54 protein-coding genes and 1 tRNA gene (2 of these 55 running past the window's edge) are annotated in these 54,857 nt (G+C 70.9%); 24 read left to right on the forward strand and 31 right to left on the reverse strand.

What is annotated here, in order from left to right; genetic code table 11:
* Nucleotides 1-196, forward strand: the 3' end of a protein-coding gene (locus BLQ63_RS27690) for a hypothetical protein (protein WP_143014775.1). 482 nt of this gene lie to the left of the window's left edge; only the last 196 of its 678 coding nucleotides appear in the window; the start codon falls outside the window, past its left edge; it ends in the stop codon at nt 194-196.
* Nucleotides 197-438: 242 nt separating this feature from the next.
* Complete coding sequence (locus BLQ63_RS05720) at nt 439-1,020, forward strand: hypothetical protein (RefSeq protein WP_091029904.1); 582 nt, start codon at nt 439-441, stop codon at nt 1,018-1,020.
* A gap of 51 nt (nt 1,021-1,071) precedes the next feature.
* Here the strand turns inward: BLQ63_RS05720 and BLQ63_RS28280 are convergent, their stop codons facing one another.
* The 5 genes from BLQ63_RS28280 to thyX all read right to left on the reverse strand — a co-directional run bounded on the left by BLQ63_RS28280 (nt 1,072) and on the right by thyX (nt 5,320).
* Entirely contained in the window at nt 1,072-1,509 is a 438-nt protein-coding gene (locus BLQ63_RS28280) for a PIN domain-containing protein (RefSeq protein WP_091029907.1), read from the reverse strand.
* The gene (locus tag BLQ63_RS28285; RefSeq protein ID WP_091029911.1) at nt 1,506-1,718 is read right to left on the reverse strand and encodes a hypothetical protein; all 213 of its coding nucleotides are present in this window, start codon (nt 1,716-1,718) and stop codon (nt 1,506-1,508) included. Before BLQ63_RS28285 ends, BLQ63_RS28280 begins: the two co-directional genes overlap by 4 nt.
* 96 nt (nt 1,719-1,814) lie before the next feature.
* Nucleotides 1,815-3,506 (reverse strand): ribonuclease J, encoded by a 1,692-nt coding sequence (locus BLQ63_RS05735; protein ID WP_091029915.1) that lies wholly within the window; start codon nt 3,504-3,506, stop codon nt 1,815-1,817.
* Complete coding sequence (gene dapA, locus BLQ63_RS05740; protein ID WP_091029918.1) at nt 3,506-4,399, reverse strand: 4-hydroxy-tetrahydrodipicolinate synthase; 894 nt, start codon at nt 4,397-4,399, stop codon at nt 3,506-3,508. Before dapA ends, BLQ63_RS05735 begins: the two co-directional genes overlap by 1 nt.
* Nucleotides 4,400-4,567: 168 nt before the next feature.
* The gene (gene thyX / locus BLQ63_RS05745; RefSeq protein WP_091029922.1) at nt 4,568-5,320 is read right to left on the reverse strand and encodes an FAD-dependent thymidylate synthase; all 753 of its coding nucleotides are present in this window, start codon (nt 5,318-5,320) and stop codon (nt 4,568-4,570) included.
* Nucleotides 5,321-5,537: 217 nt separating this feature from the next.
* Between thyX and BLQ63_RS05750 the strand changes: the two genes are divergently transcribed.
* Nucleotides 5,538-6,032: a hypothetical protein gene (locus BLQ63_RS05750; protein ID WP_091029924.1), complete on the forward strand. Its 495-nt coding sequence runs from the start codon at nt 5,538-5,540 to the stop codon at nt 6,030-6,032.
* Between the two features lie 11 nt (nt 6,033-6,043).
* The gene (locus BLQ63_RS05755; protein ID WP_091029927.1) at nt 6,044-6,865 is read left to right on the forward strand and encodes a DUF4097 family beta strand repeat-containing protein; all 822 of its coding nucleotides are present in this window, start codon (nt 6,044-6,046) and stop codon (nt 6,863-6,865) included.
* Between the two features lie 82 nt (nt 6,866-6,947).
* On the opposite strand, the gene BLQ63_RS05760 is transcribed toward BLQ63_RS05755, so the two are convergent.
* Nucleotides 6,948-7,511 (reverse strand): DUF2752 domain-containing protein, encoded by a 564-nt coding sequence (locus BLQ63_RS05760; RefSeq protein WP_218125078.1) that lies wholly within the window; start codon nt 7,509-7,511, stop codon nt 6,948-6,950.
* Between the two features lie 280 nt (nt 7,512-7,791).
* On the opposite strand from BLQ63_RS05760, the gene BLQ63_RS05765 reads away from it, so the two are divergent.
* Both BLQ63_RS05765 and BLQ63_RS05770 read left to right on the forward strand, forming a co-directional pair.
* Nucleotides 7,792-8,481: an LppM family (lipo)protein gene (locus BLQ63_RS05765; RefSeq protein WP_091029930.1), complete on the forward strand. Its 690-nt coding sequence runs from the start codon at nt 7,792-7,794 to the stop codon at nt 8,479-8,481.
* Between the two features lie 91 nt (nt 8,482-8,572).
* A complete protein-coding gene (locus BLQ63_RS05770; RefSeq protein WP_091029934.1) occupies nt 8,573-9,442 on the forward strand; it encodes a hypothetical protein in 870 nt (289 codons plus the stop codon).
* Nucleotides 9,443-9,477: 35 nt separating this feature from the next.
* Here BLQ63_RS05770 and dapB read toward each other — a convergent pair whose 3' ends face one another.
* From dapB to BLQ63_RS05800, 6 genes are all read right to left on the reverse strand, one after another.
* Nucleotides 9,478-10,212: a 4-hydroxy-tetrahydrodipicolinate reductase gene (gene dapB, locus BLQ63_RS05775; RefSeq protein ID WP_091029937.1), complete on the reverse strand. Its 735-nt coding sequence runs from the start codon at nt 10,210-10,212 to the stop codon at nt 9,478-9,480.
* Nucleotides 10,209-11,507, reverse strand: coding sequence for a M16 family metallopeptidase (locus tag BLQ63_RS05780; RefSeq protein ID WP_091029942.1), 1,299 nt, complete (start codon nt 11,505-11,507; stop codon nt 10,209-10,211). Before BLQ63_RS05780 ends, dapB begins: the two co-directional genes overlap by 4 nt.
* Nucleotides 11,508-13,961 (reverse strand): polyribonucleotide nucleotidyltransferase, encoded by a 2,454-nt coding sequence (locus BLQ63_RS05785; protein WP_091029947.1) that lies wholly within the window; start codon nt 13,959-13,961, stop codon nt 11,508-11,510. It abuts the gene before it with no gap.
* A gap of 347 nt (nt 13,962-14,308) precedes the next feature.
* Nucleotides 14,309-14,584 (reverse strand): 30S ribosomal protein S15, encoded by a 276-nt coding sequence (gene rpsO, locus BLQ63_RS05790; RefSeq protein WP_091029951.1) that lies wholly within the window; start codon nt 14,582-14,584, stop codon nt 14,309-14,311.
* A gap of 105 nt (nt 14,585-14,689) precedes the next feature.
* Nucleotides 14,690-15,619, reverse strand: a complete 930-nt coding sequence (locus BLQ63_RS05795) for a bifunctional riboflavin kinase/FAD synthetase (RefSeq protein WP_091029954.1) — start codon at nt 15,617-15,619, stop codon at nt 14,690-14,692.
* Between the two features lie 64 nt (nt 15,620-15,683).
* A complete protein-coding gene (locus BLQ63_RS05800; RefSeq protein WP_091029958.1) occupies nt 15,684-15,926 on the reverse strand; it encodes a hypothetical protein in 243 nt (80 codons plus the stop codon).
* Between the two features lie 258 nt (nt 15,927-16,184).
* On the opposite strand from BLQ63_RS05800, the gene BLQ63_RS05805 reads away from it, so the two are divergent.
* Nucleotides 16,185-17,288 (forward strand): phospholipase D-like domain-containing protein, encoded by a 1,104-nt coding sequence (locus tag BLQ63_RS05805; RefSeq protein WP_143014777.1) that lies wholly within the window; start codon nt 16,185-16,187, stop codon nt 17,286-17,288.
* A 45-nt stretch (nt 17,289-17,333) separates the two neighbouring features.
* Here the strand turns inward: BLQ63_RS05805 and BLQ63_RS05810 are convergent, their stop codons facing one another.
* From BLQ63_RS05810 to BLQ63_RS05820, 3 genes are all read right to left on the reverse strand, one after another.
* A complete protein-coding gene (locus BLQ63_RS05810; protein WP_091029964.1) occupies nt 17,334-18,284 on the reverse strand; it encodes a carbohydrate ABC transporter permease in 951 nt (316 codons plus the stop codon).
* Nucleotides 18,281-19,255: a carbohydrate ABC transporter permease gene (locus tag BLQ63_RS05815; protein WP_218125079.1), complete on the reverse strand. Its 975-nt coding sequence runs from the start codon at nt 19,253-19,255 to the stop codon at nt 18,281-18,283. Before BLQ63_RS05815 ends, BLQ63_RS05810 begins: the two co-directional genes overlap by 4 nt.
* A gap of 91 nt (nt 19,256-19,346) precedes the next feature.
* Nucleotides 19,347-20,678 (reverse strand): ABC transporter substrate-binding protein, encoded by a 1,332-nt coding sequence (locus BLQ63_RS05820; RefSeq protein ID WP_091029966.1) that lies wholly within the window; start codon nt 20,676-20,678, stop codon nt 19,347-19,349.
* A 344-nt stretch (nt 20,679-21,022) separates the two neighbouring features.
* Here BLQ63_RS05820 and BLQ63_RS05825 point away from each other — a divergent pair, with 344 nt between their 5' ends.
* Nucleotides 21,023-22,369 carry a GH1 family beta-glucosidase gene (locus BLQ63_RS05825; RefSeq protein ID WP_091029969.1) on the forward strand — a complete coding sequence of 449 codons (1,347 nt, stop codon included), beginning with the start codon at nt 21,023-21,025 and terminating at the stop codon, nt 22,367-22,369.
* Here BLQ63_RS05825 and BLQ63_RS05830 read toward each other — a convergent pair.
* Nucleotides 22,366-22,935: a thiamine phosphate synthase gene (locus BLQ63_RS05830; protein WP_091029973.1), complete on the reverse strand. Its 570-nt coding sequence runs from the start codon at nt 22,933-22,935 to the stop codon at nt 22,366-22,368. The two genes, BLQ63_RS05825 and BLQ63_RS05830, sit on opposite strands and share 4 nt — an antisense overlap.
* Nucleotides 22,936-23,094: 159 nt before the next feature.
* On the opposite strand from BLQ63_RS05830, the gene BLQ63_RS05835 reads away from it, so the two are divergent.
* Entirely contained in the window at nt 23,095-23,877 is a 783-nt protein-coding gene (locus BLQ63_RS05835) for a maleylpyruvate isomerase family mycothiol-dependent enzyme (protein WP_177154801.1), read from the forward strand.
* Nucleotides 23,878-24,024: 147 nt separating this feature from the next.
* Nucleotides 24,025-25,284: a YibE/F family protein gene (locus tag BLQ63_RS05840; RefSeq protein WP_218125080.1), complete on the forward strand. Its 1,260-nt coding sequence runs from the start codon at nt 24,025-24,027 to the stop codon at nt 25,282-25,284.
* Here the strand turns inward: BLQ63_RS05840 and BLQ63_RS05845 are convergent.
* Nucleotides 25,281-26,201: a LysR family transcriptional regulator gene (locus BLQ63_RS05845; protein WP_091029978.1), complete on the reverse strand. Its 921-nt coding sequence runs from the start codon at nt 26,199-26,201 to the stop codon at nt 25,281-25,283. The two genes, BLQ63_RS05840 and BLQ63_RS05845, sit on opposite strands and share 4 nt — an antisense overlap.
* A gap of 120 nt (nt 26,202-26,321) precedes the next feature.
* Between BLQ63_RS05845 and BLQ63_RS05850 the strand changes: the two genes are divergently transcribed.
* Entirely contained in the window at nt 26,322-27,572 is a 1,251-nt protein-coding gene (locus tag BLQ63_RS05850; protein ID WP_091029981.1) for a pyridoxal phosphate-dependent aminotransferase, read from the forward strand.
* 70 nt (nt 27,573-27,642) lie between these two features.
* Here BLQ63_RS05850 and BLQ63_RS05855 read toward each other — a convergent pair whose 3' ends face one another.
* From BLQ63_RS05855 to BLQ63_RS05865, 3 genes are all read right to left on the reverse strand, one after another.
* Entirely contained in the window at nt 27,643-27,990 is a 348-nt protein-coding gene (locus tag BLQ63_RS05855) for a DUF1707 domain-containing protein (RefSeq protein ID WP_091029984.1), read from the reverse strand.
* A 167-nt stretch (nt 27,991-28,157) separates the two neighbouring features.
* Nucleotides 28,158-28,448, reverse strand: a complete 291-nt coding sequence (locus BLQ63_RS05860; protein WP_091029988.1) for a 4a-hydroxytetrahydrobiopterin dehydratase — start codon at nt 28,446-28,448, stop codon at nt 28,158-28,160.
* A 53-nt stretch (nt 28,449-28,501) separates the two neighbouring features.
* A complete protein-coding gene (locus BLQ63_RS05865; RefSeq protein ID WP_218125081.1) occupies nt 28,502-29,113 on the reverse strand; it encodes a carbonic anhydrase in 612 nt (203 codons plus the stop codon).
* Nucleotides 29,114-29,273: 160 nt separating this feature from the next.
* On the opposite strand from BLQ63_RS05865, the gene BLQ63_RS05870 reads away from it, so the two are divergent.
* Nucleotides 29,274-29,999 (forward strand): winged helix-turn-helix transcriptional regulator, encoded by a 726-nt coding sequence (locus BLQ63_RS05870; RefSeq protein ID WP_091029991.1) that lies wholly within the window; start codon nt 29,274-29,276, stop codon nt 29,997-29,999.
* A gap of 7 nt (nt 30,000-30,006) precedes the next feature.
* On the opposite strand, the gene BLQ63_RS05875 is transcribed toward BLQ63_RS05870, so the two are convergent.
* Nucleotides 30,007-30,816, reverse strand: a complete 810-nt coding sequence (locus BLQ63_RS05875) for a putative hydro-lyase (RefSeq protein WP_091029995.1) — start codon at nt 30,814-30,816, stop codon at nt 30,007-30,009.
* 230 nt (nt 30,817-31,046) lie between these two features.
* Here BLQ63_RS05875 and BLQ63_RS05880 point away from each other — a divergent pair, with 230 nt between their 5' ends.
* Together BLQ63_RS05880 and BLQ63_RS05885 are read left to right on the forward strand one after the other, a co-directional pair.
* Nucleotides 31,047-34,085, forward strand: coding sequence for an AfsR/SARP family transcriptional regulator (locus BLQ63_RS05880; RefSeq protein ID WP_091029998.1), 3,039 nt, complete (start codon nt 31,047-31,049; stop codon nt 34,083-34,085).
* A 104-nt stretch (nt 34,086-34,189) separates the two neighbouring features.
* Nucleotides 34,190-35,170: a zinc-binding dehydrogenase gene (locus BLQ63_RS05885; RefSeq protein WP_091030001.1), complete on the forward strand. Its 981-nt coding sequence runs from the start codon at nt 34,190-34,192 to the stop codon at nt 35,168-35,170.
* 32 nt (nt 35,171-35,202) lie between these two features.
* Here BLQ63_RS05885 and BLQ63_RS05890 read toward each other — a convergent pair whose 3' ends face one another.
* Nucleotides 35,203-36,393 (reverse strand): MFS transporter, encoded by a 1,191-nt coding sequence (locus tag BLQ63_RS05890; RefSeq protein ID WP_218125082.1) that lies wholly within the window; start codon nt 36,391-36,393, stop codon nt 35,203-35,205.
* Between the two features lie 186 nt (nt 36,394-36,579).
* Nucleotides 36,580-37,428 carry a helix-turn-helix transcriptional regulator gene (locus BLQ63_RS05895; RefSeq protein WP_091030004.1) on the reverse strand — a complete coding sequence of 283 codons (849 nt, stop codon included), beginning with the start codon at nt 37,426-37,428 and terminating at the stop codon, nt 36,580-36,582.
* Between the two features lie 101 nt (nt 37,429-37,529).
* Here BLQ63_RS05895 and BLQ63_RS05900 point away from each other — a divergent pair, with 101 nt between their 5' ends.
* Together BLQ63_RS05900 and BLQ63_RS05905 are read left to right on the forward strand one after the other, a co-directional pair.
* Entirely contained in the window at nt 37,530-38,264 is a 735-nt protein-coding gene (locus BLQ63_RS05900) for an SDR family NAD(P)-dependent oxidoreductase (protein WP_091030007.1), read from the forward strand.
* A 77-nt stretch (nt 38,265-38,341) separates the two neighbouring features.
* Nucleotides 38,342-38,806 carry a GNAT family N-acetyltransferase gene (locus BLQ63_RS05905; RefSeq protein WP_091030010.1) on the forward strand — a complete coding sequence of 155 codons (465 nt, stop codon included), beginning with the start codon at nt 38,342-38,344 and terminating at the stop codon, nt 38,804-38,806.
* Nucleotides 38,807-38,819: 13 nt separating this feature from the next.
* On the opposite strand, the gene BLQ63_RS05910 is transcribed toward BLQ63_RS05905, so the two are convergent.
* Nucleotides 38,820-39,428 (reverse strand): TetR/AcrR family transcriptional regulator, encoded by a 609-nt coding sequence (locus tag BLQ63_RS05910; protein ID WP_177154802.1) that lies wholly within the window; start codon nt 39,426-39,428, stop codon nt 38,820-38,822.
* Between the two features lie 129 nt (nt 39,429-39,557).
* Here BLQ63_RS05910 and BLQ63_RS05915 point away from each other — a divergent pair, with 129 nt between their 5' ends.
* Entirely contained in the window at nt 39,558-40,757 is a 1,200-nt protein-coding gene (locus BLQ63_RS05915) for an MFS transporter (protein ID WP_091030017.1), read from the forward strand.
* A 64-nt stretch (nt 40,758-40,821) separates the two neighbouring features.
* Here the strand turns inward: BLQ63_RS05915 and BLQ63_RS05920 are convergent.
* Nucleotides 40,822-40,895: transfer RNA gene (locus BLQ63_RS05920), tRNA-Ile, on the reverse strand.
* Nucleotides 40,896-41,277: 382 nt separating this feature from the next.
* Here BLQ63_RS05920 and BLQ63_RS05925 point away from each other — a divergent pair.
* The 4 genes from BLQ63_RS05925 to BLQ63_RS05940 are packed head-to-tail and all read left to right on the forward strand — an operon-like array spanning nt 41,278 to nt 45,408.
* Nucleotides 41,278-42,606, forward strand: a complete 1,329-nt coding sequence (locus tag BLQ63_RS05925) for a branched-chain amino acid ABC transporter permease (protein ID WP_218125083.1) — start codon at nt 41,278-41,280, stop codon at nt 42,604-42,606.
* Between the two features lie 11 nt (nt 42,607-42,617).
* A complete protein-coding gene (locus BLQ63_RS05930) occupies nt 42,618-43,661 on the forward strand; it encodes a branched-chain amino acid ABC transporter permease (protein ID WP_091030026.1) in 1,044 nt (347 codons plus the stop codon).
* Entirely contained in the window at nt 43,651-44,508 is an 858-nt protein-coding gene (locus tag BLQ63_RS05935) for an ABC transporter ATP-binding protein (RefSeq protein ID WP_091030031.1), read from the forward strand. The genes BLQ63_RS05930 and BLQ63_RS05935 overlap by 11 nt, the downstream gene beginning before the upstream one ends.
* A 9-nt stretch (nt 44,509-44,517) precedes the next feature.
* A complete protein-coding gene (locus BLQ63_RS05940) occupies nt 44,518-45,408 on the forward strand; it encodes an ABC transporter ATP-binding protein (protein WP_091030035.1) in 891 nt (296 codons plus the stop codon).
* 114 nt (nt 45,409-45,522) lie between these two features.
* Here the strand turns inward: BLQ63_RS05940 and BLQ63_RS05945 are convergent, their stop codons facing one another.
* Nucleotides 45,523-46,779 (reverse strand): ABC transporter substrate-binding protein, encoded by a 1,257-nt coding sequence (locus tag BLQ63_RS05945; protein WP_091030039.1) that lies wholly within the window; start codon nt 46,777-46,779, stop codon nt 45,523-45,525.
* A gap of 392 nt (nt 46,780-47,171) precedes the next feature.
* Here BLQ63_RS05945 and BLQ63_RS05950 point away from each other — a divergent pair, with 392 nt between their 5' ends.
* A complete protein-coding gene (locus tag BLQ63_RS05950) occupies nt 47,172-48,278 on the forward strand; it encodes a hypothetical protein (protein ID WP_091030042.1) in 1,107 nt (368 codons plus the stop codon).
* Here BLQ63_RS05950 and BLQ63_RS05955 read toward each other — a convergent pair.
* On the reverse strand, nt 48,265-48,900 hold the full coding sequence (locus tag BLQ63_RS05955) for a TetR/AcrR family transcriptional regulator (protein WP_091030045.1): 636 nt from the start codon (nt 48,898-48,900) through the stop codon (nt 48,265-48,267). The genes BLQ63_RS05950 and BLQ63_RS05955 overlap by 14 nt on opposite strands.
* A gap of 126 nt (nt 48,901-49,026) precedes the next feature.
* Between BLQ63_RS05955 and BLQ63_RS05960 the strand changes: the two genes are divergently transcribed.
* Nucleotides 49,027-50,070 (forward strand): aldo/keto reductase, encoded by a 1,044-nt coding sequence (locus BLQ63_RS05960; RefSeq protein ID WP_091030267.1) that lies wholly within the window; start codon nt 49,027-49,029, stop codon nt 50,068-50,070.
* 45 nt (nt 50,071-50,115) lie between these two features.
* Here the strand turns inward: BLQ63_RS05960 and wrbA are convergent, their stop codons facing one another.
* A complete protein-coding gene (gene wrbA / locus BLQ63_RS05965) occupies nt 50,116-50,715 on the reverse strand; it encodes an NAD(P)H:quinone oxidoreductase (RefSeq protein ID WP_091030049.1) in 600 nt (199 codons plus the stop codon).
* A 113-nt stretch (nt 50,716-50,828) separates the two neighbouring features.
* On the opposite strand from wrbA, the gene BLQ63_RS05970 reads away from it, so the two are divergent.
* The gene (locus BLQ63_RS05970) at nt 50,829-51,761 is read left to right on the forward strand and encodes a carbohydrate kinase family protein (RefSeq protein ID WP_091030052.1); all 933 of its coding nucleotides are present in this window, start codon (nt 50,829-50,831) and stop codon (nt 51,759-51,761) included.
* A gap of 37 nt (nt 51,762-51,798) precedes the next feature.
* Here BLQ63_RS05970 and BLQ63_RS05975 read toward each other — a convergent pair whose 3' ends face one another.
* The 3 genes from BLQ63_RS05975 to BLQ63_RS05985 form a co-directional block, all read right to left on the reverse strand.
* Nucleotides 51,799-52,968: a hypothetical protein gene (locus BLQ63_RS05975; RefSeq protein WP_143014780.1), complete on the reverse strand. Its 1,170-nt coding sequence runs from the start codon at nt 52,966-52,968 to the stop codon at nt 51,799-51,801.
* 127 nt (nt 52,969-53,095) lie between these two features.
* The gene (locus tag BLQ63_RS05980; RefSeq protein WP_091030064.1) at nt 53,096-53,935 is read right to left on the reverse strand and encodes a glutaminyl-peptide cyclotransferase; all 840 of its coding nucleotides are present in this window, start codon (nt 53,933-53,935) and stop codon (nt 53,096-53,098) included.
* A gap of 193 nt (nt 53,936-54,128) precedes the next feature.
* Nucleotides 54,129-54,857: the 3' portion of a putative RNA methyltransferase gene (locus BLQ63_RS05985; protein WP_091030068.1), read on the reverse strand. The gene runs 165 nt beyond the window's last position; 729 of the gene's 894 nt are visible here — the last part of the coding sequence; the start codon falls outside the window, past its right edge; the stop codon is at nt 54,129-54,131.

The raw sequence follows: 54,857 nt of genomic DNA on the forward strand, positions 1-54,857 counted from the left end.
GGCCGTCAGCATCTTCCTGATGCGCTGGGCGCCGCCGAAGCAGCCCGCGGCCCCGCAGTACCCCCAGCAGCCCTACCAGCAGCAGGCGCCGCCGGCGCCGCCGGCGCCGCCGGCGCCGCCGACCGGTCCGCAGCCCACGGTGCAGCAGCCGCCCCAGCAGCAGGGCAACGGCTGGCCGGGCATGCCCCAGCAGTAGCCCGCGAACACGAGGACGGGGCCGCGCCTTTCCGGGCGCGGCCCCGCTTTTCCCTCCATAGAGGACGTTTCTCGCGCCGGTGGTCCCTGCTTTCAGGACCGTGCGCCCGGCGCCCGGCCAGTACCATGGCGTCGGTGAACTCCATACCTCCGCAGGAACCCTCCGAGCCCGCAGCGCCTTCGGTCCCGCCCGGACCGCCGCACATGGCGCCGCCCGGCCCGCCGCCCCAGTTCGCTCCTCCGATGCAGCCGCTCCCGTCCCACCCGCCGTCGAACGCGCCGTCCCCGGTCGGCCTGGGCGTCGCCGGCGTCGGCCTCGCGCTCCTGTGCGTCTCGCTGCTGCTGCCTCGCATCAAGATCGACGACCCCGAAGGCGAGTTCAGCTTCTACTCGCTCTCGGGGGTCTACAGCACGTCCTCCGGGTTCGGAGTCGACACGCCCACCGTGGTCCTGGCGCTCGCACTGCTCGCCGCGGTGGTCCTGAGCACCCTCCGCCACCCGGCGCTGCGCTGGCCGGTCCGGTTGGGCGCCATCGGCACCGCGGCGCTCATCGCCGCGATCACGTACCACCCGGTGACGCAGCTGCGCCAGTCCGTCGAGTACTACCAGGGCTATGAGGAGTTCGACGGCGAGGATTCCGGGACCGCCCAGATCGACGTCACGGCCGACAGCGGCGTGTACATCCTCGCAGTGGGGGTCGCGCTGCTGGCGCTGAGCACGTTCTTCATGCATGTGCGCAAGCAGCAGCAGTTCCTCGCGCCGCCGCCCCCGGCCCCGGCGGGCTGGCCGGGCGCCGAACCCACGATCACCGTCAACCCCGGTTAGGGGTGATGCGAAGCGGCGGAGCCGCAACCGATCCGGTTGCGGCCCCGGCGTTCATTCCTGCGAATCGTAAGGAAGCAGCGTGAAATAGTCCGGGCCCCATATCGGCTGGAGTTTCCTGAAGTGCCGCTGGTCCGTCGTCATGATGGAAGTGGTCCGATAACGATCGGCCAGAACGACATTCGAGGCGTCTGCGATCCCGATGTAGTCATCACCGTTGAACGACTGGATGACCTGAAGCGCTTCGGCGTGGTCATGAACGGTCCAGCTCGCCAGTTCATAGGCACCGATCGCCACGTCCTCGTTGAAGCGGGTCGCCGCGGCCGCATCGTATCGAGTCTTGAGCATGAAGTCGGCTTCGGCGACGATGAACGGCGACACCACTGGCGGCGCGCCCGATGCCGCGATGGCCTCAAGCAGCGGCTCGTGCTCGTCGTAGCTGTTGTCGAAGAGCGCGATGATCGCGCCAGTGTCGAGAATCGCGGTAGTCACGCGCCGAAGCCCGCAGCGAGTTCGGCGTCGATCTCCTCTGCGCTGAGCGGTTTTCCACTGCTGTAACCACCGACCCGGGGCTTCGGGCGCGGAGCATTGCGCTCCATCAGTCGCTCGATCTCCTGGGCGAGGGTGAGCCCGTCTTCGACCGCCAACCGGTGAAGACGGTCGCGCAGTACTTTCGGCACTTTGATCGTCGTCATGGTCATACCGCAAAGTATACCGACGCGGGCGTGGCTGCGCCACGCCCGCGCGGAACGAGCGAAAATAGTGAGCCCTCACACCCCGGAAGGTGCGACTTCGGCTCAGACCTCCAGCACGTGCGGGACGATCATCGGGCGGCGGCGGTAGGTGTCGTTGACCCACTTGCCGACCGTGCGCCGCAGGATCTGCTGGAGCTGGTGCGCCTCGGTGATGCCGTCCTGCGCCGCGCGCTCCATCGCGTCGTCGATGAGCGGCAGCACCCCGTCGAAGGCCTTCGGGTCCTCGGAGAAGCCGCGCGCGGAGACCGTGGGGCCGCCGACGACCTTGCCGTTCTCGGAGTCGATCACGACCGTGGCGGCGATGAAGCCGCCGTCGCCGAGCATGCGGCGCTCGTTGAGGACCGGCTCGCCGACGTCGCCGACCGACAGGCCGTCCACGTACACGAGGTTGTTCGGGATGTGCCCGACGATGCGCGCGACGCCGTCGACCAGGTCGACCACGTCGCCGTTCTCGACCACGATGACCTGGTCTTCGGGGACGCCGGACTCGATCGCGAGCCGCGCGTGCGCCTGGAGGTGCCTCGCCTCCCCGTGGACGGGGATGAAGTTGGAGGGCTTGACGACGTTGAGCACGTACAGCAGCTCGCCCGCGGGGGCGTGGCCCGAGACGTGGACCTTCGCGACGTCCTTGTGGATCACCGTGGCGCCGGTGCGCGCGAGGCGGTTGATGACCCCGTACACGGCGGTCTCGTTGCCGGGCACCAGCGACGACGCGAGGATCACGGTGTCCTCGGGCTCGACGGTGATGTGCCGGTGGTCGCCGGAGGCCATGCGCCCCAGGGCGCTCATCGGCTCGCCCTGCGAGCCGGTCGACATGTAGACGATCTCGTCGGCGCGCAGCCGCACGGCCTCGTCCATGCTCACCAGCAGTCCCTCGGGGACCTGCATGAGGCCGAGGTCGCGGGCGATCGCCATGTTGCGGACCATGGAGCGGCCCACGAACGCGACCTTGCGCCCGTGCGAGTGCGCGGCGTCCATGACCTGCTGCACGCGGTGCACGTGGCTCGCGAAGGAGGCGACGATGATGCGGCCCTTGACGTCTTCGAAGAGCTTGTCGAGGACGGGGCCGATCTGGCGCTCGGAGGTCACGAAGCCGGGGATCTCGGCGTTGGTGGAGTCCGACAGCAGCAGGTCCACGCCCTGGTCGCCGAGGCGGGCGAAGCCGGCGAGGTCGGTGATGCGGCCGTCGAGCGGCAGCTGGTCCATCTTGAAGTCGCCGGTGCACAGCACGAGCCCGGCGTCGGTGCGGATCGCGACCGCGAGCGCGTCGGGGATCGAGTGGTTGACGGCGAGGAACTCGAGGCCGAACGGTCCGAGCTGGAGCGTCTCGTTCTCGGCGACGACGATGCCGGCGGGCTTGATGCGCCGCTCGCGCAGTTTGGCCTCGACGAGGGCGACGGAAAAGCGGGAGCCGACGACGGGGATGTCGTTCTTGTGCTCGAGCAGGAAGGGGATCGCGCCGATGTGGTCTTCGTGGCCGTGGGTGACGACGATGGCCTCGATGTCGTCGAGGCGGTCGAGGATCGGCGTGAAGTCGGGCAGGATCAGGTCGACGCCGGGCTGGTCGACGTCGGGGAAGAGGACCCCGCAGTCGACGATGAGGAGCCGGCCGTCGAATTCGAACAGGGTCATGTTGCGGCCGATGGCGCCGAGGCCGCCGAGCGCGACGACGCGCAGTCCGCCGTCGGGCAGCGCGCGGGGCGCGCCGAGGTTCTTGGGTCTGGTCAGGCCCATCAGGCCTCCTTCAGTTCGGCGATGCGGGCGGCGATGAGTTCGGCGAGTTCGACCTCGGGCGGGAGCAGCGGCAGGCGCGGTTCGCCTGCGGGCAGTCCCCGCGCGGTGAGGCCGGATTTGACGGCGGCGACGCCGGGGCCGTGGCACATGAGGGCGTCGGTGGCCGGGACGAGGGCGTCGCTGATGGCGGCGGCCTGCGCGGTGTCGCCGTTGTCGTAGGCGTCGAACATGGCGTTGATCTGCTTGCCGACGAGGTGGGCGGTGACGGAGACGACGCCGACTTGGCCGCTGGCGTAGGCGGCGAGGTTGAGCTCGTCGACGCCGCAGTAGAAGGCGAGGCCGGTGTCGAGGCGCACGCGCTGGGCCCTGGCGAGGTCGCCGGTGGCGTCCTTGACGGCGATGATGCGCTCGTGGGCCGCGATGCGGGCGTAGGTCTCGTCGCTGATGCCGATGACCGAGCGGGGCGGGATGTCGTAGAGCATCACGGGCAGCTCGGTGGCGTCGGCGATGGCCTCGAAGTGGGCGGCGACGCCGGCCTGGGTGGGCTTGTTGTAGTAGGGGGTGACGAGGAGGAGCCCCTGGGCGCCGGCCTTCTGGGAGAGTTCGGCGAGGTGGATCGAGTGGCGGGTGTCGTAGGTCGAGGCGCCGGCGATGATGTGGGCGCGGTCGCCGACGGCTTCGGCGACGGTCTCGAGGACCTGGGCCTTCTCGGCGTCGGTGGTGGTGGGCGATTCGCCCGTGGTGCCGTTGACGACCAGGCCTTCGCATCCCTGCTCGTCGACGAGGTGGCGGGCGAGGGCGGCCGTGCCGGGGACGTCGAGCTCGCCGGAGGGCGTGAACGGCGTGATCATGGCCGCGAGTGTGCGCCCGAAGGGGCGCGTTGCGTTGCGCATTTGCTTTCACCAATGCTGATTCCGGCGGCCGGGGCGCCAGCGCCCGGCCGCTCGTTCCGTATGAACTGTCTCAGGTTGCGCCGCCCCGCGGCCGTGGTTTCGCCACGGCGCTGCTCGCGGGCCGCGGGGGCCCGGTGCGCGGGGTGGTGCGGCCTCGCCCGCTGCTCGCTACCCCTCGGTGACGTAGGGACTGGAGGCGACCTCGGTGCCGTCGTCGAGTTTCGTGATCTGGAAGTCGGCGAAGACGTTGGCGGCCTTCTCCTTGAGCTGCTTGAGGCATTCGATGGCCAGCGCCCGGATCTCGACGTCGGCGTGCTCGGAGGCGCGCATGGCGATGAAGTGGCGCCAGGCGCGGTAGTTGCCGGTCACGACGATGCGGGTCTCGGTGGCGTTGGGCAGTACCGATCGCGCCGCTTGGCGCGCCTGCTTTCGGCGCAGGGTCGCGTTGGCGACGTCGGCGAACTTCTTCTCGAGGCCTTCGAGGAGGTCGTCGTATGCGCTCTGGGCGGCTTCGGCGGCGGCTTGGAAGCGCTCGTGGAGTTCGGGGTCGGCGGCGATGACGTCGGGTTCGACCATGCGGGCGTCGCGCTCGGGGACGTAGCGCTGGGACAGCTGGGAGTAGGAGAAGTGGCGGTGGCGGATCAGCTCGTGGGTGAGGGAGCGGGAGATGCCGCTGAGGTAGAAGCTGACGGAGCCGTGCTCGAGGACGGAGAGGTGTCCCACTTGGAGGATGTGGTCGAGGTAGCCGGCGTTGCTGGCGGTCTTGGGGTTGGGCTTGGTCCAGGACTGGTAGCAGGCGCGTCCGGCGAATTCTGCGAGGGCCTGTCCGCCGTCGGCGTCGGTGTCCCAGGGGACTTCGGCCGGGGACTCGAAGTGCGTCCAGGCGATGAGTCGGACGTCCATCGGTACGATTTCGGGCATCCCCGCTCCCCCTCGTTTCGTGTTCGGTGCCTGTTATTGCTGGTTCTCGACTCCCTGAGGGTACTCGTGGGCGGAGTGTGGTCCGGCACGCGCCCGGGTCCGGCTCGCGGGTCGGGTGTTTCGGGCGTGGCGGGGGTGGTTCGGTTGAGCGCGTTGCGCATCTTCTGGTTTCAACACGCCGCTTGACAGACGTCAGAAATGATGTCATCATGGTGTCATGGACTTGACGCCGTATATCGAATCGCTCCGCCGGAGCCTCACCGCTGCCGCCGCGCCCGGCGGCGAGGAAGCCGCGCGGACCGCGGAACTCTTGTCGGAAGCGCTCGACGCGGGCGCTCGCCTGGCACTCATGGAGGCCCTCTCCGAGGCCGCCGCCGAGATCACCGCCGGACTGGATCAGGCCGGCTCCTCGGCGTCGGTCGACCTGCGCGTGCGGGGCAGGGAAGTGGACCTGCGCGTCAGCGGCGGCGAGACCGCCGAGGCCGCGCCGCCTCCGGCCCCGCCGGTGGACGACGACGTCGCCCGCATCACGCTGCGCCTGCCCGAGTCGCTGAAGGAGGACGTCGAGAAGGCCGCTTCGGCCGACGGCGCCTCGGTCAACGCCTGGCTGGTCCGCGCCATCAACAACGCGGTGCACGCTTCGCGCACCTCCGGTCCTTCCGGCGGCGGCGCGAAGTACAGCCAGCGCATCACCGGCTACGCCAGGGCTTAGGAGCTCCTCTCATGAACGAATACACCGAATTCACCCACGACGGGCCCGTCACGGCGGCGATCACGCTCGCCGACGGCTCGATCACCGTGACCGCCCACGAAGCGAAGACGGTGCTGGTGGAGATCAAGCCCGCGCAGCGCCGCTCCGAGGGCGACGGCGACGCCGCCGACCTGGCGCGCGTCGAGTTCGAGAACGGGCACCTGCGCGTGGTGGCCCCCGAGAAGCCCACGAACTGGTTCTTCCGCAAGGAGATCGGCGTGCACCTCTCGGTGAAGGTCCCGGTCGGCTCGGAGGTCTCGGTCAAGAGCACTTCCGCCCCGATCAGCCTGCACGGCAAGCTGGGCGCGGTCTCGATCAACACCGTCGCCGGCTCCGCCACCGTGGAGAGCGCCACGAGCGTGCGCGCCAACACGGTCTCGGGTTCGATCAGCGTCATCGACGCGACCGAGGACCTCCGGGCCAACACCGCTTCGGGCCTGGTCAAGGCCGACCACGTCGGCGGGGACTTCACCGCGAAGACGGTGGCCGGGTCGATCAACGCCGAGCGCGTCGACGGCAACGCGAACGTCAACACGCTCTCGGGCGGCATCGAGCTGGCCGCGATCAAGTCGGGCAGCGTCAAGGCGAACACCGTCTCGGGGCGCATCAGCCTCGGCGTGGTGCCGGGCACGGACGTCTGGGTGGACCTGGACGCGAAGGCCGGCACCGTGACCTCCGAGCTGGCCACGGGCGACACGTCGCCGGCGCCGGCGGGCGGCGGCACGAGCCTGGAGGTGCGGGCGCGCTCGGTCTCGGGCGACATCTACCTGCACCGCGCCAGCGCCTACGCGTAGCGGACCCGGCCCGGGTCGACCGGGCCGCTTGAACTGCACACAACACCCACGGGAGAGCCCGGTCGCCTCGGCGGCCGGGCTCTCACACGTAGTAGAACGTGAACGGCTCCCAGGGCAGGTTGCGGACGATGAAGAACGCGGCCCACACGAGGAGGAAGCCGGTGAGGGCCTTCGGGGTGAGGTGGAAGGTCGGCAGCCGCCAGGCGCGTCTGGGGACCAGTCGCGGGAGGGCCCAGGTCAGGTAGATCCAGACGAGGAACGGGGCGGCGAAGACGGCCATGAGGTGGTGGCGGGCCGCTTCGGGCAGGTTGAGGGTGAGCACGTAGTAGAACGCGCGGGTGCCGCCGCAGCCGGGGCAGTCGAAGCCGGTGGTGAGCTTGAAGAGGCAGGTGGTCGGGCCGGTGTTGTCGGTCGGGTCCGTGGCGGCCACGCCCGCGGCGGCGGCCGCGAAGCACCCGAGGACCGCGAGCGGGGCGAACCAGGGGTAGGCGAACAGGTCGCCGGCCCAGCGCCGGCGGCGCCGCTCGGGCGGCGCGGGGTCGGACGCGGTCGGCGCGGGCGACACCGGGTCGGGGACGCCGGCGGCGGGCGGGGTCCGGGAATCGCCGGGGTGCCCGCTCAGGGCGGCATCATCGACAGCGCACACATCGCCTCCTCGCCACCAGACTAACGGCCGCGGCCGAAAGCGGCGTTCCGCGGGCACGGCGAGAGCACTCGGCCCCCGTTCGCAGGGCCCCTTGCACCAGGGTGGCTCGGGGGTACGACAAGAACGCCGCCGTTCCTTCGAACGGCCGGCGGGCACGGCGAGAGCGACCGGCGCCCGTTCGCAGGGCCCCCGATACAAGGGTGGCCCCGGGGTCCGACAATCCGTGTCCCGAGTCTTCGAAAACGGCGGTCCGTGCCGTTCGGGCGCTTAGGCTCGGTTCATGCTCCGTCGCACTGCCCGCCGCGCGCTCGTCGCCGCCGCCGCGCTCGCACTGCTGTTCACCGCGGGCGGCTGCCTCCGGCTCGACCTCGGCCTCGAGATCCGGCCCGACGACACCGTCGGCGGGACCTTCACCGCCGCGTGGAGCGAGGACTTCCTCGACCGGTCCGCCGAGCTCGGCCTCGACCAGGACCAGCTCGACGCCTTCCTCGACGCCCTCCTCGACGGCGTCCCCGGCACCGAGCGCACCCGCTACGAGCAGGACGGCTTCACCGGCCAGACCGGGACCTTCACCGACCGCCCCCTCGCCGACTTCGCCGAGTTCGGCGGCGACGAATGGGGCTACCTGCGCCTCACCCACTCCGGCCGCGAGTACGACCTCGAAGGCTACTGGGACCTCCGCGCCGCCGGGTTCATCGACGCCGACGCGTTCGAGGACGCCGAGATCCTCATCAGCGTCAACTTCCCCGCCACCGTCACCGAGCACAACGGCGAGCTCGACGGCCGCACCGTCACCTGGACCATGACCCCCGGCGAGGACTACGACCTCAACGCCACCGCCGTCGAGAACGACGGCCGGGCCTTCGCCGTCGCCGCCGTCGCCTCGGTCGTGGTGATCGCCGGACTGCTGTGGCTGGCCCAGTGGGTCGCGCTGCGCCGCCACTCCGTCGGCACCGCCCCCCGCCGTTAACTCGAACACAAACGGTAGGCGGCACCTATACGGCCCGTATCCTGGTGAGTCCGTCCGCATCACAGATCGATAACACCAGTCGGGAGGGCCGTTGACTCAGTACCGCTCGGAGAGCAAGGGCCGCAAGGACAAGGACAACGGCCTGGAACTGAGCATCGGTCAGGTCCTGGCCGCGGCCGGGGCCACCGTCATCGGCGCGCTCCTTGCGAAAGTCCTCAACATCTGGGGCACGGTCGCCGGCACCGCCGTCCTCAGCGTCTGCTCCTCCATCGGCGCGGTCCTCATCCTCAGGGCCATGCGCCGCACCGGCGACCGCATCAAATCCCAGATCGCCGCGATGGCCCCGGTCGCCCAGGGCAAGGCCCCGAACACCGTCCCGGGCGCCGCGGCGCCCGGCGCCGTCCCCGGCGACGACGCGACCGTCGCGATGCACCCGGAGAGCGTCTCGGCCACCGCGAAGATCCCCACCGCCGACGAACTCGAAGCCCTCGGGGACGACACCGCCGACCTCGCCGCACCGCCCGAGGAGGTCCCGCCCGGCGAGCCCGCGGCGCGGTCGCGCAAGCGGACCCTCGTCGCGATCCTCGTCTCCAGCGTCCTGGTCTTCGGCCTCACCATCGGCACGCTCTACCTCATCGGCGCCTTCACCGGCGACCCCGACCGGTTCATCCAGGGCGACACGCAGACCACGATCGTCGTGACCCCGAACGAGACCACCGACCCGGCCGAGACCGCCTCCGAGCAGCCGAGCGGCGACGCGACCCCCAGCGAGGACGCCACCGAGGCGCCGACCGGCGACGCGCCCACCACGGAGGAACCGACCGCGTCCGAGACGCCCGGCGAGTCGACCTCCGAGGACGCCGGCCAGACCGGCGGCGGCCAGGGCGGCACCGGGGAGACCGCGAGCCCCGAACCCGAGGAGCAGGAGCCCTCGCCCTCCGAAAGCACGACCGCCGGCTGACCCGAGGGTCGACCGGCGGTCAGCGTTCGAAGAGATCAGTCGAGCAGGTCGTCGATCCCCACGGTCAGACCGGGGCGCTTGACGACCTCGCGGACCGCGAGCAGCACGCCGGGCATGAACGAGGCCCGGTCGAGCGAGTCGTGGCTGATCGCGAAGCGCTCGCCCGGACCGCCGAAGCGGACCTCCTGGCTCGCGACGTAACCGGCCGAGCGGATCGCGTGCACCCGCACCCCGTCGACCTCCGCGCCGCGCGACCCCTGCGGGTCGACCTCGGTCGCGTCCGGCATGTCCGACAACCCGGCCTCGGCGCGCGCCGCGGCGATCAGCCGCGCGGTGTGCACGGCCGTCCCCGAAGGCGCGTCGATCTTGCGCGGATGGTGCGCCTCGATGATCTCCGCCGAGTCGAAGTGCCTGGCGGCCTTCGCGGCGAACTGCATGAGCAGCACCGCGCCGATCCCGAAGTTCGGGGCGATGACCGACCCGACCTCCGGGTCCGCGGCGAGGATCTCGCGCGCGGCCTCCAAGCGCTTCGCGTCGAAGCCCGAGACGCCGACCACCGTGTGGACACCGTGGTCGACGCACCAGGACAGGTTGTCCATCACCGCGTCGGGCAGCGTGAAGTCCACGACCACGTCGACGCCCGCGAGCTTCCCGAGCGACTCGTCGCGCCCCACGGTCGCGGCCAGTTCCAGGTCGTCGGCGGCGTCCACCGCCTCGCACACGGCCCGGCCCATGCGGCCGTGCGCACCGAGCACACCCACCTTGATCATCGGAAGTCCTTCTCGTCGAACGGTCCCACCGCGGCGGTCGTCATCGGCTGCGACAGGACGTCCGCCGCCACCGCCCGGACCTGGTCGGCCGTGACCGCGGCGTTCTCGGCCAGGTCGTCCTCCAGGCTGGTCACCTCGCCGTACAGGAGCTGCTCGCGCCCGAGCCAGTTCATGCGGGTGTGGGAGTCCTCCATGCCCATGAGGAGCCCGACCTCGTACATCTTCTTGCCGCGCGCCAGCTCCTCGGCGGTGACGCCGCCGCGCACCACCTTGTCGAGCTCGGCCTGGATCAGCTCGCGCACCTCGGACGCCTTCTCGGGACGGCACCCGGCGTACACGCTGAACGTGCCGGTGTCGGCGAAGAACGAGTCCGAGGCCGAGATCGTGTAGACCAGGCCGCGCTCCTCGCGGATGGACTGGAACAGGCGCGAGGACATCCCGCCGCCCAGCACGTTGCACAGGATGCCCATCGCGTCCTTGCGGTCGTCGAGGCGCGAGAACGTCCGGCAGCCGACCACGAGGTGGGCCTGCTCGGTGTCGTCGCGCGAGACCACCAGCGGCGCGGGGCGCTCGGGCGGGGCATCGGCGGCCAGCCGCTGCGCGGGCACCGCCGCACGGCCCTCCAGCGGCGCGAACGCCTCCCGGACCAGCTTCACGAAATCGTCGTGGTCCACGCCCCCGGCGGCGCACACCACCATGTTATCCAGCCGGTAGTGCGCGGCGTAGAAGTCGCGTATCTGCCCGGCGGTCATCGCGCGCACCGTCTCCACCGTGCCGGCGATGTCCCGCCCGAGCGCACCGGACCCGAACAGCGCCTTGTTGAAGTACTCGTAGACCATCTCGGACGGCTCGTCCGCCGAGGCCGCGATCTCCTCGAGGATCACCCCCCGCTCGGTCTCCACATCGGCGTCGGCGACCAGCGAGGCGCTGACCGAGTCGCCCAGCACGTCCACCGCCAGCGGCAGGTCCGCGGCGAGGACCCGCTCGTAGAAGCAGGTGTGGTCGCGGGCCGTGTACGCGTTCGAGTCGCCGCCGACGGCCTCGATGGCCCTGGAGATCTCGGCGGCCGAGCGCTTCGCGGTCCCCTTGAACAGCAGGTGCTCCAGGAAGTGCGAGGCCCCCGACAGCTCCGGGGTCTCGTCGCGGGAACCGACCCCGACCCAGGCGCCGACGGACGCCGTGCGCAGGGCGGGGACGGATTCGGTGAGCACATGAAGCCCGTTGGGCAGCACCGTCGAGGTGACGGTACCGCCCAACGGGTCATCCACGAGCGTGCGAGTCTGGGGTCGACTCATCTACTCTTCCGAGCCTCCACCGTCTTCGGAACGACGGGTGCGCCGGCGACGGCGCTCGCCGTCGCCACCGCGGTCGCCGCCGGAAGCGGACGGAGCGCGCTCGCCGCGCTCGCCGCCGCCGGAGGGGCGCTCGCCGGAGCGCTCGCGGTCGCGGCGCGGGCCGCGGTCACCGCGGTCGCCCCGCTCGCCGCGGGAGTCCCCGCGGGACTCCTTGCGCTCGGCCGGGCGGCCCTTCTTGTAGCCCTCGGGCTCCTGGCCCTCCGGGTAGACCTTGTCGAGGTAGATCTTGCCGCGGTTGTCGATGTCGCCGATCTCGACCTCGACCTTGTCGCCGACGCCAAGGACGTCCTCGACGCGCTCGACGCGCTTGCCGTCGCCGACCTTCGAGATGTGCAGCAGACCGTCGCGGCCCGGCACCAGCGAGATGAACGCGCCGAAGTCGGTGGTCTTGACGACCGTGCCCAGGAACCGGTCCCCCACGTTCGGGAGGGTCGGGTTCGCGATGGCGTTGATCGTCTCGACCGCGGCCTGAGCAGCCTCGCCGTTCTCCGCCGACACGTAGATCGTGCCGTCGTCCTCGACGGTGATGTCCGCGCCCGTGTCGTCCTGGATCTGGTTGATCGTCTGGCCCTTCGGGCCGATGATCGCGCCGATCTTGTCCACGGGGATCTTCAGGGTCGTGATCCGCGGCGCGGTCGCGGCCAGCTCGCCCGGCTCGCTGATCGCGTCGAGCATGACGTCGAGGATCGCGTGGCGGGCGTCGTTGGCCTGCTGCAGCGCCTTCGCCAGCACGTCCGACGGCAGGCCGTCGAGCTTCGTGTCCAGCTGGAGGGCCGTGACGAACTCGGCGGTGCCGGCGACCTTGAAGTCCATGTCGCCGTAAGCGTCCTCGGCGCCGAGGATGTCGGTCAGCGTGACGTACTTGGTCTCGCCGTCCACGACCTCGGAGATGAGGCCCATCGCGATGCCCGCGACGGGGGCCTTGATCGGCACGCCGGCGTTCATGAGCGACATCGTGGACGCGCAGACCGAGCCCATCGAGGTCGAACCGTTCGACGCGAGCGCCTCGGACACCTGGCGGATCGCGTAGGGGAACTCCTCGCGGCTCGGCAGCACCGGCACGAGCGCCCGCTCGGCGAGCGCGCCGTGGCCGATCTCGCGGCGCTTGGGCGAACCCACGCGGCCGGTCTCACCGGTCGAGTACGGCGGGAAGTTGTAGTTGTGCATGTAGCGCTTCTTGCTGACCGGCGACAGCGTGTCGATGGCCTGCTCCATGCGCAGCATGTTCAGCGTGGTGACACCCATGATCTGGGTCTCGCCGCGCTCGAACAGGGCCGAGCCGTGGACGCGGGGAAGAATCCCGGCCTCGGCGGCGAGCGGCCGGATGTACGCCGGCAGGCGGCCGTCGATGCGGACGCCCTCGCCGATGACGCGCTTGCGGACCAGCTTCTTGGTGAGCGAGCGCAGCGAAGCGGAGAGCTCCCCTTCGCGTCCCTCGAAGTCGGCGCCGAGCTTCTCGAGCATGACCGACTTGACGCGGTCGAGCTCGTCCTGGCGGTCGGTCTTGTCGGCGATCTGGAGCGCCTGGTCGAGCTCGGCCGAGACGGTCGACTCGACGGCGGCGAACGCGTCGTCCTGGTAGTCGAGGAAGCGCGGGTAGTCGGCGACGGGCTTGGCCGCGACGGCGGCCAGTTCGGCCTGGGCGCGGACCAGCTCGGCGATGACCGGCTTGACGGCCTCCAGGCCGCTGGCGACGACCTCTTCGGTCGGCTTGGTGCCGCTGGCGGCGATGAGGCTGATCGTGTTGGTCGTGGCCTCGGCCTCGACCATCATGATCGCGACCTCGCCGGACTCCAGGACGCGGCCGGTGACGACCATGTCGAAGGTGGCCTTCTCGATCTGCTCCAGCGTCGGGAACGCGACCCAGGTGCCGTCGATGAGGACGACGCGGGTCGAGCCGAGCGGGCCCGAGAAGGGCAGGCCGGCGAGCTGGGTCGACATGGAGGCGCCGTTCATGGCGACCACGTCGTACTCGTCCTTCGCGTCGACGGCGAGGATCGTGCCGATGACCTGGACCTCGTTGCGCAGGCCCGACACGAAGGACGGGCGCAGGCCGCGGTCGATGAGGCGGCAGATGAGGATGGCGTTCTCGCTGGGGCGGCCCTCGCGGCGGAAGAACGAGCCGGGAATGCGCCCGGCGGCGTACATCCGCTCCTCGATGTCGACCGTCAGCGGGAAGAAGTCGAAGTGGTCCTTCGGGTTCTTCGAGGCCGAGGTCGTCGAGAGGACCACGGTGTCGTCCATCTGGACGATCGCCGAGCCCTGGGCCAGCTTGGCCAGGCGGCCGGTGCTGAAGACGATCTTGCGGGTGCCGAATGCGCCGTTGTCGATGACGGCGGTGGCGTGGTGCTCCCCGAGGTTGAAGGCCTCGGGCGTCCGTTCGGTATCGGACATAGAGTGCGGTCTCCTTTTGTAGTGCAGTTGCACTGCGTGGTAAGAGCGCCGCCCGCCTATACGCGTTCCGGTCTTCGATCGAAGCACTCGGAGAATGGGCCCCGCGTCGCGCGGGACGTTCCGGATGCCACTACCGAGGACCGGGGCGGTCTCTGGCGAGCCGCGCCGCGCCTCGTCCTGAGGCGCTGCGGTCGAGCGTGGTGCTCATCGCCCACACTACGTTACCCGCCCGCCGCGGCGGCAGCCGCGAAGCAAAAGTGAGCCCCGATATGCGCCTTCGAAGGTATGTCGGACCGGGCACGGAAAAGGGAGCGCCCCGCTCGGGGGCGCTCCCTTCGTCGAGTCGGCTAGGCGTTGTCGCGAATGCCGAGACGCTCGATCAGGTTGCGGTAGCGCGCGATGTCTTCCTTCTTCAGGTACTTGAGGAGACGGCGGCGCTTGCCGACCAGGAGGAGCAGGCCACGACGGGAGTGGTGGTCGTGCTTGTGGACCTGGACGTGGGCGGTGAGCTCGCGGATGCGGGTCGTCAGGATCGCGACCTGGACGTCGGTGGAGCCGGAGTCGCCCTCGGTGAGCGCGTACTCCTTGATGACCGCGGCCTTCTTTTCAGCGTCGAGCGCCATGTTCGAACACCCTTTCATGAGTTACGGCCAATCCGCGGTGTCGAGCAGATTGGTCAAGAGTCGCCTGCGGAGAACGTGCAGACTCCGAAAACTGTACAGGGGGCGTCAGCCCAGCTCCAAGGCCCGGCGGGTGTCTGCGACGTCGGTCTCGATCTGCGCGATCAGGGGCTCGACCCCCTCGAAGGCGACCTGGCCGCGCAGGCGCGCGGTGAAGTCGAGGCGGACCGTCTCGCCGTAGAGGTCCCCGGAGAAGTCCAGGAGGTAGGCCTCCACGGTGCGCTCGGCGCCGTCGAAGGTCGGGTTCGTCCCGACGCTGATCGCCGCCGCGTGGCGGTGCGAGTCGCGGTAGAACCAGCCCGCGTAGACCCCGTCGGCGGGGATCGCGGTGTTCGGGGCGACCTGGAGGTTCGCGGTCGGGAAGCCCAGGGCGGTCCCGCCGCGCCCGGCCCCGTGCACGACGGTGCCCTCGAGGCCGAAGTCGCGGCCGAGGACCTCGGCGGCGCCGGACACGTCGCCTTCGGCGACGAGGCGGCGCACGCGCGTGGAGGAGAAGGCCTCGTCATCCGCCGTGAGGGTCTGCGGGAGCACCTCGAAGCCGAACTCCTCGCCCAGCTCGGTGAGCTTGGCGACGTCGCCGGCGGCCTTGTGGCCGAAGCGGAAGTTCTCGCCCACGCACACGGCCTTGGCGTGCAGGCCGCCGACGAGCACGTGGCGGACGAAGTAGTCGGGGCTGAGCTTGGAGAGCTCCTCGGTGAACGGGAGCACGCACACGGCGTCGACGCCGAGCGCCTCCAGCAGCTCGAGCCGGCGTTCCACGCTGGTGAGCTGGGCCGGGACGGCGTGCGGCGCGACCACGGCGGTCGGGTGCGGGTCGAAGGTGACCACGACGCAGCGGGCGTCGCGTTCGGCGGCGGCCTTCGCGGCGGTGCGGATCAGGGCGGCGTGGCCGCGGTGCACGCCGTCGAACACGCCGATGGCCACGACGGAAGCGGGCCGGCCCTCTGGGGTCGCGTCTATTCCACGCCAGGTTTCCACGGGGATGATCCTCCCACTCCCGCATGGCGCCCGGCACCCGGACGAGGCCGCAGTGACCCGGGCTCTAGAGCATGAGCGACTGCTCGGCGTTGCCGCCGGACGCGAAGATCAAGAGCATCAGGACGCCGACGGCGACCACGATGAGCATCCCGACCAGCAGCCAGCCGCCGGTGCCGACGGGCTCGGCGGTGCGGGCCTGGTCTTCGGGGAGCGACTGCGGCTGGGCGCGCTCGGGTCGCTGTGCGATCTGCTCGGCGAGACTCAGGCGGAGCTCTTCTGGCAGGTCTTCTGCCGCGCTTGTGCTCATGGCGTCTCCTGGTGGCGAGATCGAATGACGGGGTCTTCTCCATTGATTGTTGAGAAAGGGTCGGCAATCCGACCGTCGTTTCCCGGAATCCGCCTGACAAGGTGGCCAATTCGCCCTCGTGGAAATTACACCGCCGTGAGCGCCCCACCATGCGATACGTCCCGTAGGTGACCGAACACTCCCCGTGTCTTCGGGAACATGCGATCTTCAGAAACCTGAGGACTGCACGGGTCCGGACGGGATTGGGGTGTTGCCAGCATGGATCGCAGACTCATCGCATGGGCCGCGGCGGGGGCGATGGTGCTCTCCCTCGCCGCGGTGGCGCCGGCGTCGGGCGCCGGGACCGGGTGCACCAGGACCGGGGACTACACCGTCTGCCGCACCGACCCGAAGGGCGGCACGGACACCTCGATCGTGGCCGAGATCGTCCGCCAGGTCGACGCGACGAAGCGGGGCGACACGGTCCGGGCCGCGGTCTACCAGTGGACGCTCGACAAGCCCGTCGCCCCGCTGGCCGAGGCGATGGTGCGGGCCGAGGGGCGCGGCGTGGACGTGCGGGCCGTCGTCGGCACCCGCAGCGACAAGCCGTCGCTGAACGACGCGGTGATCCGCAAGCTCGAGAACGCGGGCGCGAACGTGACCCAGTGCGCCGACGGGTGCCTGCCGAACGGGAGCGGGACTCGGAACGGCCCCGACCACAACCGGTTCTTCCTCATCGAGCGCGGCGGCGCCCCGACCGTGCTGGTGACGAGCTTCAGCTTCACCAAGTCGCACGCCTCGCAGGCGCACAACCTGCTCGGCGTCCACGGCGACCGGCGGCTGTTCGACTTCTACACCGACTACTGGAACCGGCTCGGCGGCGGGAGCTGGGACGGCTGGACCGACAAGAACAAGAGCACGACCGGGAGCCTGGGCCGGGCCTGGGTGTTCCCGAGGGGGACCGACCCGATCAGTGAGCAGCTCGCCGAGATCACCGGCTGCCGGGACGGCGACCGGGTGCTGGTGGGCCACGCGAACTTCCAGTCGAACCGCCCGGCCGTCCGCGGCCAGCTCGACCGGATCCAGGGCCTGGGCTGCCAGGTCCGGGTGGTGGTCCTCGCGGCGGAGACGAGCAGCCCGGGCTGGATCGAGGAGAGGCTCGGGGCCGCGAACGTGCGCGTCCACGACGCGCACCGCAACAAGTTCATCGTCGCCGAGGCGCAGTTCGGGGACCGGCACCGCGCGGTGGTGTGGACCGGGACGCACAACCTCAACGGCAACGGCATGAAGCACGCCGACGACAACGTGCTCAGGGTCGCGAACGGGGGCGTGGCGGACCTGTACGCCGGGTTCTTCCAGCGGTTGTGGAGCGGCGCGAGGTAGCGCGGAGGGGAGGGGCCGCGGCCCCTCCCCTCTCACGTCGTCGCGCTAGCCCTTGACGGAGCCCGCCAGGAGCCCTCGCACGAAGTAGCGCTGGAGCAGCAGGAACACCACGAGCGGCACGATGATCGCGATGAACGCCGCGGCCGGGAGCCGCGTCCAGCCGAAGCCCCACGTCCCGGCCATGTCGCCGAGGACCGCCGTCAGCGGCCGCGTGGCCTCGCCGGGCGCGAAGGTGCGCCCGACCAGGAAGTCGTTCCACACCCACAGGAACTGGAAGATGCCGATCGACGCGAGCGCCGGGGTCACCAGCGGCAGGACCACCTTGCGGAAGATCTGCGAGTGGCTGGCGCCGTCGATGCGCGCGGCCTCCATGACGTCGGCCGGGAGCTCCCGCATGAAGTTGTGCAGCAGGAAGATCGCCAGCGGCAGGCCGAAGATCGAGTGGGCGATCCAGACCTGGACGATCGTGTTCACCCCTTCGAGCTCCCACGCGGGCATGATCGTCACGCCGCCGAGGTGCAGGCCCTTGCTGAACAGGGCCAGCAGCGGGATGAGCGCCATCTGGAGCGGCACCACCTGGAGTGCGAAGATCCCGACGTACAGCAGGTTGCGCCCCTTGAAGTTGATCCAGGAGAGCGCGTACGCGGCCATCGCGGCGAACGCCACCGGGACGATGACCCCGGGGATCGTGATGACGACCGTGTTGATCAGGTTGCGGATGAGCCCGCCGCCCTGGGAGTCCGAGTACAGGACGTAGTTGTACGTGTCGAGCGTGAACGTCGGATTGGTGAAGAAGGTCCACCAGCCCGAGGTGCGGATGTCGTCCTCCGGCCGCAGCGACGAGATGAACAGCCCCAGGGTCGGGATCGTCCACAGCGCCGCGATGAGCACCGCCACGAGGCTCGCGGTGCGGCTGGAGAGGATCCGCCGCAGGCGCTCGCCGCGGGACTCGCCGATCCGGGAGGCCTGCTGCTGGGCCTTGGTGTCGGTGCTCATCGGGTCTCCAGTTCCTGGCGTCGCATGTTGCGCACCTGGTAGATGACGACGGGGATGACGAGCAGGAACAGCAGCACGGCCATCGTGGCGCCGCGGCCGTCGTTGTTGAGCCGGAAGGCCTGCTCGACCATGTTGTGGGCGAGGACGTCGGTGCCGTGGTGGCCGCCGGTCATCGCGCGCACGATGTCGAACAGCTTGAGCGTCGCGATGAAGACGGTCACGGCGACGACGATGATGGCCGACCTGATCGAGGGGACGGTGACGTTCCAGAAGATCTGCGACGAGTTCGCGCCGTCGATGCGGGCGGCCTCGACGATCTCGGTGGGCACGCCCTTGAGCGCGGCCGACAGGACCACGGTCGCGAAGCCGACCTCGATCCAGACCAGGACCACCATGAGCAGGAAGTTGTTCCACGGCGACTCGTTGAGCCAGTTGACCGGCTCGGCCCCGAACCAGACGAGCATCTGGTTGAGCAGGCCGATCTGGTCGCCCGAGCCCTTGTACTGGTAGACGAACTTCCAGATGATCGCCGCGCCGACGAACGAGATGCCCATCGGCAGGAAGACCAGCGCCTTGTAGATGCGCTCGCCCGCGCGGCCGTCGACGAGGACGGCGTAGAGCAGGCCGAGCGCGGTCGACACGGCCGGGACGATGACGATCCACATGGCGGTGTTGATGAGGATCTGGAGGGCGTCGGGGTCGGTGACGGCCCATCCGTAGTTCTCGAAGCCGACGAACTCGGAGCCGTCGGCGGAGAGGAAGGACATGACGACGGTGCGCAGGGCCGGGTAGACCAGGCCGATGGCCAGGAACAGCACTGCCGGCGCCAGAAATACGAGAGCGACCACACGGCTGCGGTCGCGGCGGGAGGCGAGTTCGGCGAGTCCGTAGAGCGCCAAGAGGATCGCGAAGAACGCGACCAGGCCTACGGCGAGAAGGCCGAACCGGTCGGTGTAAGCGGAGATGTCCACGTTGTTGTGACTCCAGGTGTCCGGGCGGGCAATGGGCCGAGCGGGGCCTGTTCGGCCCCGCTCGGCTTCTTGTCAGCTACTCGGCCGGATCTTACGGCCAGGAAGCTTCGATGTCGTCGGCCATCTGCTGCGAGTCCTTGTCGCCGTCGACCCACTCGATGATGCCGGTCCAGAACGACGAGGCGCCGACCTCGCCGGGCATGAGGTCCGAGCCGTCGAAGCGGACGGTCACGGCCGGGTCGATGAGGATCTCGGTCGCGAACTGGTTGATCGGCGTGGTGGCGTTGGCCGGGTCCACGCCCTGGCGGGCGGTGCTCCACGGGCCGGTCTGGAGACGGGCGTTGTGGTAGAGCTCCGAGGCCAGGAACTGGCGGACGGCCTCGGTGGCCTCCGAGTCGGAGAACGCGGCCACGAACTCGCCGCCGACCAGCATGGTGTTGTCGCCCTCGTTGGACTCGGGGAAGCGGAAGGCGAACACGTCGCCGTCCTCGGCCACCGTGGTGTCCGCGGGCCACATGGCGCCGTAGAAGGACGCCTGGCGGCTCAGTGCGCATCCGCCGTCGAGGATCGGGAAGCCGGCCTCCTGGAACGCGGTCGAGCTGACCGTGTCGGTGCCGCCGTAGATGTAGTCCTCGTTCTTGAGGATGGAGCCGGCCTTGTCGATGGCCGTCACGATCTGCGGGTCGTTGAACGGGATCTCGTGGTTGACCCACTGGTCGTAGATGTCGGTGCCTTCACGCAGGACGATGTCCTCGATCCAGTCGGTGCCCGGCCAGCCGGTGGCGCCGCCGGACTCGAAGCCCGCGCACCACGGCGTGACGCCGCTGCCCGCGATGGTGTCGGACAGGGCGATCAGCTCGTCCCAGGTCTGCGGGACCTCGTAGCCGTTGTCGGCGAAGAACGAGGGCGAGTACCAGATGAAGGACTTCGCGTTGGACGAGTGCGGCGCGGCGTAGAGCGTGCCGTCGATGGTGCCGTAGTTGATCCAGTCCTCGGACCAGCCCTCGGTCGCCAGGGCGCTGAGCTCCTCGGAGGCCGGGACCAGGCTGTCGGTGAAGTTCGACATGAGGCCGGGCTGCGGGAAGAGCGCGATGTCGGGGGCGTTGCCGCCGTCGACGCGCACCTTCATGTCGGCCTCGAACTCGCCGGAGCCCTCGTATTCGATGGTGGCGCCGGTGCAGGACTCGAAGTAGCTCCAGGCCTCCATCATCTCGTCGGCCTCGACGTCGCGGATGGAGCCGAGGATCGAGACGGTCTCGCCTTCCAGGTCGCCGTAGTCCTCGTAGTTGGCGCAGTCGGTGGCGTCGTCGGGGACGGCTCCGCGGCCCTCCTCGTCCTCCTCGGGCGCGCCGCATGCGGTCGCGGCGAGCGCGAGGGCACTGGCGGCAGCCGCAAGGTAGGAAATTCGTCGGGTCTTGCTCATCGGGGTTTCCCTCTCTTCGCAGGTGGTGTTCGCCCGGCGAGTCCGACTGCCTCCCTGTCCCGCCATTCGCGGAACCGCTCTCACCGGGTCCGTTCCCTGGTAGGGACTGCCTCACCCGCCGTTGGGCGACGCTGGCAATCGTGCTCTGAGTAACACTGAATGTCAAGTCTGCATTGCTGAATCGTTACTGGTTGGCATTGGATCGATATCTGTCGACACCCGCGTCATGGGAGCGATACCAATGGCGTATCATTCCGAGGCCCGGCAACTCACTTGCGGCGCGAGTCGGCATGTTTCCCCGCGACTCGCGTCCCGAAACGCACAGCCGAGAAAGGTGTCATCCGATGACGCAGCTGACCTTCCCCGAGGGTTTCCTCTGGGGGACCGCCACGGCCTCCTACCAGATCGAGGGGGCCGTCGCCGAAGGCGGACGCGGACCGTCCATCTGGGATACGTTCTCGGACACGCCGGGCAAGACCTGGCGCGGCCAGACCGGCCGCGTCGCCTGCGACCACTACCACCGCCTCGACGAGGACGTCGCCCTCATGGCCTCGCTCGGCGTCGACTCCTACCGGTTCTCGATCGCGTGGCCGCGCATCCAGCCCGACGGCACCGGCCCGGCCAACCCCGAGGGCCTCGACTTCTACGACCGGCTCGTCGACAGGCTCGTGGCGGCCGGCATCAAGCCGATGCCGACGCTCTACCACTGGGACCTGCCGCAGGGCTTCGAGGACCGCGGCGGCTGGCCCGCGCGCGAGACCGCCGAGCGCTTCGGCGAGTACGCCGCGATCGTGGGCGGGCGCCTGTCCGACCGCGTCCACACCTGGTGGACGCTCAACGAGCCGTGGTGCTCGGCGTTCCTGGGCTACGGCAACGGCCACCACGCGCCGGGACGCACCGAGCCCGCCGCGGCCCTCGCCGCCGCCCACCACCTCAACCTCGCGCACGGTCTCGCGGTCCAGTCGCTGCGCGCGGCCGGGGCCGAGCGGGTCTCCATCGCGCTCAACCCGACCCAGTGCCGCGGCGACGAGGAGGCCGCGCGGATCGCCGACGGACTCGCGAACCGGGTCTTCTTCGACCCGATCCTCAAGGGCGAGTACCCCGTCGACATGATGGAGCGGACCGCGCACCACACCGACTGGTCCTTCGTGCGCGACGGCGACCTCGAGCAGATCAACCAGCGGATCGACCTGCTGGGCGTCAACTACTACAACCCCACCTGGTTCCGGGTGAACCCGGACGCTCCCGAGTCCCCGGTGCAGCCGGGCTCGGCCGGGATCGAGACCTGGACCCCCGAGGGCCTGGAGTTCACCGACATGGGCTGGCCGATCGCGCCCAGCGGGCTCACCGATCTGCTGGTGCGCCTCCACAAGGACTACGGGGTGCCCACGATGATCACCGAGAACGGCGCGGCCTACCCGACCGGCCCGGGCGAGGACGGCGAGGTGAACGACGTCGAGCGCGTCGCCTACCTGCGCTCGCACATCGCAGCGGTCCACGACGCGATCGAGGCGGGCGCCGACGTGCGCGGCTACACCGCCTGGTCCCTCATGGACAACTTCGAGTGGGCCTTCGGCTACGACAAGCGCTTCGGCATCGTCCACGTCGACTACGCGACCCAGAAGCGGACGCCGAAGGCCAGCGCGAAGTTCTACGCGAACGTGATCGCCGCGAACGGGCTCGACCGCTAGAGCAGTGCGCCCCGGAGCGCGCGAATCTCGTGTTCCGGGTCGTCGGCGCGCATGACCGCGCCCATGACCGCGACTCCCGCCGCACCCGCCTCCCTCGCGGCGAGGGCCCGGTCGGGGCCGGTCACGCCGCCGAGCGCGTACACCGGGACCGGGCTCGCCGCACACACCGCGGCGAGCCCGTCCGTCCCCGCGGCGGGGCCGTAGCCGGGTTTGGACGCGGTGGCCCACACGGGCGAGTAGGTGCAGTAGTCCAGGCCCGGATCGATCGGTTCGCCGGCGTGGACGGAGCGGCCGACCAGTACGGGCCGCGGATCGGGGACCGGGCGGGACGAGGAGAGGTGCGCCGCGGCGACGGGTCCCTCGGGGTCGGCGACGATGAGGACGCCCCCGGCCTCGGCCACGAGCAGGCCGATGCCGGCGGTGAGCCGGTGCCGCTCCTCCCACGGAAGGTCCTTGTCGCGCAGGATGAGCGCGAAGGGTCCGCCGCGCAGTGCGAGCGCGACCTGGTCGGCCAGCGAGCGCGGGCACCCGTGCCGGTCGGTGACGACGATGAGCCGGTGCTGCATATCCCGAACCTACGCCCCGAACGGATGCGCACTGGTGTTTCCAGTGTTCAGGGAGTCGACTCGTGTCCGACTCGCCGGTGCTCGACCGGTTTAACGCTTCTGTATCGGTCCACGTCTCGAACTTGCGTAATTCACGACACAGGTGCGAAACTTCAGAGGATGAACATCGGCGATCAAATCAACGTGCTGCGGACCGAAGGGGAGCGGATCGCTGTCGCTGGTGGGGAACTCGCGCTCAATGCCATCGTGCCCACCTGCCCGGGATGGGTCGTCAAGGATCTCTTGACCCATATCGGGACCGTCCATCGCTGGGCGGCGGCCATCGTCGGCGGAGCGCTGCCTCACGACCCCAGGAAATTGGACCTTCAGCGGATCGTGGGGCCCCTGCCGCACGACGACCTGCTGGTCGACTGGGTCCGCGAGGGCCTCATCCGGCTCGCGGCCACACTGGAGGGCGCACCTGACGACCTCCAGTGCTGGCAGGTGTTTCCCTCTCAGTCCTCACGCCGTTTCTGGGTCCGCAGACAGGCCCACGAGACCACCATCCACCGAGTCGACGCCGAACAGGCGCGCGGCGACGAGATATCACCGGTCGGCCCCGGTTTCGCGGCCGACGGCATCGACGAACTGCTGCTGGGTTTCCACGGCAGGCCGTCGAGCAGGGTGCGGGCACTGCGGCCGTCAGTGCTCCACATCCACGCCACCGACCTGCCGCCGGGACGCGGCGACTGGTACATCCATCCCACCGACACGGGCCCGCTCGTGACGTTCAGCGAGGTCGAGACCCCGCACTGCGTCATCGAGGGCCCGGTGGAGCTGCTGTACCTGGCGCTGTGGAACCGGCTGCCCTTCGACGACCTGTCAGTCCATGGAGACCCGGCACTGCTCCACTTGTGGCGCAATTACTCCGCGGTCCGGTGGGTCGATCCCGTTGACGTATAGAAACTGGAGCGCAATAGCCCGAACTCGCTGGTGACCGATCCGTCACCGTCCGAATCGTCCGCCGCGTGAGCGCGGCGGACGCCGGGCGGCGTGCCGTGCCGCTGCGGCTCCGTCGCATCGGCGGGCGGGGATCGTAAGCTCACCAACGTGAACCACGTCCTTCCGAACGACGCCGTCCCCCGCGCCGCGCTGTGGATCCTGGTCCCCGCGGCGCTCGCCACGGTCCTCGGCATGATCCTCCTGTGGCCCGAAGGCGTCGAGGACGCCGCGATCGAGGCCTACGGCACGGAGGTCGACGGCAGTGTCGTCTCGGTGCACGAGACCGAGTGCGACGAGGCCGACGCCGAGTTGAACGAGCAGCTCCAGGCGACCGTGTGCGGCGACGTCGTCGTGCGGTTGACCAGCGGCGAGTTCTCCGGCGAGGAGGTGATCGTCGACGTCCCGTCCGGTCCGGGCGCGCCGGTGGTGGACCCCGGTGACGGCGTCATCCTCATCTACACGCCCGACTCGGTGTCGGGCCAGCAGTTCCACATCATCGACCACGACCGCGCGAACGCCCTGTGGGCGCTGGTGATCGCGTTCGCCCTGGCGGTGATCGCGTTCGGCCGCTGGAAGGGCCTGCGGTCCCTGTTCAGCCTGGCCGCGACGTTCGCGGTGGTGCTGCTGTTCATGGTCCCGGCGATCCTCGACGGGTCGTCGCCGATCCTGGTGGCCACGGTGGGTTCGGCCGCGATCATGCTCGTGTCGCTGTACCTGTCGCACGGGTGGAACCGGACGACCACGGTGGCGGTGGTGGGGACGCTGGCGTCGCTGGTGATCACGGTGCTCCTGGCCGAGGCGGCGGTGCGGGTCGCGATGCTCAACGGGGTCCTCGACGAGAACACCACGAACCTCGCGCTCCAGTATCCGATCGACATGTCGGGCCTGCTCCTGGCGGGCATCCTCATCGGCGCGCTCGGCGTCATCGACGACGTCACGGTCTCGCAGGCGGCCACGGTGGACGAGGTCGCGAAGGCGAATCCGAAGTGGGGGCCGGCGCGGCTGTTCAAGTCGGGCATGCGGGTCGGGCGCGACCACCTGACGTCGGTGGTGAACACGCTGGTCCTGGCGTACGCGGGCGCTTCGCTGCCGCTGCTGGTGCTCATCGCGGCGGCGGGGCGGCCCATGGAGCAGGTGCTCACGAGCCAGACGATCGCCACGGAGATCGTGCGGTCGGTCGCGGGCACGCTGGGGCTGATCGCGGCCGTGCCGATCACGACCTGGCTGGCCGCGGCGCTCGCGCGGCGGACGCCGCGGGAGAAGGCCCCGAAGGAGAAGGCGCCCAAGCCGAAGCCGCCGAAGCCGGAGCCGGCCGCGGCCTCCTGGGACGAGGACGAGTCCCCGTACCCGCCCTCGCATCTGCGTTAGAAGCGCTCGGCGGCGGCCATGAGCTTGCGGGCCGCCTGGTGCAGCGCCTGGAGCACCGTCATCACCGCCGGGCGGCCGGTCGAGGCCGTCCGGTGGACCACGTAGACGTCCCGGCCCGGCATCGCCTCGGCGAACCGGCGCACGGCCACGTCCCTGCGCTCGGCCGCGGCCATCCACGGCGCCACGGTCACCCCCAGGCCCTTCGCCACGAGCGTGAGGATCGTGTCGAGGCCCTCGAACTCGGAGACCGGCGCGGTGATGCCCTCGGCGCGCCACAGCCGGTCGAGCGCCATCCGCGACGGCTCGCCCTCGGGCGAGGCGATCCACGACTCCCCCGCCAGCTCGTGCGCGGACAGGACCTCCTTGCCGGCGAGGGGGTGGCGGGCCGGGAGGGCGACCACGAGCGGGTCGTTCACCAGGTGGTGGAACGTGAGCGGCCCGGTGGTGGCGGGGCGGCGCTGGCCCGACCAGTCGTCGATGAGGGCGAGGTCGATCTCGCCCGAGCGCACGCGCGAGAGCGATTCGGAGACGGTCAGCTGCTGGCGCAGGACCATCTGGAGTTCGGGGTGGCGGCGCAGGCGCCGGACCATCGGCCCGGCGAGGGCGACGGCGACGGTCGGGAACGCGGTCACGGTGACCCGGCCGCGCGGTTCGGCGGACTCGGCGGCGAGGTCGGTCTCGGCGGCGTCGATCGCCTCGATGATGAGCGCGGTGTGCTCCACGAGACGGCGTCCCGCGTCGGTCAGCTGAGCCGACCGGGCGGTGCGTTCGAGCAGCGCCACGCCGGTCTCCTTCTCCAAGGCGGCCAACTGCTGTGAGACCGCCGAGGCGGTCTGTCCGGTCGCCACGGCAGTGGCGGATATCGATCCCTGGGCGGCGAATTCGTAGAGAAGCCGCAGGCGGCGAACATCGAGCATAAGCAAATCTTATCCTCGGCGAAAGGTAGAAATACTTGCGTTGATGCTGGAATCCGGGAAGTCTGGGTGCCGCAAGGGCGAAGCCCGCAAGCCCGCAGACCATCCTCTGAGGAGTCACCAGTGACCGTCTCCGCAACCCTCGCCGCCAACGAAGCGATCGCCGCGCGCCGGGCAGCCGGGCAGGAGGTGCTCGCACTCGGCTTCGGTGAAGCAGGGATTCCGGTGCACCCCTTGCTGAGCCGCCACCTCGGCCGGGCCGCCGCGCAGAGCTCGTACGGGCCCGTGGCCGGGATCGGCACGGCCCGCGAGGCCGCCGCCGGGTACTGGACCCGCCGCGGCCTCCCCACCGAAGGCGACCGGGTCCTGCTCGGGCCCGGTTCCAAGCCCTTGCTGTACGCGCTGCTGCACGCCGCCGGGGGCGACGTGGTCCTGCCCAAGCCCGCGTGGGTGTCGTACGCGGCCCAGTCGCAGCTGCTCGGGCGCGACCCGATCCGCGTGGCGGTGCCCGAGGGCGAGGGCGGCGTGCCCGAGGCCGAGGCCATGGACGCGGCGGTGCGCGAGGCCCGGGCGGCGGGCCGCAACCCGCGGATCGTGGTGGTCACGCTGCCGGACAACCCGACCGGGCGCCTGGCCTCGGAGCAGTCGGTGAAGGCGATGTGCGAGGCCGCCCGCGAACTCGACCTCGTGATCCTCGCCGACGAGATCTACCGGGACCTGGTGTTCGAGGAGGGCTCGTTCCCCTCCCCCGCCGCGTGGGCCCCGGAGCGGACGGTCACGACCACGTCCCTGTCGAAGAACTACGCGCTCGGCGGCTGGCGGATCGGCGCCGCCCGCTTCCCCGACTCGCCCCTGGGCGACGCGCTGCGGGAATCGGTGCGGGGCATCGCCTCCGAGCTGTGGTCCTCGACGCCGATGCCGATGCAGCACGCGGCGGCCTACGCCTGGTCGGACCCGCAGGAGCTGGTCGACCGGGTCGCGGCGGCGCGGCACCTGCACGGTTCGGTCGCGACCGCGGTCGCCGAGCTGTTCGCCGGCGCCGGCTGCGAGGTGGAGACGCCGCAGGGCGGCTTCTACGTGTGGCCCGACTTCGGTCCGGTGCGCGCGGTCCTGGCCGAGCGCTGGGGCGTCGCCACGAGCGAGGACCTGGCCCGGGTCCTGCTCGACGAGTTCGGGGTCGTGGTCCTGCCCGGCACCGCGTTCGGCGACGACCCGTCCTCTTTGACCCTCCGCGTGGCCGTCCCGGGGATCTACGGGGAGTCGGACTCCGAGCGCCTCGCGGCGCTCCTCGCGCCGGACCCGGTCGCGATGCCGTGGATCGGCGAGGCCCTGACCGGCCTGCGGGAGAAGCTCACCGCGCTCGTCGCGGTGTAGGCGGTCGCCGGGGGTGCTGGTGAGGCCGATGCATCAGCACCCTTGGCGGCCGGACCCCCGCAGCGAGCCCTCAGTTCACCCGTTCGGCGAGGGCGACGACGGCCCACACGCAGACGATCACGACGGCGAGCGCGAGCGCGGCGAACACGAAGCCCACGAAGCGCTGGATCTCGAGCTCGTGGCCGTCGCGGACCGGCCCCCTCCAGCGGCCGAAGCGCCAGTGGTCCTTGCCCTGCTCGTAGTCCCCGACGTCCTGGAGGAGCGCCTGGAGGTCGGCGACGGTCTCGGCCCGGCGGGCGAGCTGGCGCCGCAGCCGGTACTCCTTGGCGTCGATCTCTCCCCGGCGCCGGGCCCTGGCGAGGCGGTCGAGCGTGATGCGCCTGTCGGCGCGGGATGCGCGTGCGGCGAATGCGTCCATGGTTGCTCCCACCTGTCCTGCCTTCCATCATGACAGAGACGAAGATGCTTAACATTCCCCGTTCGCGCTGGTCGTACACATTGGCCGCACGCCCGCGTCGGGTTGCGCACCAGCCCCTTCCGGGAACGCCGAAGGCCGCGCCGGTCGGGCGCGGCCTTCGAAGCGGATCAGTCGAGAAGGAGGGAGACGGCGGTGGCGAGGTCGATGTCCTTGGCGGACACCTTGTGCCCGGCCGAGTGGGTGGTCGTGGCGACGGTCAGCTTGTCGTAGTTGACCGCCAGGTCGGAGTGGTGGTTGCGCTGCTCGTTGAGCAGGCCTATCGCGGTCGCGGCGGCGAGGGCCTGGAGGTGGCCGCCGAAGGACCAGGTGCGTTCGAGCCGGTCGTCGACGTGGCTCCAGCCGGGCAGTTCCGACAGCGCCAGTTCGATCTCGGCCTCGGTCAAGGGTTGATCGCTCATGGCTCGATTCTGTCAGCTGCCGCCCGCGGCGTCAGCGCCTCGGCCGCTCCGGCTCAACCCTCGTCGACGAGGGTGACCTTGCCGGTGTCGAGGTCGTAGACCGCGCCGACGACGAGGACGCCTTCGAGGTTCTCGCGGCGGCCGAGGTCGGCGACGGTGCGGCGCACCTGGAGCCGCAGCGCCCGCGGCGCCGCGTCCAGGCCCTCGGCGGTCTCCGACAGCGCCTGCGAGGCCGGCTGCCACAGCTGCTCGACCAGGTAGTCGCTGCGCGGGTCGTGGGTGTCGTCCTCGACCGCGTGCAGGGCGGCGTTGATCGCCCCGCACCGCTCGTGGCCGAGCACGACCACCAGGGACACGCCGAGTTCGGCGGCCGCGAACTCCAGGGACCCGACCGCGGCGCGGTCGGCCACGTGGCCGGCGGTGCGCACCACCAGCAGCTGCCCGAAGTCGCAGTCGAAGACGCTCTCGGCGGTGACCCGGGAGTCGATGCAGGTGAAGACGACCGCAGTGGGAGTCTGGTCGGGCGCGGCCTCGCGGGCCGCGGTGATGTCGCGCTTGTATCGGGGCTCGCCGGCGACGAATCGGCCGTTGCCCTCGAGCAGTCCGACCAGCGTCTTGGCGGCTTCGTGGTGCTCCATCAGGGCGGAGGCGGTCAGTTCAGGCACGCCCTGAATGGTGCCGCATGATCCGAGCAGGTGCAAGCGCGACGGGCGTGGCGTCACCCAGGTTTTACAGAGCGCACGTTACCGTTCCGAGATCTTCCGGTCATAAACCAGGACTTGCTGCTCGCCTTCGGGGACCTTATGATGAAGCAGAACAACCGCGATGCGGTTCACCTGCGGTTTCACCCGGCGATTCGGAGGCCCTCCAGTGCGCACCTACGGCGAAGGCTGCCCGGCGGCACACGCGCTCGACCTCGTCGGGGAGCGCTGGTCGCTTTTGATCGTCCGCGAACTGCTCCTGGGGCCGAAGCGCTTCACGGACCTGCGCGGCGGTCTCCACGGCGCGAGCGCCAACGTCCTGTCGCAGCGGCTGCGCGAACTCGAGGCGCACGGCGTGGTCTCCAAGCGGCGGCTCCCGCCCCCGGCCGCGTCCAAGGTGTACGAGCTGACCGAGTGGGGCCGCGACCTCGAACCGGCGATCGTGTTCCTGCTGCGGTGGGGCGCGCGGTCGGCGGCGATCCCGCTCGACGCGCCGATGGGGGTCGACGCGCTCATCCTGTCGATGCGCAGCCTCTTCATGCCCGTCGCCGCGCAGGGCTTCGACGCGGCGTTCGAGCTGTGGGTCGGGGACCGGCCGTTCATCGCCGAGATCATCGACGCGCAGCTGATCCTCGCCCCCGGCAGGCCCGAGCACCCGCACGCGGTCATCCGCACCGACGCCGAGACCCTCAAGCGCCTCACCCTGGGCGGACGCAGCCTCGACGTGTCGCTGCACGCCGGGCGCGTCACCGTCCAGGGCGACCAGGCGATGGCCGAGCGCTTCCTCGGCATGTTCCGCCTCCCCGAACCCGCCGCGGCCTCGGCCGCGGCGACGCCGGGAACGGTGTGAACACCGCCTAAGGCCGGTAGACCGGTATCTCGCCGGTGCCGCGGACGCGGCGGTCGGTGATGAGCATGTGCCCCGGCGCGTGCGTGATCGCGAACGGGAGGCGCGCCCTGACCACGGCCTCCTGCAGCGTCACGCCGCACGACCAGAACACCGGCACGTCGCCGGGCTCGAACTCGACCGGGTCGCCGAAATCGGGCCTGGCCAGGTCCCGGATCCCGATCTCCCGCGGATCGCCGATGTGGACCGGCGCCCCGTGCGCGTAGGGCATGTCGGCCGTGACCCACGCGGCGCGCTCGACGAGCTCGGCGGGGACCGGGCGCATCGACACGACCTGCGGGCCGCGGAACCGCCAGGCGGGCAGGCACCGCAGGTTGGAGCGGTACATCGGGACGTTCCCGCCCTGCTCCCGGTGGCGCAGCGGGATGCCCGACCGCTCCAGCACGGGCTCGAACGTGAAGCTGCACCCGATCAGGAGCGTCACCAGGTCGTGGCGCCACACGTCGACCACGTCGGTGCGGCGCGCGACCAGCTGGCCCCGGCGCCACACGTGGTAGGCCGGCAGGTCGCGGCGCAGGTCCGCGCCCTCGGCGAGCGGGGTGGTGAACCCGCCCGCGCCGACCGCGCCCAGGAGCGGGCAGGGCTTGGGGTTGCGCACCGTGAAGCGGCGCAGATCGTCCGCGTACTGGCGGGGCACGCTCACCATGTTGGCCTGCACGAATCCGTGCGACCAGCCGCCGGTGGCGGTGTCCAGCCCGTCCCGGAACCGGACGCGGGCCTCGCGGGGAAGGACCGTCGCGGGACGCTGTTTCGTGAACATCGTTCCTCCTCGAATTCGCTGCTCGATGGCTTGAGCATCCGGGCAGCCGCGTCGAGAACTTCACGAGTCCTTCACGAGCGGATCGCACGAGTATGTATGGACACCGTGCGGACACTGCGCGTTCATTGGGCGAAAGTCATTGCAAGCGTTCCCAAATGATCAGCAAATGCCCATACACTTGTGGTTTCTGACATCGAACGGCCGCACCTCGACTCCCCGGGAGGTGGCCCGTGGACTTCGGCATCCTCGGACCTCTGCAGCTGGCATGGGAGGGCATGCCCGTCCCACTGCCGGGCAAGACCCTGCCCAGGCTCTTCGCCGTCCTGCTCCTGGAGGCCGGCAGCGTCGTCCCGCTGCCGCGCCTGATCGACGCGATCTGGGAGGAGGACCCGCCCGCCACGGCCAGGCGCCAGGTCCAGAACACCGTCGCCGCCGCCCGCGGCCTGCTCGTCCACGCCGGGACCTCCGAGCTGGAGAAGGTCGGCGACGGCTACCGGATGCGGGTGCGCCCCGAGAAGCTCGACTCGCTGCGCTTCCAGCGCTCCGCCCGCATCGCCCGCGAGCAGGTCGCCGCCGCCGAACCCGAAGCGGCCCTCGCCACCCTGCGCGAAGCGCTCGCCCTGTGGCGCGGACCGGCCCTCGCCGGGCTCTCCGGACGCCTCATCGAGTCCGGGGCGCTGCGCTGGGACGAGGAGCGGGCCGCGGCCGAGGAGGACCGCGCCGAACTCGAACTCGCGCTCGCCACCGGCGTCTCCGTGGTCGCCGACCTGCGCCGCGTCCTCGAACGCCACCCCTACCGCCAGCGGGCCGCCGAACTGCTCATCACCGCCCTGTACCGGGAGGAGCGCGCCGCCGAGGCCCTCGACGCGTACGAGTCGATCCGCCGCCAGCTCGCCGACGAACTCGGCATCGACCCCGGCCGGCGCCTCAAGGACCTGTACGCGGCGATGCTCCGCGACGACTCGGCCCTCAGGCCGCCCGAGAAGCCGGCGGTCGCCGCCGCGCCGGCGCGGCGCGAACTGCCCGCGCCCGCGCAGCTGCCCTCCGACTCGATCCACTTCACCGGCCGCGTCGACCAGCTCGCGGCCCTGGACCTGCTGCTGGAACCCGGACCGCGCGTCGCGGTCCTGTCGGGGATCGGCGGCTCGGGGAAGACCACGCTCGCGCTGCACTGGGCCCACAGGGTCCGCGAGCGGTTCCCCGACGGGCAGCTGTACGTGAACCTCCGCGGCTTCGACCGGGCCGCGCCGCTCACCCCGCTGGACACGATCGCCGGGTTCCTGCGGGCGCTCGGCGTCGCGACCGAGTCGATCCCCTCCGACGCCGACGAGGCCGCCGCGCTGCTGCGCTCGCGCCTGGCCGACACCCGCACGCTCGTGATCCTCGACAACGCCCGCAACTCCCCGCAGGTCGTGCCGCTGCTGCCGGCCACCGCCGGGAGCGTCGCAGTGGTCACCAGCCGCTCGCGCCTGCCCGACCTCGCCGCGCTCCACGACGTCCGCCAGCTCACCGTCGGCGCCCTCGACGCCGACGAGTCGGTCCATCTGATGGAGAGCCTCATCGGCGCCGAGCGAGTACGGGCCGAGCCGAAGGCCGCCAAGCGGATCGCCGAACTGTGCGGCGGGCTCGCGCTCGCGCTGCGGATCGTCGGCACGAACCTGCGCGGGCAGCCGGGCACGACGCTCGCCGAGACCGCCGCGGCCCTCGCCGGCAGGGACCGGCTCGCGCACCTCGCCGTCGAGGGCGACCCGACGACGACGGTCGCCGCCGCGTTCGACCTGTCGTTCCAGGCGCTCGACCCCGAGGAGGAGCTGCTGTACCTCAACCTCGCGTTCCTGCCCGGCGCCGACTTCTCCAAGGGCCTCGCCGTGGCCCTGGTCGCGTGGGAGCCCGAGGCGGCCGAACGGCTCCTGGCCAAGCTCGTCGCCGCCCACCGCATCGACGAGTACCGGCCCGGCCGCTACCGGTTCCACGACCTGGTGCGCGACTACGCCCGCCGCAAGGCCGAGGCCGGGTTCGACCCGGCCGCGCTCCAGCGCCTGCGCGAGCAGGCCGTCGAGTGGTACGCGAAGGGCCCGGTGCGGCTGCCGGTCGAGGAGTACCGCAACATCGTGGCGACCTTCCTCGAATGGAACGGCCACCCCACGGTCTCGCGGCTGCTCACGCGCCTGGTCGCCTTCGCCGACGCCGGATACCGCGAGGACGCGTCGCTGTCCGACACGCTCTACGAGCTGCCCGAGCTCGCCCACGTCGCCGAGCAGGGCATCGCCACCGGGGTGCGCTCGAAGGAGCCGATGGACGCCGTGCGGGCCTATGCGCTGGCCGACGCCGTGGCCTACACCTCCGGCGAGCTCCACCAGTCGAAGGCCTACGCCGAGAAGACCCTCGAATACCTGCGGCTCACCCCGCACGGGGACGCGACGGGCAAGGCGCGCAACGACCTCGGGACGACGCTGACGCAGCTGGGCCGGTACCGCGAGGCCGTGTCGATCCTGCGGGAGGCCCTGGTCAGCGCCGAGCGCTCCGGGAAGCGGCACGTGCTCGTCGAGGTGCTCACCTCGCTGGGGAGCGTGCTGCGGCGCATGGGGATCTTCGCCGAGGCCGAGACGCTGCTGCGGCGCGCCCGCGACCTCGACGCCGCCGCGCCCGAGGGTCCCACGACGGTCTACCCGCTGCTGTCGCTCTCGGAGCTGTACGTCGACCAGGGCCGCATCTCGACCGCCGAGGAGCAGGACCACGTGATCGCCGAGATGCTCCGCGACGACCCCTCGAAGTACTACCGGGCGCGGCTGTACTTCCGGCAGGCCGCGGTGCACCACGCCGACCAGGACTACGCCCGGGCCGAGGCCGCGCTCCTGTTCGGCCTCGAACTGGTCGAGCAGGCCAACGGCTGGCGCCACCGGCTGGTCTACACGTACCGGCTCGCCGAGATGTACGTCGACACCGGCCGGATCGACGACGCGCGCGACGCCCTCGGCCGCGTCGCCGACCTCGACCGGTACCAGACCTCGGAGACCCTCGCGGTGAAGGCGCGGGTCCTGTGCAAGCTCCACACCGCCGACGGCGACCTGCCCGAGGCGATCCGCATGGGGCGCCAGGCGTGCGACGTGTTCGCGGCCATGCCCGACCCGCTGCGCCAGGCCCGCAGCCTGCGGGCGCTGGGGCGGGCCTGCGAGGCCGCGGGCGCCGTCGAGGCGGCCGCGCAGTGCCGGGCCGACGCGCTGGACCTGTTCGAGTCCTTGGGGATCGACCCCGCCCGGGAGCAGTGACCGCGACCCCCGGCTTCGTCCAGTCGACCGACTGATGCGGCCCCAGTCGCCCCGTCCATACAGTTGCGGGCACACCCACTGGAACACGTCAACCAGGAGACGACATGCACGCCATCCGCCACCACGCCTTCGGCGGCCCGGAGGTCCTCGTGTACGAAGAGGTCCCCGAGCCCGAGCCGGGCCCCGGCCAGCTCCGCATCGCCACCCGGGCCGCCGGGGTCCACCTCCTCGACACGGTCTTCCGCAACGGCGCGAAGGACAGCCCCTACCCGCTCCCGGCGCTGCCGGCGATCCCGGGCCGGGAGGCCGCCGGGATCGTGGACGCGGTCGGCGAGGGGGTCGACGCCTCCTGGATCGGCAGGCGCGCGGTCGCCCACCTCGGGTTCGCGTCCGGCGGCTATGCGGAGAAGGCCGTCCGCGACGTCGCCTCGGTCCACGAGATCCCCGAGGGCGTCGGCTTCGGCGAGGCGGTGGCGATGATCGGCACCGGCCGCACCGCGCTGATGATCCTCGGGGTCGGCCCGGTGACGGCCGAGGACACGGTGATCGTGCCGGCCGCCGCGGGCGGGCTGGGCACGCTCCTGGTGCAGGCCGCCAAGAACGCCGGCGCGTACGTGGTCGGCCTCGCGGGCGGGCCCGGCAAGGTCCGGCAGGTCGCCGCGAACGGGGCCGACGCCGCGGTCGACTACCGGGCCGCCGACTGGACCTCGGTGCTGGACAAGGCGCTCGACGGCCGCGAGGCGACCCTCCTGTACGACTCGGTCGGCGGCGAGGTCGGCCGGGCCGCCTTCGACCGGCTCGGCTTCGGCGGCCGCATGATCGTCTTCGGCTGGTCGGCGGGGACGGCCACCGAGGCCACGGTCGAGGACATCGTGGGCCGCGGCCTCACCGTCACCGGCGCGCTCGGCCCGAAGCTCCTGGAGCGGCTCGGCGGCCTGCGGGCCCTCGAGGAGCGCTCGCTCGCCGAGCTCGCCGCCGGGCGGCTGCGCCCGGCGGTGCACACCTTCGCGCTGGCCGAGACCGCCGAAGCCCATCGCGCCCTGGAGAACCGGGGCACGACGGGCAAGGTGGTGCTGATCCCCTAGCGGCGGTGCCGCCGCCAGGGGAGACGCCTTCCTTAGGAGGCGGTGACCAGTTCGGCGGGCGCGATGTCCGGCACGGCGGCCTCGGCGTGGGCCCGCGCCAGCGGGACCGACAGCGCGAGCCCGGCCAGCGCCAGGCCGACGCCGACCAGGAGCGGCGCGGTCAGGCTCAGTCCGGCCGACAGCGCGAGGCCGCCGAGCCAGGCGCCGTTGGCGTTGGCCAGGTTGAACGCCGCGTGGTGCATGGAGGAGGCCAGCGACGGGGCCGCGTGGGCGCCGTCGAGCAGCAGCCGCTGCATGATCGGGCCGACCAGCGAGGACGAGGTCGCCATGAGGAAGACCCCGCCGATCGCCAGGACCGGGTTGCCCATGGAGAAGAACATCATGAGCAGCACGAGCGCGATCGTGGTGAACGCGGCGAACAGGCCCTGGATCGGGGCGCGGTCGGCGACCTGGCCGCCGACCACGTTCCCGAGGGTCAGGCCGACGCCGAACACCGCGAGGGTGATGGCGATGGCGACCGCGTTGAGGCCGGTGACCTCCTCGAGGATCGGCGTGAGGTAGGTGTAGGCGGCGAACATGCCGCCGAAGCCGACCGCGCCGGTGACCAGCGGCAGGAGGACCTTCTTGGAGCGGATCGCGCGGATCTCGTCGGCGGCCCTGGTCTGGACGATGACGCCGCGCGTGTCGGGCACGGTGATCCAGATGGCGGCGGCGGCGACGATGCCGAGCGCGGCGACGGCCGCGAAGATCCAGCGCCAGGAGAACTGGCCGACGAGCAGGGCGCTGACCGGGACGCCGACGATCGTGGCGACGGTGAGGCCGGACATGATCCCCGAGATCGCGCGGGCGCGGCGGTCAAAGGAGACCAGGCTCGCGCCGACGACCGCGGCGGCGCCGAAGAAGGCGCCGTGCGGGAGGCCGGCGACGAACCGGGTGGCGAGCAGGAAGCCGAAGTCGGGGGCCAGTGCGGTGGCGAGGTTCGCGACGGCGAAGGCGCCCATGAGGCCGATCATCAGCGGCTTGCGGGGGATGCGGGTGGTGGCGACGGTCAGCAGCGGGGCGCCGAGGACGACCCCGATGGCGTAGGCGGACACGGCCAGGCCGGCTTCGGCGAGCGAGACGCCCGAGGAGGCGGCCATCTGGGGCAGGATGCCCATGATGACGAACTCGGCGGTGCCGATGCCGAACGCGCCGATGGACATGGCGAACAGAGGCATGCGCATGGAAAGCAGCTCCGGGAAGGTTGTGTGGTGAGAACGCTGAGGCTGTCACCGGCTGCTTCCTTGCCGTACCGGTCGCTGATCAAGAACGGGAGACGCTGGCGTCTCCAGGGTCCATCATAAGAACACTCGCCGCACGAGTAAAAGTCCCCGAGGTGAAATCTCGGCGTGATGTCCGTCGCCGGCGGGTTACGCGGGTCGCGAGGGGGTTTCGAGAATGACCGGGGCCGATGCCGACATGTGGGCGAACGCCGCGGCCGTCGGCGAATCCGGTTGCGGCACATACACGACCAAACGCACGGCGGTCCCGGGCACGTCGAGGACCTGGCAGTCGAACTCCAGGGGCCCGAATTGGCCGTGCACGACGCTCTTGGTCTGCACCCGCCGGACCGCCACCCGGTGGTCGGCCCACATCTCCCCGAACTCGGGGCTGGTGCGCAGCAGCTCGTCCACCAGGGCCCGCAGCCGCGTGTCGCCCGGGCTGCGGGCGAGCGAGGCCCGCAGGTCCGAGACGCAGTCCTGCAGGAACGCCTGCGCGCGCGGGTCGGCGAGCTGCGCCGGGGCGTGCGGCCCGGTGAAACTGGTACGCAGGATGTTGCGCTCCTGGGGCGACAGCCGGTCCAGGTAGCCCATGAGGAGGTTGGCCTTGGCGTTCCAGGCGAGCATCTCGTAGCCCGCGTCGACCGCGTACGCGGGGAAGTCCTGGAGTCCGGCCAGGAGGTTGCGGATCGTCGGCGGGACCTCGCGGCTCGAATCGGACTCGGGCAGCTCGTCGACGAGGTGGAACAGGTGGAATCGCTGGTCGCGGTCGAGCATGAGCGCGCGGGCGAGCGCCCCGAGGACCTGCCGGGAGGGCTTGGGGCCGCGGGCCTGTTCGAGCCGGATGTAGTACTCGACGGAGATGCCCGCGAGCTGCGCGACCTCCTGGCGGCGCAGGCCCGGCGTACGGCGGCGCGGCCCTTCGGGGAGCCCGGCGTCGCCGGGTCGGATGGCGGCGCGGCGGACCTTGAGGAAGTCGGCGAGCTGGATGCGGTCCATGCGTCCATCCTGCCTCGGATGCCGGGGCCGGGCCAGGTACCGGATGTACCACCATAAACAGGTCTCTGTCCGCCGGGCCGAAACGGGCGCAGGCTCAAGGCATGACCAAGAAGATCGCACTCGTGACCGGCGCCAACAAGGGCATCGGCTTTGAAATCGCCAAGCGCCTCGGCAAGGAGGGCCTCAGGGTCCTGGTCGGGGCCCGCTCCATCGAACGCGGCGAGGAGGCCGCCGCGAAGCTCAGAGGGGAGGGCTTCGATGTCGGATTCGTCCGGCTGGACGTGACCGACCCGGATTCGATCAGTGCCGCCGTCGCGACCGTCGGGGACCTCGACATCCTGGTGAACAACGCGGGGGTCGCCCTGGCGGACGGCGACTGGAACACCAGCGAGCTCACCGCGGCCACCGCCAGGACCGTGTTCGAGACCAACGTGATCGGCGTGATCGCCGTGACCAACGCGTTCCTGCCGGCCCTGCGGCGGGCCCCGGCGGGGCGGATCGTGAACGTCTCCAGCGAGGTCGGCTCGTTCGGGTTCATCACCGACCCGAAGCAGCCGTTCGCGGGGATGCAGGTGGGCGCCTACGGGGCCTCGAAGTCGGCGCTGAACATGCTGACGGTCTCCTACGCGACCGAGCTGAAGGACTCCACCGTGAAGATCAACGCGATGACCCCGGGCTACACGAAGACCGACCTCAACAAGAACGAGGGCTGGCGCGACCCGGCCCTGTCCGCGAAGGTGGCCGCGGACCTCGCCCTGCTGGACGACGACGGCCCCCACGGCGGCTTCTTCCAGGAAGGCCTGGAGTACCACGCGGAGACCACCGTGCCCTGGTAGGCGGTACCGTTCGGCAGTGGTCCGGCCTGGTGGGATATCACTTGTCCCCCAGGCCGGGCCGCGTTTACGCTCCCGATATGGAGCCCCCCTTCATCCCCGCAGAGGCCGCCGACGCCGGCGAGATCCTGACCCTCTCCCGGGGCGCCTTCGTCGCCGAGGCGCAGATCTACGGCGACCCGCTCCTGCCGCCGCTGACCGAGACGCTCGCGGAGGTCGCGGGGGCGATCGAGGAGATCCACGTGCTGAAGGCCGTGGTCGGCCACCGCATCATCGCCACCGGCCGCGCCCGCCAAGAGGGCACGGCGCTCCATCTCGGCCGCTTCGCAGTCGCCCCCGACTTCCAGGGCCGGGGCCTGGGCACGCGCCTCATCGCGGCCCTCGAAGCACTGGCGGCGCCGGGCACGGAGCACTTCGAGCTCTTCACCGGAATGAGGAGCGAACTGAACCTGAAGCTGTACGACCGCCTGGGCTACAAGGAGACCCGCCGCAGCCCGGGACGCCCGGGCATCGAACTCGTCCACCTGCGCAAGCCCGCGGCGTAGCGGCCGGGCCGCATCACGTCGCGGTGCGCAGGCCCTGGACGAGGGCCGTCGATGATCGCCTGGCCGCTTCCAGGCGCGACTCGCGTTCGTCCTCGGGTGCGGCGGCGACCCAGCGGGAGGCGTCGGCGAGGGCGCCGTTGAGCATGGTCGCGAGCACGACCGGCGTCACGTCCGCGGCCACGATGCCCCGCGCCCTGCCCTCCTGCACGACCTCGGCGAGCGTGGCGATGCAGGCGGCGGCGGTCTCCTCGATGGCGTCCGGGAGCACCGCGGGGGCGTCGGTGAACATGATCCGCTGGAACTCCGGCGTCTGGGTCTTCTCGATGTAGGCGCGCCCGCGCTCGGCCAGCGCGTCGAGCGGGTCGTCGTTCCCCCGCAGGATCGCCTTCAGCTGCACGCACAGCTCGTCGTCGAGCCTGCGCACGACCGCTTCGAGCAGCCCGCTCTTGCCCCCGAAGTGGTGGTAGAGCGCGCCGCGCGTCAGCCCGACCGAGCCGGTGAGGTCGTCCATCGAGGTCGCGGCGTAGCCGTGCGACCCGAAGTGCTCGCGCCCGGCCGCGATGAGCTGCTCGCGGGTCCGGTCGAGCATCTCCGCCCGGGTGCGCCGCGCCGTCTTGACCATGGGTCCTCCCTGCCTCCGGTTCCATCGTAGGCCGCATACGCGACGCGGGCGAGTTTGCATACGCCGCGTATGCGAGTTACCGTCATCGGCATACGCCATGTATGTCAATTTCGATGATCGGACGGTTCGATGTCCTCCGCAACAGCACTCCGCGCGGGCGAGGCGCCCGCGACTCCGGCGCCCTTCCGATGGGCGCCGGTCCTCGCGGTCGCGCTGAGCACCTTCAGCGTCGTCACCGCCGAGATGATGCCCGTCGGCCTGCTCACCCCGATCGCCGGCGCCCTCGGCGTCGCGCCGGGCACGGCCGGGACCTCGCTGACCATCACCGGCGTCATCGCCGCCGTGGTCGCGATGTTCACCCCGCCCCTCATCGGCCGCGCCGACCGGCGCACGGTCCTGGTCGCGTTCCTGGCCCTGCTCGCCCTCGGCAACGCCCTCAGCGCCGTCGCGACGTCCTTCGCCGTGTTCGCCGCGGGCCGCGTGCTCATCGGCGTCGCGATGGGCGTCGTCTGGTCGCTCGCCGGGGGCACCGGCCCGCGGCTCGCCGACGAGCGCCACGTCGGGCGCGCGATGACCGTCATCTTCTCCGGGGTCTCGATCGCCATGGTCGCGGGCGTCCCGCTCGGCACGTTCGCCGCCGATCTGTGGGGCTGGCGCGCCGCCTTCCACGGCCTCGCCGGACTGAGCCTGGTCGCGGCCGGCGCGGTGCTCATCACGCTGCCGCGCTTGAAGGTCGCGCACCGCAGCGAGCTGCGGGGGATGCTCACCCCGCTGCGCCACCCCGGCGTCGCCACCGGCCTGGTCATCACCGCCCTGGTCGTGATCGGCCACTTCGCGGCCTACACGTACGTGCGGCCCGTGCTGGAGACCGGCCCCGGCATGACCGCGATGCTCATCGTCGCGGCGCTCGCGGTGTTCGGCGCGGCCGGCGTCCTCGGCAACTTCGCGATCGGCGCCCTCGCCGCGCGCGACCCGCGCGCCGCCCTGCTCATCGCGCTCGGCGGCATCGCGATCGCCGCGGCGCTCCTGCCGGTGGCCGTCGCCGGTGCCGCGGCCGCGCTCGTGGTGCTCGCCCTGTGGGGCTTCACCTACGGCTCGGTCACCGTCTCGACGCAGTCGTGGATCCGCGTCGCCGACCCCGCGCAGCTCGAGCGCAGCTCCGGACTGTGGTCGGGGGTCTTCAACGGCGGCATCGCCGTCGGCGCGCTGCTGGGCGGGGCGGTGTTCGACCGGACGGACGGTGCGACGGTCCTGTGGATCGCCGCGGGCATCGTGCTCGCCGGCCTGGCCGTCACGCTGGCGAGGCGGCCGCGGACCGACCGCGACTGACGCCGGCGGGCCGCCTTCGGTGCCCGTGCATCAGAAAGGCCCTGCATTGCAGGGCCTTTTTCTGTAGGGCAGGCAGGACTTGAACCCGCGACCCAGGGATTATGAGTCCCCTGCTCTAACCAGCTGAGCTACTGCCCCGAGCGGGCAATATCCTCTCACACCGCGTGGCCGCGCGGTGGCCCAAGGGGGTTCGACGGCCGAGGCGGGTCGCCACCGCCGCGGCGAAGTGTTGCAAGATATTCACGGGAGTCGAATCAGCCGGCAACGGCCGCGTGAAAGACCGAGGTCGGCCACGGTCCGGCGCCGGTAACATCTGAGCCACATTTGCAACGGTTCTATAACGAGGACTGCTCTAGTCAGCAAGGTCTCCTTAAGATGCGACTCACTCCCGCCGTTTCGTGTTTCTCGAACATTGCACACGAGGCGGGTTCCGATGCCCGAAACCTCCCGAGGGGGCCCATTGAGACGTGCAGTGCTGTTGTTGTCGGCTGCGTTCGCCGGCCTGTTGCTGGTATTGGGGGTGAACAGCAGCGCGGGTGCGCAAGAGACGCTCGGCGTCCGCGGCACCCTGGAGAATCAGCAGGACGAACCCGTGGCAGGGGTCTCGATCACCGTCGCCGACGAATCCGGGACCGAAATCGCCACGGTCCAGAGCGCCGAAGACGGCACCTGGGCCGTCCCGCTCGAAGCCGAGGGGACCTATGTGGTCACCCTCGACGAATCGACCCTGCCCGACGGGCTGCTCGTTCGCAACGGCCGGCCGCAGCTCGAAGTCGAGGTCAACGCCGATCGGACCGTCCTGTTCCCGCTCGACACCCAACTCGCCGAGGGCGTCACGCCCGAAGACCCCGGCGAGTCCTCCTCCGACGAAGGCGGTGAAAGCACCGAACCCGGCGACGACGCCTCCAGCGAAGAAGCCGAAGAGGCCGCCGACGGCGAAGCCCTCGGCGAGATCGAGGACGAGGGCGGCGCCACCCGCGCCGTCAGCCTCCTGGTCTCCGGCCTGCACTTCGGCCTCATGATCGCCCTCGCGGCGGTCGGACTCTCCATGGTCTTCGGCACCACCGGACTCACCAACTTCGCCCACGGCGACCTGGTGACCTTCGGCGGCGTCATCGCCCTGCTGTTCAACATCACCTTCGGCCTGCCCGTGTGGCTCGCGGCCATCGCCGCGGTCGTACTCGGGGCCGCCTTCGGCTGGGCGCAGGACTGGGGCCTGTGGAAACCGCTGCGCGACCGCGGGACCGGCCTGGTCTCGATGATGATCATCTCGATCGGCGTGGCCATGCTCATCCGCTACGCCACCCTGTTCTTCGTCGGCGGCGAACGCCAGCGCTACGACGAGTACGTCGGCCAGAAGCCCTGGGACTTCGGCTGGCTCGTGATCACGCCCAAGGAGGTCGCCACCGGCTCCATCGCCCTCGTCGTCTGCGTCCTGGTCGGGCTCGCGCTCATGTTCACCAGGCTCGGCAAGGCGACGCGGGCGGTGTCGGACAACCCGTCCCTGGCCGCGTCCACGGGCATCGACGTCAACCGGGTCATCCGCCTGGTGTGGACGATCGGCGGCGCGCTCGCGGCCATGTCCGGCGTGTTCCTGTCCATCAGCGACGGCGTCAAGTTCGACATGGGCCAGCACCTGCTGCTCCTGGTCTTCGCCGCGGTGGTCCTCGGCGGGCTGGGGACCGCGTTCGGCGCGTTCCTCGGCGCCATGATCATCGGCGTGTTCGTGCAGATGTCGACCCTCGTGGTCGCGCCCGAGCTGAAATACGTCGGCGCGCTGGCCGTCCTCATCATCATCATGCTCACCCGTCCCCAGGGCATCCTGGGCCGCCGCGAGCGAATCGGTTAGGAGGCCACGCGATGGATTGGCAATTCGTATTCAGCCAGGCGCTGACGCAGGCCATCGGGCCGACCATGCTCGTGTACGCCCTCGGCGCGATCGGCCTGAACCTCCAGTTCGGGTACACGGGTCTGCTCAACTTCGGTCAGGCCGCGTTCGCCGCCATGGGCGCGTACGGTCTGGCGCTCGCGGTGGTGTCCTTCGGGCTGCCGTTCTGGTGGGGCATCGCGATCGGGCTCGTCGCCGCGGTCGTGATGGCGCTGCTGCTGGGCATACCGACACTGCGGCTGCGGGCCGACTACCTGGCGATCGTGACGATCGCCGCGGCGGAGATCGTGCGGCGGCTCGCCCGCGCCACGGTCTGGTCGGACACCACCGGCGGTTCGGACGGGATGCGCGGCTTCTCGGAGCCGTTCTTCGCGATGAACCCGTGGCCCGAGGAGGGGAACTGGTCGTTCCTGTTCATCTCCATGGAGCACGGCCGGCTCACCGTCGACCTCGGCATCGTCGACTTCCAGTACTCCAACCGCGACCTGTGGATCATGACCGTGGGCTGGGGCCTGATCGCGGTCATCCTCGTCGTCATGGGCCTGCTGGTGCACAGCCCGTGGGGCCGGGTGCTCAAGGGCATCAGGGAGGACGAGGAGGCCGTCAGGAGCCTGGGCAAGAACGTCTTCGCGTACAAGATGCAGGCGCTGGTCTTCGGCGGCATCATCGGCGCGATCGCGGGCTTCGTGTTCGCGCTCAGCCGCGCGAACGTCCAGCCCGACACGTTCACGACGGACTTCACGTTCTACTTCTACGTGGTCCTCATCCTGGGCGGTGCCGCGAGGCTCTTCGGGCCGGTGCTCGGCGCGGCCCTGTTCTGGTTCCTGTACAACCTGATCGCCCAGGGCCTCAACCAGGCCATCAGGTCCGACGTGATCCCGCCGAGCGTGCTCGACGCGACGCAGGTCGGTCCGCTGGTGTTCTTCCTGCTGGGCCTGGGAATGGTCCTGCTGCTGATCTTCCGGCCGCAGGGTCTCATCGGCAACCGGAAGGAGCTGATGCTCGATGTCCGCTGACCAGCAGACGGGGATCTCCGCCGCGCGAGCGGCGCTGGCGGGGATGGCGGCCGAACCGGGCGTCGCCAAACCGGATCCGATCCTCACCGCCACCGGGGTGCGGCGGGCGTTCGGCGGCCTCGTGGCCGTCGACGTCGAGCACCTCGAAGTGCAGCGGGGCTCGATCACCGCGCTCATCGGCCCGAACGGGGCCGGGAAGACCACGTACTTCAACCTGCTCACCGGTTTCGACCGGCCGAGCAGCGGGGAGTGGAACTTCAACGGGCGCAAGGCGAACCGGATGCGGTCCTATCAGGTGGCGCAGGCGGGCATGGTCCGCACGTTCCAGCTGACGAAGGCGCTCACCCGCATGAGCGTCATGGACAACATGCTCATCGGGGCGTCCTCCCAGCTCGGCGAGCGCATGTGGGCGGGGCTCTTCCCGCCGCTGTGGAAGCGCCAGGAGGCGGCCAACCGCGAGAAGGCCCTGGTGCTCCTGGAGCGCTTCAAGCTCATCGACAAGCGCGAGCACTACGCCGGCGAGCTCTCGGGCGGCCAGCGCAAGCTCCTGGAGATGGCGCGGGCGCTCATGCTCGACCCGAAGATGGTCATGCTCGACGAGCCGATGGCCGGGGTGAACCCGGCGCTGAAGCAGTCGCTGCTGGAGCACATCAAGGGCCTGCGCGAGGAGGGCATGACCGTCCTGTTCGTGGAGCACGACATGGACATGGTCCACGAGATCGCCGACTGGGTCGCGGTGATGGCCGCCGGCCAGCTCATCACGGAGGGCACGCCGGACCAGATCTCGGCGGACCCGCGCGTCATCGACGCCTATCTGGGCGCGCACCACGACGCGGCCCAGCGTTAGGAGGACGACATGAGCGACAACGAGAACCGTCCGCCGCAGCCGCTCGAGGAGCGCGAGGAGGCGGACACGGACGCGGGCGCCGCCGAGGGCATCGCTCCGACGGGCGTCCCGATCGACGAGTCCGTCGAGTCGGACACGGAGGTGTGCAGCCGCGAGGGCCACCTGGAGGCCTCGGGTGACGCGCTGCTGCGCGCCGACGAGGTCACGGCCGGGTACATCCCGGGCGTGTCGATCCTCAACGGCACGGACCTGTACGCGAACGAGGGCGAGCTGGTCGGCATCATCGGCCCGAACGGGGCCGGGAAGTCGACGCTGCTGAAGGCCATGTTCGGCCTGGTGGGGGTCACCTCCGGGACCGTGGTGCTGCGCGGTGAGGAGATCACGAACCGCAAGGCGCACCAGCTGGTGCAGATGGGCGTGGGCTTCGTCCCGCAGACGAACAACGTGTTCGCGACGCTGACGGTCGAGGAGAACCTCGAGATGGGGGTCTTCCTGCGTCCCAAGGCGTTCAAGGAGCGGTTCGACTTCGTGACCGACCTGTTCCCGGTGCTCGGGGACCGGCGCGGCCAGCGTGCCGGGTCGCTCTCGGGCGGCGAGCGGCAGATGGTGGCGATGGGCCGGGCGCTCATGATGGAGCCGTCGGTGCTGCTGCTGGACGAGCCGTCGGCGGGGCTGTCCCCGGCGATGCAGGACGAGGTCTTCTTCAACACGAAGAAGATCAACCAGACCGGGGTGACGGTGGTGATGGTGGAGCAGAACGCCCGCCGCTGCCTCCAGATCTGCGACCGGGGCTACGTGCTGGACCAGGGCCGCAGCGCCTACACCGGTCCGGGCGCGGGCTTGATCGACGACCCGAAGGTCGTCGAGCTGTACCTGGGCACGCTCGGGAAGGCGCGCTAGGAGCACGCGGCGACGCCCCCGGGTCCGTTCGGACCCGGGGGCGTCGTCTCGCGTTCGGCGGCAAGCGAGAGCCCCCCGGGTCCTGTGGTCCCGGGGGGCTTCGCCTCGCTGGTGCTACTCGTTCAGGTCGCCGAACGTGTAGGTGAGGTTCTCGTAGGTGTTGTCGGGCAGGTACTGGTAGACGCCGATGGTGGCGGCGGTGACGTCACCCTCCGGGGAGAACTCGATCGGCCCGGAGTAGCCGTCGTAGTCGATGTCGGCGGTGTTGTCCTCGGCCAGCAGTTCGGCGCATTCGGTGAAGCCGGTGCACTTGGTGCCGCCGGTGCTCACGTCGACCAGGTTGTCCTTGATGGTCTCGGAGTCGTAGCTGTCGCCGGCGATCGCCGCGAGCGCGGCGAGGGCCGTGGCGTCATAGGACTCGGGGCCGTACGTGAAGTCGGTCAGGTCCGGGTCGATCTCCAGGAGGCGGTCCCGGATCGGCTCGGGGTCGGCGCCCGGGAAGGTGCCCTTGGCGCCCTCCATGAAGCCCGCGGGGAAGTCGGCGCTGTAGTCGGCGAGGTTGCCGTCCACGAGGTACCAGCCGAGGTCCTGCGCGCTGAGTCCGCCTTCGGCCAGGGCCGGGCCCAGGTTGACGATCTCGTTGAAGGTGACGAGCACGACCGCGTCGACGTTGGCGTCGGCGACCTGGCCGACCTCGGCGCTGAACTCGGTGGCGGCCGGGTCGTAGATCGTCTTCAGGGCCACTTCGCCGCCGAAGTCGGTGAAGTTCTGCTCGATCGAGTCGGCCAGACCGGTGCCGTAGGCGTCCTGGAGGGCCAGGATGGCGATGGACTGGTGCCCGTCGGCGATGAGCGTGTCGGCGAGGACGCGGCCCTGGAGGATGTCCGAGGGCGCGGTGCGGAAGTAGTAGTCGCCGCGCTCGTACGTGGTGAAGTCCGGCGAGGTGTTCGCCGGGGAGATCTGGACGATCCCCTCTTCGTAGAGCTTGTCGATGAACTGGAAGGAGACGCCCGAGGAGGCGGCGCCGATCACGACGTTGACGTCCTGCGCGATGAGGGCGTCCGCGGCCTGGCTGGCGATGTCGGTGGTGGTGTCGCCGGAGTCCTCGTGGAGGACCTCGACGCAGGTGTCGAGGACGCCGCCGAACTCGTTGATCTCCTCGACGGCGAGGTCGACGCCGGCGAACTCGGGCGGGCCCAGGAAGGCGAGCGAACCGGTCTGCGGCAGGATCGTGCCGACGGTCAGGCCGTCGCCTTCAGTGCAGTCACCGCCGGATGAACTGTCATCGTCCCCGCCGCCGCACGCGACGAGGGCGAACGCCGTGAGACTCGCTGTGGTGACAGCGAGCAGCGCTCTGGGAAAGCGAGCCATGGGTTCTCCTAGATTGTTCGAGATGGATCCGCAGGTAGATGTGGAGGTTGACGTGATCCGAGTTACAGCATATGGCCGCAGTGGTACCGATGCCATACGCCGTGACCACACCCGGTCCTGTTTGTGATGGCACTGTGACCTTTTCGAACACGTATTGCAATTGCCTTTCGGCCGTGGGTACCACGTGTTCGCGAACGGTTTCGGGGAGGATTCGCGCCGGACGCTCCCGAGCGGCCTACGCGACGGCCGGTGCTGGAGAGGCATGAGTGAACATCGATGCGCCCCGGGCGTGTCGCGGGCGGCGGCCTCCCCCGGGCCGCTCCCCCGCCCGGGGGAGGCGGTTCGCCCGCTCGCGGGAGGGTCCGGAGCCCGGCGGCCGCGAATCTGAAGGCATGACACCGCACACCACCGCCCAAGCGGCGCCGGCCCGCACCGGACGCGCCGCCGTCCTCGCCGCGTTCCTCTGGTCGCTCACGGCCGTTCCCATCGGACTCTGGCAGCTCCTCGACCCCGAGGGCGGCCCCTTCGGCCACGAGCTCTACGAGCCCACGTTCACCCTCCCCGACGGCGTGCCCGGCTGGGCCGCGCCGGCCGGGCTCATCGCCGCGGGCGCCGTCGGCGTCCTCGCCGCCCGGGCCAGGCCGCGGCTGTGGCCGCTCACGGCCGTGTACGCCGTGGTCTTCGGGATGCTCGTGAGCACCATGTCGCCCATCGCGTTCGCCGGGTACGTCTGCGCATTCCTCATGCCCGCGGTGATCGTCGCCGCGCCGGTCCTGCTGGTACGCAGCAAGGTCGGCCGGATCATCACCGGCGCCGCGATCGCGGGCCTCTTCCTCGGGCTCGGCGCGGTCGGCGTCGTCGACTACCCCGCGGTGGGCGACTTCCTCACCATGCTGGGCGGCCGGCTCGCCGAGATCGGGACGTTCATGGCCGTCCAGGTCTGGGTCGTGGCCGGCGGCGGCATCTGGGCCGCGCTGACGCTGCACCTGCTCCTCCAGGGCCGCGAGGGCCGCCCGACCCCGCGGTGGCTCACCCCGCCGAGCGCCGCCCGCTGGGGCAGGGCCGCGAGCTGGATCGCCTTCGCCTGCGCACTCCCCTACGGGCTCACCCGCATGACGTGGCTGACCCCGTGGGCGTGGATGGGCGGCCCGCTCGGCGAGGAGATCGACACGGCGACCCGCGTCTGGGGCCTGCTGCTCGGCTTCGCGGCCCTCGGCGGCGGCGTCCTGTGCCTGGGCATGACCCGGAAATGGGGCGAGCGCTGGCCGTTCTGGGTGCCGGTGCTCAAGGGTCGGCCCGTGGCGCCGATGGTCGCGATCATTCCGGCCACGGTCATGGCGGCCCTGTTCACCTTCGTCGCGGTCCCGTTCGTGGTCATGGCGATCCGCCAGGACGGCCAGGACCTGATCTGGGCGTTCCCGTTCTACGTGTGGGGACCCGCGCTCGGCGCGGCCACGCTCGCCTACGCGGTCCGGCGCGGCGTCGTCACGCCGCGCTGACGAAGACGCCCGCTCGGGCGGCGACCGCGGTGGCGGCCGCCGCCCGCTTCGCCGCAGCCGCGTCGAGCGGGTCGCCGCTGGCGAGCAGCCGGTAGTACAAGGGCGCGGAGAGGGACCGGATCACCTCGGCGGGGTCGGTCCCGGCGGGGATCTCGCCGCGCTCGACCGCCAGGTCCACGCACGGGGCCCACTCGGTGATCCGGACGCGGTAGAAGCGGTGCAGGGCCTCGGCGGTCGGGCCGTCGCCGGTGGCGGTCGCGATGACCGCCTTGAACAGCGGGCCCTGGCGCTCGTCGGTGAGCGTGCCGAGGATGAGCCCGGCCAGCGCGGCGAGGTCGCCGTCGAGCGAGCCGGTGTCGGCCCGCGGCTGCGAGGACTCGGCCATCTCGGCGAGCATGTCGGCCACGAGCACCGGCACGGTGCCCCAGCGGCGGTAGACGGTGGTCTTGCCGACCCCGGCCCGGCGGGCGACCTCGGCCAGGTCGACGCCGCCGAAGCCCCGCTCGACCAAGGCGTCCCCGGCGGCGCGGAGCACGGCCTCGCGGACGCGGGCGGTGCGGCCGCCGGGGCGGACCGTGCCGGGCCCGGCGCCGCCTCCCGCTCCGGGTGTGTCCTCATTCATAACGGGACTCCAGTTGCATTAGCGATCGGTTCTGCGCTAGCTTAGACCCAACGCAAACGGAACTCAAGTTCCCTTAACTCGGCCACGCCTCCGATGGCGGCGCGGTCCCCGCAGAAAGGCCCCGTCATGGAGTTCAACCGCCTCGGCCGCTCCGGCCTCCACGTCCCCGCCCTCTCCTTCGGCGCCGGGACCTTCGGCGGCTCCGGCCCGCTCTTCGGCGCCTGGGGCGACACCGGGGTCGATCAGGCCCGGCGGATGGTCGACATCGCGCTCGACGCGGGGATGTCGATGTTCGACACCGCCGACGCCTACTCCGACGGCGCCTCAGAGGAGGTCCTCGGCGCGGCCCTGAAGGGCCGCAGGGACCGCGTCCTCATCTCGACCAAGGCCGGACTACCCCTGGGCGACAACGCGAACGAGGCGGGCTCCTCGCGCTTCCATCTCGTGCGCGCCGTCGAGGCCGCGCTCGGCCGGCTCGGCACCGACCACATCGACCTGTTCCAGCTCCACGCCTTCGACGCCCGGACCCCGGTCGAGGAGACCCTGTCCGCGCTGGACGATCTGGTCCGATCCGGCAAGATCCGGTACGCGGGCGCCTCGAACTACGCGGGGTGGCAGCTGATGAAGACCCTCGACGCCGCCGAGCGGCACGGGTGGCCGCGCTTCGCCGCGCACCAGGTCTACTACTCGCTCGTCGGCCGCGACTACGAGTGGGACCTCATGCCGCTGGGCCTGGACCAGGGCGTCGGGGCCCTGGTGTGGAGCCCGCTCGGGTGGGGGCGCCTCACCGGGGGGATCCGGCGCGGGCTGCCGGTCCCCGACGGCAGCCGCCTGCACCGGACCGCGCAGTTCGGGCCGCCCGTGGAGGACGAGGTGCTGTACGACGTGGTCGACGTCCTGGACCAGATCAGCGCCGAGACCGGCCGGACCGTCCCGCAGATCGCGATCAACTGGCTGCTGCGCCGGCCCACCGTGGCGTCGGTGATCGTCGGCGCCCGCGACGAGCGCCAGTTGGAGCAGAACCTCGGCGCGATCGGCTGGGAGCTGGACGCCGAGCAGGTCGCGCGCCTGGACCGGGCCGGCGCGCAGACCCCGCCGTACCCGCACTACCCGTACGTCCGCCAGGAGGGCTTCGCGCGGCTGAACCCGCCGGCGGTCCCGATCGCGTGAGGGCGAACGGGGCCGGGGCCCGATGCCCCGCCCCGTTCGCGCCGTTCAGTTCCCGCTGACGCGCCCGGCGATGTCCACGACCCGCTTGGTCTGGATCGCGATCGCCACCCGGTTCTTCTCCCCCACCGGGCCCTTGCCGCCGATGTGGCTGGCGCCGTAGGGGTTCCCGATCTCCAGGTCGAACTGGAGCGGGTCGGTGTAGCCGGGGCTGACGATGATCGCGCCCCAGTGGTAGAAGGTGTTGTTGAGCGCGAGGATGGTCGACTCCTGGCCGCCGTGGCTGGTCTGGGTCGAGGTGAACGAGGACATCACCTTGTCTGCGAGCCTGCCCTGCTGCCACAGCGGGCCGGTGGTGTCGATGAACTGCTTGAGCTGCGAGGTCGGCAGGCCGTAGCGGGTCGGCGTCCCCCACATGACGGCGTCGGCCCAGTCGAGGTCGTCGAGCGTCGCCTCCTCGACGTCGCCGCTCGCCTCGAAGTGGTCGGCCCAGGCCTCGTTGGAGGCGATCGCCTCGGGCGGCGCGAGTTCGGCGACCCTTCGGAGGCGGACCTCGGCGCCCGCGTCCCCGCCCTCCCGGGCGGCGGTCTTCGCCATCTCGTACACGTTCCCGGTCTGCGAGTAGTAAATGACGGCCAGCTTGACCATGGCACCTCCGCTTGCGTGAGAATCGGTCTTGACCCTTGCACAGACACGGGCTTAGGGTTGCTCCCGCAACGCATTCCAAACCTCGGCAAAATTTTTTCAGGAGATGCAAAATCATGCTCGACATCCTGGTCGTCGGCGGCGTCGGCGTCGACACGATCGTGCGCGTCCCCGAGATCGCGATCGGCGACGGCGACTCGCTCGGCGTGGAGCCGATCTACGACTACGTGGCGCACACCGGCAACGGCGTCGCGCTCGGGTGCCTGCACCTGGGCCTGGCCACCCGCTTCATCGACTACATCGGCGAGGACGAGCAGGGCGCGCTCGTGCGGCGCCACTACGAGCGGCACGGGCTCGACTTCCGGTACCTGATCTCCCCGAACGGGACCTCGCGCTCGGTGAACCTGGTCGACGCCGAGGGCCGGCGGTTCTCCTTCTACGACTACCGCCACGACGGCGACCTGCGGATGCCGGCCGAGTTCTTCGGACCCCATGTGGCCGAGGCGAAGCACGTCCACGTGTCGATCCCCAACCACACCCGCGACGTCCTGGCCGCGATCCCCGAGGGCGTGACGGTCTCGACCGACCTGCACGGCTGGGACGGCGAGGCCGAGCACCAGAAGGCGTTCGCGCGGCGGGCGGACATGGTCACGCTGTCGGCCGCGCGGCTCGGCTCGGACCCCGAGAAGGCGATGCGCTGGATCATCGACAACGGGCGGGCCGCGGTGGTCGTCGCGACCGACGGCGAGCACGGCGGCTACGTGCTCGAGCGCGGCGGCTCGCTGGAGCGCTACGGCGCGGTCGACCCGGTCGCCGAGCTCGGCGACGTGTCGCCGGAGTGGGCCTCGTGGGCGCCGGTGGACTCCAACGGCGCGGGCGACGCGTTCACCTCCGGGCTGCTGTGGGCGCGCAGCCGCGGCGGGGACCTCGCGGCGGCGCTCGACGCGGGCCGCGTCGCGGGCGCGTACGCGTGCGGCACCCGGGGCACGAGCACGGCCCTGATCTCCGCGGAGCTGCTGACCGAGAGCCTCGCGGCCCTGAAGCGATAAGGGAAACGGCCCCCGCCTTCGGACGGGGGCCGCCGCGCTACTGCGGGTCGGGGTTCTTGTTGGCGGTCATGGCCTTCGCGCGGGCGATCACGTCGTCGAAGGGCGAGGGCTCCTCGGGGACGGTGCGGACCTCCTTGCGCTGCTCGGGCTGGATCACGAGCATGAACAGGGCGCCGACCGCGGCGGCGACGACGGGCGCGCCGAGGCCGACCTCGGTCTTGGGCCAGTGGCCGGTCGCCGAGCCGGTGGCGATGAGGAACGCCGCCCACACCGGGATCGCCCAGGCCGCGGCGAGCACGATCAGGTCGCGGCGGCGGCGCAGTTCGGGGCGGATGAGCCAGACCAGGAAGTCGAGCCAGGCGCCCGAGAGCAGGAACACCCACACGTACCCGCCGTAGTCGAAGCCCGCGTAGGCGCCGGCCATGATCGACGGATAGGCGAACGCGACGGTGAAGAAGCCCAGCGGGAGCCGGAACCGGCCGGTCGCCAGGATCGCGAGCGCGAGCACGAGGACCGTGGTGAACACGATGCCCGCCACCGCGAAGCCGTCGAACACGTGCGGCCCTTCGAGCGCCGCGGCGACCGCGCCCGGCGGGTTCGTGTACGGCACGAGGTAGGCGAGGAACAGCACCAGGGACGTGAGCACGTAGCCGATCGACAGGGCCGGCGCGGCCATGCGGGCCTCGACCGGGATCGTCTCGGGTTCGGCCTTGAGGGCCTCGCGCCGCCAGGCCGACAGCCACGGGGCGGCGGCGATGAGGATGCCGCCCGCGGCCAGGCCCAGGTGCGAGGGGCTGAAGAGGATCGCCAGGTGGGCCTCGACGCCGAACACCTGGTGCCAGATGAGGTCGGCCACGCCGGAGGCGAGGAACAGCGGGATGCCGACGATCGCGGGGCCGTAGCCGTGGGGGACGGCGGACATGCCGGTGCGCCCGTCGGCGCGGTGGGCGCGCACGAACATCCAGACGATCCAGGCGGCGGTGGCGGCGAAGCCGCTGTAGAACACCAGGTGCCACCAGGTGAAGAACCCTTCGACCCAGTCGCGGGCGTGGGCGTTGACGTCGAGGATGAGGCCGCCGAAGAACCAGGCGGCGAGGGCGGCCGTGGTCAGGTCCTGCCACCAGGCGGCGAAGACGCGGGGCTGCCGGGAGTCGTTCAAGAGGTGCATCTTGTACTCCAGCAATCGGTCCAGGGGGGTAATGGCCATGACCTCATCATGGCCTACGTGAACCCCCCGCGCAATTCCCGCAGCGTCACGGGGCGTGCACTGTGGTTTCGGCGCCGCGGAATGCGCACCCGAATGGGCGCGCATTCCGAAAGGCCGAATGGACCACTCAGACGAATCGCACGAGGAAGAGCTTGGGCCAGTGCTTGCCGGTGATGTAGAAGGTGCCCTCCTCCTCGGCGGCGGCGATGCCGTTGAGGACGTCGGCGCCCGCGGCCTCCTCGTCGGTGAGCAGCCCGGAGGCGTCGACCACGGCGCCGACCTCGCCGGTCGCGGGGTCGATGCGCACGATCTGGTCGGTCTGCCACAGGTTGGCCCAGACCTCCCCGCCGACGCATTCGAGCTCGTTGATCTGGAAGACCGGCTCGCCGTCGAGGGTGACCTCCACGGTTCCGGTCTCGGCGAAGGTGACCGGGTCGCGGAAGGTCAATGTGGAGGATCCGTCGCTCATCGCCAATTGCTCGCCGTCATAGCAGACGCCCCAGCCCTCGCCCTCGTACTCGACGGTCTCGAGGACGTCGAGCGAGACGGGGTCGCGCCGGTGCGCGACGCCTTCCTGCCAGGTGATCTGCCAGACCGCGTCGTCGGTGAGGGTCAGGCCCTCGGCGAACTGCTCGGCCGGGAGGTCCTGGGAGGCGAGCACCTCGCCGGTGGCGGGGTCGGTGATGCGCGCGTCCGACTCGCCGTAGAGGCCGGCGCTCTCGTAGAGGACCGTGCCGAACTCGGGGTGCTCGGCCAGTTCGAGCCCCTGGGTGAAGGAGTCGGGGTCGTGCTCGAAGGCGGCGAGGACTTCGACGGTGAGCTCCTCGACCGCGGCGTCGTCGGGGACGCTCACCGACTCCTCCGCGGCGGCGTCGCCCGCCCCGCACCCGGTCAACGCGAGCAGACCCGCCCCCGCAAGGGCGAGGCCGTGCCGGGCCGCGCGTTTCTCATCGAACACTGATCTCATCTCCAGCCGGTTCAGGGGCGACCCCTCGTACCGTGCTGGTCATGACAGCGCTTCAGCCGGTCGAAGGGTGATCCTTCGTACCGTACTGGTCATGGCAATTCAGGACAAGTGCTCGAACCAGAGCATTTGCCGCGCATCGTAGGGGACGGCCGGAGTTCCGGCGGTGCGGCGGGGAACGGCTCGCAGGCCGCTCTCAATCCCTGCCGCGCCACCGGGTCACGGTCGCCGAGACCGTCACGCCGATGGTCTCGGGCAGGGCGGCCACGGTCTCGGCCAGCGCTCCGGGGTCGAGGTGGCGGGCGCTCGGGCCCATACCCACGAGGCGCATGACCTCGGGATGGCCGAGGTCGATCGAATAACGAAGCTCGTCGGTCCGCTCGGCCTCGAACACCGAGCCGAGTTGATCGGCGGTCCGCTGCGGTTTGGCGGGGTCGACGCTCAGCAAGTCCAAGGCGTCGACGAGTTCGCGCAAGTGGTCCTCCCGGGGGGTGAGGACCACGAGAACGCCTCGTGGGTGGAGGATTCGCGAAATCTCGTCGGCGTTGCGGGGGGCGAAGACGTTCAAGACCGCAGCGGCGGCGTCGTCGCGGATCGGCAGTCGATTCCACGCGTCGGCGAGCACCGCGGCAAGCCCGCCCCGAGTTCCGGCGGCTTGCCGCGGTCCGTCGTCTCCGGACCGGATCTCCCGCTTGGCGCAGCGGCGCAGCGCGTACTTCGAGGTGTCGAGGCCGATGCCCTCCCTCGAGGGGTCGGCCGCGACCGCGGCGGCCAGGTAGTGGCCGGTGCCGCAGCCGGGCTCGACGACCGCGCCGGGAGCGTCGGTGAGCGAGGCCTTCGCGACCGCGTCCATGAGCGGGTCGTAGACGCCCGATCCCAGGAACTCCTCGCGTGCGGCCACCTGGTCGGCGGTGTCGCCGGTCGT

Origin of the sequence: Glycomyces harbinensis (genome assembly GCF_900101745.1) — a bacterium.
Lineage (GTDB): Bacteria > Actinomycetota > Actinomycetes > Mycobacteriales > Micromonosporaceae > Glycomyces > Glycomyces harbinensis.

Bases quoted from the DNA above. Each gene is read 5' to 3' on its own strand.
- BLQ63_RS05720 (WP_091029904.1), top strand. From the start codon at position 439: ATGCAGCCGCTCCCGTCCCACCCGCCGTCGAACGCGCCGTCCCCGGTC.
- BLQ63_RS28285 (WP_091029911.1), bottom strand. From the start codon at position 1,718: ATGACCATGACGACGATCAAAGTGCCGAAAGTACTGCGCGACCGTCTT.
- BLQ63_RS05735 (WP_091029915.1), bottom strand. From the start codon at position 3,506: ATGGGCCTGACCAGACCCAAGAACCTCGGCGCGCCCCGCGCGCTGCCC.
- dapA (WP_091029918.1), bottom strand. From the start codon at position 4,399: ATGCGCAACGCAACGCGCCCCTTCGGGCGCACACTCGCGGCCATGATC.
- thyX (WP_091029922.1), bottom strand. From the start codon at position 5,320: ATGCCCGAAATCGTACCGATGGACGTCCGACTCATCGCCTGGACGCAC.
- BLQ63_RS05750 (WP_091029924.1), top strand. From the start codon at position 5,538: ATGGACTTGACGCCGTATATCGAATCGCTCCGCCGGAGCCTCACCGCT.
- BLQ63_RS05755 (WP_091029927.1), top strand. From the start codon at position 6,044: ATGAACGAATACACCGAATTCACCCACGACGGGCCCGTCACGGCGGCG.
- BLQ63_RS05765 (WP_091029930.1), top strand. From the start codon at position 7,792: ATGCTCCGTCGCACTGCCCGCCGCGCGCTCGTCGCCGCCGCCGCGCTC.
- dapB (WP_091029937.1), bottom strand. From the start codon at position 10,212: ATGATCAAGGTGGGTGTGCTCGGTGCGCACGGCCGCATGGGCCGGGCC.
- BLQ63_RS05780 (WP_091029942.1), bottom strand. From the start codon at position 11,507: ATGAGTCGACCCCAGACTCGCACGCTCGTGGATGACCCGTTGGGCGGT.
- BLQ63_RS05785 (WP_091029947.1), bottom strand. From the start codon at position 13,961: ATGTCCGATACCGAACGGACGCCCGAGGCCTTCAACCTCGGGGAGCAC.
- rpsO (WP_091029951.1), bottom strand. From the start codon at position 14,584: ATGGCGCTCGACGCTGAAAAGAAGGCCGCGGTCATCAAGGAGTACGCG.
- BLQ63_RS05800 (WP_091029958.1), bottom strand. From the start codon at position 15,926: ATGAGCACAAGCGCGGCAGAAGACCTGCCAGAAGAGCTCCGCCTGAGT.
- BLQ63_RS05805 (WP_143014777.1), top strand. From the start codon at position 16,185: ATGGATCGCAGACTCATCGCATGGGCCGCGGCGGGGGCGATGGTGCTC.
- BLQ63_RS05810 (WP_091029964.1), bottom strand. From the start codon at position 18,284: ATGAGCACCGACACCAAGGCCCAGCAGCAGGCCTCCCGGATCGGCGAG.
- BLQ63_RS05820 (WP_091029966.1), bottom strand. From the start codon at position 20,678: ATGAGCAAGACCCGACGAATTTCCTACCTTGCGGCTGCCGCCAGTGCC.
- BLQ63_RS05825 (WP_091029969.1), top strand. From the start codon at position 21,023: ATGACGCAGCTGACCTTCCCCGAGGGTTTCCTCTGGGGGACCGCCACG.
- BLQ63_RS05830 (WP_091029973.1), bottom strand. From the start codon at position 22,935: ATGCAGCACCGGCTCATCGTCGTCACCGACCGGCACGGGTGCCCGCGC.
- BLQ63_RS05835 (WP_177154801.1), top strand. From the start codon at position 23,095: ATGAACATCGGCGATCAAATCAACGTGCTGCGGACCGAAGGGGAGCGG.
- BLQ63_RS05845 (WP_091029978.1), bottom strand. From the start codon at position 26,201: ATGCTCGATGTTCGCCGCCTGCGGCTTCTCTACGAATTCGCCGCCCAG.
- BLQ63_RS05855 (WP_091029984.1), bottom strand. From the start codon at position 27,990: ATGGACGCATTCGCCGCACGCGCATCCCGCGCCGACAGGCGCATCACG.
- BLQ63_RS05860 (WP_091029988.1), bottom strand. From the start codon at position 28,448: ATGAGCGATCAACCCTTGACCGAGGCCGAGATCGAACTGGCGCTGTCG.
- BLQ63_RS05870 (WP_091029991.1), top strand. From the start codon at position 29,274: ATGCGGTTCACCTGCGGTTTCACCCGGCGATTCGGAGGCCCTCCAGTG.
- BLQ63_RS05875 (WP_091029995.1), bottom strand. From the start codon at position 30,816: ATGTTCACGAAACAGCGTCCCGCGACGGTCCTTCCCCGCGAGGCCCGC.
- BLQ63_RS05885 (WP_091030001.1), top strand. From the start codon at position 34,190: ATGCACGCCATCCGCCACCACGCCTTCGGCGGCCCGGAGGTCCTCGTG.
- BLQ63_RS05890 (WP_218125082.1), bottom strand. From the start codon at position 36,393: ATGCGCATGCCTCTGTTCGCCATGTCCATCGGCGCGTTCGGCATCGGC.
- BLQ63_RS05895 (WP_091030004.1), bottom strand. From the start codon at position 37,428: ATGGACCGCATCCAGCTCGCCGACTTCCTCAAGGTCCGCCGCGCCGCC.
- BLQ63_RS05900 (WP_091030007.1), top strand. From the start codon at position 37,530: ATGACCAAGAAGATCGCACTCGTGACCGGCGCCAACAAGGGCATCGGC.
- BLQ63_RS05905 (WP_091030010.1), top strand. From the start codon at position 38,342: ATGGAGCCCCCCTTCATCCCCGCAGAGGCCGCCGACGCCGGCGAGATC.
- BLQ63_RS05910 (WP_177154802.1), bottom strand. From the start codon at position 39,428: ATGGTCAAGACGGCGCGGCGCACCCGGGCGGAGATGCTCGACCGGACC.
- BLQ63_RS05915 (WP_091030017.1), top strand. From the start codon at position 39,558: ATGTCCTCCGCAACAGCACTCCGCGCGGGCGAGGCGCCCGCGACTCCG.
- BLQ63_RS05930 (WP_091030026.1), top strand. From the start codon at position 42,618: ATGGATTGGCAATTCGTATTCAGCCAGGCGCTGACGCAGGCCATCGGG.
- BLQ63_RS05935 (WP_091030031.1), top strand. From the start codon at position 43,651: ATGTCCGCTGACCAGCAGACGGGGATCTCCGCCGCGCGAGCGGCGCTG.
- BLQ63_RS05940 (WP_091030035.1), top strand. From the start codon at position 44,518: ATGAGCGACAACGAGAACCGTCCGCCGCAGCCGCTCGAGGAGCGCGAG.
- BLQ63_RS05945 (WP_091030039.1), bottom strand. From the start codon at position 46,779: ATGGCTCGCTTTCCCAGAGCGCTGCTCGCTGTCACCACAGCGAGTCTC.
- BLQ63_RS05950 (WP_091030042.1), top strand. From the start codon at position 47,172: ATGACACCGCACACCACCGCCCAAGCGGCGCCGGCCCGCACCGGACGC.
- BLQ63_RS05955 (WP_091030045.1), bottom strand. From the start codon at position 48,900: ATGAATGAGGACACACCCGGAGCGGGAGGCGGCGCCGGGCCCGGCACG.
- BLQ63_RS05960 (WP_091030267.1), top strand. From the start codon at position 49,027: ATGGAGTTCAACCGCCTCGGCCGCTCCGGCCTCCACGTCCCCGCCCTC.
- wrbA (WP_091030049.1), bottom strand. From the start codon at position 50,715: ATGGTCAAGCTGGCCGTCATTTACTACTCGCAGACCGGGAACGTGTAC.
- BLQ63_RS05970 (WP_091030052.1), top strand. From the start codon at position 50,829: ATGCTCGACATCCTGGTCGTCGGCGGCGTCGGCGTCGACACGATCGTG.
- BLQ63_RS05975 (WP_143014780.1), bottom strand. From the start codon at position 52,968: ATGGCCATTACCCCCCTGGACCGATTGCTGGAGTACAAGATGCACCTC.
- BLQ63_RS05980 (WP_091030064.1), bottom strand. From the start codon at position 53,935: ATGAGATCAGTGTTCGATGAGAAACGCGCGGCCCGGCACGGCCTCGCC.